The 57,157-nt window shown below is 64.6% G+C and carries 57 protein-coding genes (1 of these 57 cut by a window edge); 24 read left to right on the top strand and 33 right to left on the bottom strand.

The window, feature by feature from the left end:
- On the top strand, positions 1–544 hold the 3' portion of the coding sequence (locus HCA61_RS25465; protein ID WP_169690989.1) for an acyl-CoA dehydrogenase family protein. The gene continues 191 nt to the left of window position 1, outside the view; only the last 544 of its 735 coding nucleotides appear in the window; its start codon lies off the left edge, out of view; it ends in the stop codon at positions 542–544.
- A 67-nt stretch (positions 545–611) separates the two neighbouring features.
- Here the strand turns inward: HCA61_RS25465 and HCA61_RS25460 are convergent, their stop codons facing one another.
- The gene (locus HCA61_RS25460; RefSeq protein ID WP_169690978.1) at positions 612–1,061 is read right to left on the bottom strand and encodes a nuclear transport factor 2 family protein; all 450 of its coding nucleotides are present in this window, start codon (positions 1,059–1,061) and stop codon (positions 612–614) included.
- 168 nt (positions 1,062–1,229) lie between these two features.
- On the opposite strand from HCA61_RS25460, the gene HCA61_RS25455 reads away from it, so the two are divergent.
- The 3 genes from HCA61_RS25455 to HCA61_RS25445 are packed head-to-tail and all read left to right on the top strand — an operon-like array spanning position 1,230 to position 3,145.
- A complete protein-coding gene (locus HCA61_RS25455) occupies positions 1,230–1,997 on the top strand; it encodes an SDR family oxidoreductase (RefSeq protein WP_169690977.1) in 768 nt (255 codons plus the stop codon).
- A 40-nt stretch (positions 1,998–2,037) separates the two neighbouring features.
- Complete coding sequence (locus tag HCA61_RS25450; protein ID WP_169690976.1) at positions 2,038–2,799, top strand: SDR family oxidoreductase; 762 nt, start codon at positions 2,038–2,040, stop codon at positions 2,797–2,799.
- A 25-nt stretch (positions 2,800–2,824) separates the two neighbouring features.
- Complete coding sequence (locus HCA61_RS25445; protein WP_169690975.1) at positions 2,825–3,145, top strand: DUF4286 family protein; 321 nt, start codon at positions 2,825–2,827, stop codon at positions 3,143–3,145.
- Positions 3,146–3,204: 59 nt separating this feature from the next.
- Here the strand turns inward: HCA61_RS25445 and HCA61_RS25440 are convergent, their stop codons facing one another.
- Genes HCA61_RS25440 through HCA61_RS25430 form a run of 3 tightly spaced genes read right to left on the bottom strand, consistent with a single transcriptional unit; the run spans position 3,205 to position 6,158 of the window.
- Entirely contained in the window at positions 3,205–3,990 is a 786-nt protein-coding gene (locus HCA61_RS25440) for an enoyl-CoA hydratase (RefSeq protein WP_169690974.1), read from the bottom strand.
- Between the two features lie 10 nt (positions 3,991–4,000).
- Positions 4,001–5,176, bottom strand: a complete 1,176-nt coding sequence (locus tag HCA61_RS25435) for an acyl-CoA dehydrogenase family protein (RefSeq protein ID WP_169690973.1) — start codon at positions 5,174–5,176, stop codon at positions 4,001–4,003.
- The gene (locus HCA61_RS25430; protein ID WP_169690972.1) at positions 5,160–6,158 is read right to left on the bottom strand and encodes an acyl-CoA dehydrogenase family protein; all 999 of its coding nucleotides are present in this window, start codon (positions 6,156–6,158) and stop codon (positions 5,160–5,162) included. The genes HCA61_RS25435 and HCA61_RS25430 overlap by 17 nt, the downstream gene beginning before the upstream one ends.
- Positions 6,159–6,337: 179 nt before the next feature.
- Between HCA61_RS25430 and HCA61_RS25425 the strand changes: the two genes are divergently transcribed.
- Genes HCA61_RS25425 through HCA61_RS25415 form a run of 3 tightly spaced genes read left to right on the top strand, consistent with a single transcriptional unit; the run spans position 6,338 to position 8,916 of the window.
- A complete protein-coding gene (locus tag HCA61_RS25425; protein WP_247274093.1) occupies positions 6,338–6,988 on the top strand; it encodes a TetR/AcrR family transcriptional regulator in 651 nt (216 codons plus the stop codon).
- A gap of 46 nt (positions 6,989–7,034) precedes the next feature.
- Positions 7,035–7,877, top strand: coding sequence for an acyl-CoA thioesterase domain-containing protein (locus HCA61_RS25420; protein WP_169690971.1), 843 nt, complete (start codon positions 7,035–7,037; stop codon positions 7,875–7,877).
- Between the two features lies 1 nt (position 7,878).
- Entirely contained in the window at positions 7,879–8,916 is a 1,038-nt protein-coding gene (locus HCA61_RS25415; RefSeq protein ID WP_169690970.1) for a dihydrodipicolinate reductase, read from the top strand.
- A gap of 34 nt (positions 8,917–8,950) precedes the next feature.
- Here the strand turns inward: HCA61_RS25415 and meaB are convergent, their stop codons facing one another.
- Genes meaB through HCA61_RS25400 form a run of 3 tightly spaced genes read right to left on the bottom strand, consistent with a single transcriptional unit; the run spans position 8,951 to position 12,420 of the window.
- Positions 8,951–9,811: a methylmalonyl Co-A mutase-associated GTPase MeaB gene (meaB, locus tag HCA61_RS25410; RefSeq protein ID WP_169690969.1), complete on the bottom strand. Its 861-nt coding sequence runs from the start codon at positions 9,809–9,811 to the stop codon at positions 8,951–8,953.
- Between the two features lie 40 nt (positions 9,812–9,851).
- Complete coding sequence (locus HCA61_RS25405; RefSeq protein WP_169690968.1) at positions 9,852–10,991, bottom strand: thiolase family protein; 1,140 nt, start codon at positions 10,989–10,991, stop codon at positions 9,852–9,854.
- On the bottom strand, positions 10,984–12,420 hold the full coding sequence (locus HCA61_RS25400; protein WP_169690967.1) for an AMP-binding protein: 1,437 nt from the start codon (positions 12,418–12,420) through the stop codon (positions 10,984–10,986). The genes HCA61_RS25405 and HCA61_RS25400 overlap by 8 nt, the downstream gene beginning before the upstream one ends.
- Positions 12,421–12,473: 53 nt before the next feature.
- Between HCA61_RS25400 and HCA61_RS25395 the strand changes: the two genes are divergently transcribed.
- Complete coding sequence (locus HCA61_RS25395; protein ID WP_169690966.1) at positions 12,474–13,241, top strand: SDR family oxidoreductase; 768 nt, start codon at positions 12,474–12,476, stop codon at positions 13,239–13,241.
- Positions 13,238–13,987: an SDR family NAD(P)-dependent oxidoreductase gene (locus tag HCA61_RS25390; RefSeq protein WP_169690965.1), complete on the top strand. Its 750-nt coding sequence runs from the start codon at positions 13,238–13,240 to the stop codon at positions 13,985–13,987. Before HCA61_RS25395 ends, HCA61_RS25390 begins: the two co-directional genes overlap by 4 nt.
- Before the next feature lie 55 nt (positions 13,988–14,042).
- On the opposite strand, the gene HCA61_RS25385 is transcribed toward HCA61_RS25390, so the two are convergent.
- Positions 14,043–14,978 carry a zinc-binding dehydrogenase gene (locus HCA61_RS25385; protein WP_169690964.1) on the bottom strand — a complete coding sequence of 312 codons (936 nt, stop codon included), beginning with the start codon at positions 14,976–14,978 and terminating at the stop codon, positions 14,043–14,045.
- A gap of 211 nt (positions 14,979–15,189) precedes the next feature.
- Here HCA61_RS25385 and HCA61_RS25380 point away from each other — a divergent pair, with 211 nt between their 5' ends.
- Positions 15,190–16,536: a cytochrome P450 gene (locus HCA61_RS25380; RefSeq protein ID WP_169690963.1), complete on the top strand. Its 1,347-nt coding sequence runs from the start codon at positions 15,190–15,192 to the stop codon at positions 16,534–16,536.
- An 8-nt stretch (positions 16,537–16,544) separates the two neighbouring features.
- Positions 16,545–17,816 (top strand): amidohydrolase family protein, encoded by a 1,272-nt coding sequence (locus tag HCA61_RS25375; protein WP_169690962.1) that lies wholly within the window; start codon positions 16,545–16,547, stop codon positions 17,814–17,816.
- 63 nt (positions 17,817–17,879) lie between these two features.
- Here HCA61_RS25375 and HCA61_RS25370 read toward each other — a convergent pair whose 3' ends face one another.
- Genes HCA61_RS25370 through HCA61_RS25350 form a run of 5 tightly spaced genes read right to left on the bottom strand, consistent with a single transcriptional unit; the run spans position 17,880 to position 22,937 of the window.
- Positions 17,880–18,773 carry an alpha/beta hydrolase gene (locus tag HCA61_RS25370; RefSeq protein WP_169690961.1) on the bottom strand — a complete coding sequence of 298 codons (894 nt, stop codon included), beginning with the start codon at positions 18,771–18,773 and terminating at the stop codon, positions 17,880–17,882.
- A 33-nt stretch (positions 18,774–18,806) separates the two neighbouring features.
- Positions 18,807–19,574, bottom strand: a complete 768-nt coding sequence (locus HCA61_RS25365) for an enoyl-CoA hydratase/isomerase family protein (protein ID WP_169690960.1) — start codon at positions 19,572–19,574, stop codon at positions 18,807–18,809.
- A gap of 1 nt (position 19,575) precedes the next feature.
- Positions 19,576–20,664, bottom strand: coding sequence for an acyl-CoA dehydrogenase family protein (locus HCA61_RS25360; RefSeq protein ID WP_169690959.1), 1,089 nt, complete (start codon positions 20,662–20,664; stop codon positions 19,576–19,578).
- Complete coding sequence (locus HCA61_RS25355; protein ID WP_169690958.1) at positions 20,651–21,556, bottom strand: acyl-CoA dehydrogenase family protein; 906 nt, start codon at positions 21,554–21,556, stop codon at positions 20,651–20,653. Before HCA61_RS25355 ends, HCA61_RS25360 begins: the two co-directional genes overlap by 14 nt.
- Positions 21,534–22,937, bottom strand: a complete 1,404-nt coding sequence (locus HCA61_RS25350; protein ID WP_169690957.1) for an AMP-binding protein — start codon at positions 22,935–22,937, stop codon at positions 21,534–21,536. Before HCA61_RS25350 ends, HCA61_RS25355 begins: the two co-directional genes overlap by 23 nt.
- A 121-nt stretch (positions 22,938–23,058) precedes the next feature.
- Between HCA61_RS25350 and HCA61_RS25345 the strand changes: the two genes are divergently transcribed.
- Entirely contained in the window at positions 23,059–24,069 is a 1,011-nt protein-coding gene (locus HCA61_RS25345) for a ferredoxin--NADP reductase (RefSeq protein WP_169690956.1), read from the top strand.
- Positions 24,070–24,158: 89 nt separating this feature from the next.
- On the opposite strand, the gene HCA61_RS25340 is transcribed toward HCA61_RS25345, so the two are convergent.
- From HCA61_RS25340 to HCA61_RS25325, 4 genes are all read right to left on the bottom strand, one after another.
- Entirely contained in the window at positions 24,159–25,205 is a 1,047-nt protein-coding gene (locus HCA61_RS25340; protein ID WP_169690955.1) for a CoA transferase, read from the bottom strand.
- A complete protein-coding gene (locus HCA61_RS25335; RefSeq protein ID WP_169690954.1) occupies positions 25,202–26,158 on the bottom strand; it encodes an LLM class F420-dependent oxidoreductase in 957 nt (318 codons plus the stop codon). The genes HCA61_RS25340 and HCA61_RS25335 overlap by 4 nt, the downstream gene beginning before the upstream one ends.
- Positions 26,159–26,266: 108 nt before the next feature.
- Entirely contained in the window at positions 26,267–26,662 is a 396-nt protein-coding gene (locus HCA61_RS25330; protein ID WP_169690953.1) for a cobalamin B12-binding domain-containing protein, read from the bottom strand.
- Positions 26,662–28,281 (bottom strand): methylmalonyl-CoA mutase family protein, encoded by a 1,620-nt coding sequence (locus HCA61_RS25325; protein WP_169690952.1) that lies wholly within the window; start codon positions 28,279–28,281, stop codon positions 26,662–26,664. Before HCA61_RS25325 ends, HCA61_RS25330 begins: the two co-directional genes overlap by 1 nt.
- Positions 28,282–28,325: 44 nt before the next feature.
- On the opposite strand from HCA61_RS25325, the gene HCA61_RS25320 reads away from it, so the two are divergent.
- A complete protein-coding gene (locus HCA61_RS25320) occupies positions 28,326–29,156 on the top strand; it encodes an NAD(P)-dependent oxidoreductase (RefSeq protein ID WP_169690951.1) in 831 nt (276 codons plus the stop codon).
- Positions 29,157–29,216: 60 nt separating this feature from the next.
- Here the strand turns inward: HCA61_RS25320 and HCA61_RS25315 are convergent, their stop codons facing one another.
- From HCA61_RS25315 to fgd, 3 genes are read right to left on the bottom strand one after another with little or no spacing between them, the layout of a single operon-like run.
- The gene (locus tag HCA61_RS25315; RefSeq protein ID WP_169690950.1) at positions 29,217–29,507 is read right to left on the bottom strand and encodes a WhiB family transcriptional regulator; all 291 of its coding nucleotides are present in this window, start codon (positions 29,505–29,507) and stop codon (positions 29,217–29,219) included.
- Between the two features lie 3 nt (positions 29,508–29,510).
- Positions 29,511–31,160: a glucose-6-phosphate isomerase gene (pgi, locus tag HCA61_RS25310; RefSeq protein WP_169690949.1), complete on the bottom strand. Its 1,650-nt coding sequence runs from the start codon at positions 31,158–31,160 to the stop codon at positions 29,511–29,513.
- A 16-nt stretch (positions 31,161–31,176) separates the two neighbouring features.
- On the bottom strand, positions 31,177–32,181 hold the full coding sequence (fgd, locus tag HCA61_RS25305; protein ID WP_169690948.1) for a glucose-6-phosphate dehydrogenase (coenzyme-F420): 1,005 nt from the start codon (positions 32,179–32,181) through the stop codon (positions 31,177–31,179).
- A gap of 297 nt (positions 32,182–32,478) precedes the next feature.
- On the opposite strand from fgd, the gene HCA61_RS25300 reads away from it, so the two are divergent.
- On the top strand, positions 32,479–33,249 hold the full coding sequence (locus HCA61_RS25300) for a DeoR/GlpR family DNA-binding transcription regulator (RefSeq protein WP_169690947.1): 771 nt from the start codon (positions 32,479–32,481) through the stop codon (positions 33,247–33,249).
- Here the strand turns inward: HCA61_RS25300 and ugpC are convergent.
- The 11 genes from ugpC to HCA61_RS25245 all read right to left on the bottom strand — a co-directional run bounded on the left by ugpC (position 33,244) and on the right by HCA61_RS25245 (position 45,047).
- Entirely contained in the window at positions 33,244–34,323 is a 1,080-nt protein-coding gene (gene ugpC, locus HCA61_RS25295; RefSeq protein WP_169690946.1) for a sn-glycerol-3-phosphate ABC transporter ATP-binding protein UgpC, read from the bottom strand. The genes HCA61_RS25300 and ugpC overlap by 6 nt on opposite strands.
- Positions 34,324–34,354: 31 nt before the next feature.
- Entirely contained in the window at positions 34,355–35,683 is a 1,329-nt protein-coding gene (locus HCA61_RS25290; protein ID WP_169690987.1) for an ABC transporter substrate-binding protein, read from the bottom strand.
- Positions 35,684–35,713: 30 nt separating this feature from the next.
- Positions 35,714–36,559, bottom strand: coding sequence for a carbohydrate ABC transporter permease (locus tag HCA61_RS25285; protein ID WP_346777649.1), 846 nt, complete (start codon positions 36,557–36,559; stop codon positions 35,714–35,716).
- A gap of 44 nt (positions 36,560–36,603) precedes the next feature.
- Entirely contained in the window at positions 36,604–37,530 is a 927-nt protein-coding gene (locus HCA61_RS25280; protein WP_169690945.1) for a sugar ABC transporter permease, read from the bottom strand.
- 147 nt (positions 37,531–37,677) lie between these two features.
- Complete coding sequence (locus HCA61_RS25275) at positions 37,678–38,616, bottom strand: Ig-like domain-containing protein (RefSeq protein ID WP_169690985.1); 939 nt, start codon at positions 38,614–38,616, stop codon at positions 37,678–37,680.
- A 185-nt stretch (positions 38,617–38,801) separates the two neighbouring features.
- On the bottom strand, positions 38,802–40,481 hold the full coding sequence (locus tag HCA61_RS25270) for an FAD-dependent oxidoreductase (protein WP_169690944.1): 1,680 nt from the start codon (positions 40,479–40,481) through the stop codon (positions 38,802–38,804).
- 124 nt (positions 40,482–40,605) lie between these two features.
- The gene (locus HCA61_RS25265) at positions 40,606–40,830 is read right to left on the bottom strand and encodes a dodecin (protein ID WP_169690943.1); all 225 of its coding nucleotides are present in this window, start codon (positions 40,828–40,830) and stop codon (positions 40,606–40,608) included.
- Between the two features lie 115 nt (positions 40,831–40,945).
- The gene (locus HCA61_RS25260) at positions 40,946–42,169 is read right to left on the bottom strand and encodes a serine hydrolase domain-containing protein (protein WP_169690942.1); all 1,224 of its coding nucleotides are present in this window, start codon (positions 42,167–42,169) and stop codon (positions 40,946–40,948) included.
- A gap of 115 nt (positions 42,170–42,284) precedes the next feature.
- Positions 42,285–42,797, bottom strand: a complete 513-nt coding sequence (locus HCA61_RS25255; protein WP_169690984.1) for a DUF6764 family protein — start codon at positions 42,795–42,797, stop codon at positions 42,285–42,287.
- Positions 42,798–42,906: 109 nt separating this feature from the next.
- On the bottom strand, positions 42,907–43,980 hold the full coding sequence (locus HCA61_RS25250) for a DNA polymerase domain-containing protein (RefSeq protein WP_169690941.1): 1,074 nt from the start codon (positions 43,978–43,980) through the stop codon (positions 42,907–42,909).
- 2 nt (positions 43,981–43,982) lie between these two features.
- Positions 43,983–45,047 (bottom strand): ATP-dependent DNA ligase, encoded by a 1,065-nt coding sequence (locus HCA61_RS25245; RefSeq protein WP_169690940.1) that lies wholly within the window; start codon positions 45,045–45,047, stop codon positions 43,983–43,985.
- A 191-nt stretch (positions 45,048–45,238) separates the two neighbouring features.
- Between HCA61_RS25245 and HCA61_RS25240 the strand changes: the two genes are divergently transcribed.
- Together HCA61_RS25240 and HCA61_RS25235 are read left to right on the top strand one after the other, a co-directional pair.
- Positions 45,239–45,844, top strand: coding sequence for a hypothetical protein (locus HCA61_RS25240; RefSeq protein ID WP_169690939.1), 606 nt, complete (start codon positions 45,239–45,241; stop codon positions 45,842–45,844).
- Positions 45,845–46,005: 161 nt separating this feature from the next.
- Positions 46,006–46,788: a 3'-5' exonuclease gene (locus HCA61_RS25235; protein WP_169690938.1), complete on the top strand. Its 783-nt coding sequence runs from the start codon at positions 46,006–46,008 to the stop codon at positions 46,786–46,788.
- Between the two features lie 9 nt (positions 46,789–46,797).
- Here HCA61_RS25235 and HCA61_RS25230 read toward each other — a convergent pair whose 3' ends face one another.
- Complete coding sequence (locus tag HCA61_RS25230; protein ID WP_169690937.1) at positions 46,798–48,162, bottom strand: FAD-linked oxidase C-terminal domain-containing protein; 1,365 nt, start codon at positions 48,160–48,162, stop codon at positions 46,798–46,800.
- Between the two features lie 98 nt (positions 48,163–48,260).
- Between HCA61_RS25230 and HCA61_RS25225 the strand changes: the two genes are divergently transcribed.
- Positions 48,261–48,944 (top strand): GntR family transcriptional regulator, encoded by a 684-nt coding sequence (locus HCA61_RS25225; RefSeq protein ID WP_169690936.1) that lies wholly within the window; start codon positions 48,261–48,263, stop codon positions 48,942–48,944.
- Positions 48,945–48,981: 37 nt separating this feature from the next.
- Here HCA61_RS25225 and HCA61_RS25220 read toward each other — a convergent pair whose 3' ends face one another.
- A complete protein-coding gene (locus tag HCA61_RS25220; RefSeq protein ID WP_169690935.1) occupies positions 48,982–49,860 on the bottom strand; it encodes a LuxR C-terminal-related transcriptional regulator in 879 nt (292 codons plus the stop codon).
- 116 nt (positions 49,861–49,976) lie between these two features.
- Here HCA61_RS25220 and HCA61_RS25215 point away from each other — a divergent pair, with 116 nt between their 5' ends.
- From HCA61_RS25215 to HCA61_RS25185, 7 genes are all read left to right on the top strand, one after another.
- Positions 49,977–51,617 carry an acyl--CoA ligase family protein gene (locus HCA61_RS25215; protein ID WP_169690934.1) on the top strand — a complete coding sequence of 547 codons (1,641 nt, stop codon included), beginning with the start codon at positions 49,977–49,979 and terminating at the stop codon, positions 51,615–51,617.
- Between the two features lie 36 nt (positions 51,618–51,653).
- Positions 51,654–52,373, top strand: coding sequence for a TetR family transcriptional regulator (locus HCA61_RS25210; protein ID WP_169690933.1), 720 nt, complete (start codon positions 51,654–51,656; stop codon positions 52,371–52,373).
- A 159-nt stretch (positions 52,374–52,532) separates the two neighbouring features.
- On the top strand, positions 52,533–53,690 hold the full coding sequence (locus tag HCA61_RS25205) for an acyl-CoA dehydrogenase (RefSeq protein ID WP_169690932.1): 1,158 nt from the start codon (positions 52,533–52,535) through the stop codon (positions 53,688–53,690).
- Between the two features lie 61 nt (positions 53,691–53,751).
- A complete protein-coding gene (locus HCA61_RS25200; protein ID WP_169690983.1) occupies positions 53,752–54,600 on the top strand; it encodes a 3-hydroxybutyryl-CoA dehydrogenase in 849 nt (282 codons plus the stop codon).
- 234 nt (positions 54,601–54,834) lie between these two features.
- Positions 54,835–55,134 (top strand): hypothetical protein, encoded by a 300-nt coding sequence (locus HCA61_RS25195; RefSeq protein ID WP_247274070.1) that lies wholly within the window; start codon positions 54,835–54,837, stop codon positions 55,132–55,134.
- Positions 55,131–56,123: a hypothetical protein gene (locus HCA61_RS25190; RefSeq protein ID WP_169690931.1), complete on the top strand. Its 993-nt coding sequence runs from the start codon at positions 55,131–55,133 to the stop codon at positions 56,121–56,123. The genes HCA61_RS25195 and HCA61_RS25190 overlap by 4 nt, the downstream gene beginning before the upstream one ends.
- Positions 56,053–57,102, top strand: a complete 1,050-nt coding sequence (locus tag HCA61_RS25185; RefSeq protein ID WP_206040584.1) for a hypothetical protein — start codon at positions 56,053–56,055, stop codon at positions 57,100–57,102. The genes HCA61_RS25190 and HCA61_RS25185 overlap by 71 nt, the downstream gene beginning before the upstream one ends.
- The last annotated feature ends 55 nt before the right edge of the window (positions 57,103–57,157 follow it).

Below are 57,157 nucleotides of genomic sequence, written 5' to 3'. Positions count from 1 at the left end.
GCTCCCGTACGCGGGGGGTTCGTGGCTGGTGTGGCACCGCACCGAGCGGAGCACCGAGGTTCTCGACAAGGAGCTCACCGTCGAGGTGGTCGAGTCCGGGAATCCGGTACCGGTCGCTGCGGGTCGCCGCGCGCTCGGGTGGTGGCTGGTGGGCACGAGCCGCACCATGCTCGACCTCGCCCGTACTCATGCGCTCGATCGCACGCAGTTCGGTAAGCCCATCTCCGGCTTCCAGGCGGTGCGGCACAAACTCGCCGAGACGTTCGTGGCAATCGAGGGGGCCGAAGCGGCGCTCCTCGTCGCGGACGACGAGTTCAGCTCGCTTTTGGCCAAGGCCGCCGCAGGCAAGGCGGCGGTGACCGCCGCGCGGCACTGTCAGCAGGTGCTCGGCGGTATCGGGTTCACCGACGAACACGATCTGCATCGCCATATCCGCCGCGGATTGTTTCTCGACGGGTTGCTGGGCAGCTCAAAGGAATTGACACGAGAAGCAGGTGCGGCCATCCGCGCGTCGGGGTCCGCTCCGCGCGTCGCCAACCTGTAGCAATCACCTGACCAGTAGGGGCCACCGTCAACGACGGTGGCCTCTACTCGTACATCCCCGAGATCGACTACGACGCTGCCGCGCCGTTCTTGGAGGGATCGGGGTGGTTCGAGAACCAGAGGTTCTCCTCCACGGCCTTGCGGCTCTTCCATCCGTCGACTGTGCGCACGACTTCGTGGTGGTAGTTGCCGCCGCAGTACGTCAGGCCGTCGACGCCCGGCAGCTGCATCGGGTTGTAGAACATCGCCGAGACCGCAGCGGTGTCGTCATCGACGAACGTGATCGCGATGTTGGTGACGAAGTGCTGGGTCATGGGGCACTGGTCGAGTGCGCGGCTCAGCATGGCGATCACCTGGTCGCGTGCGCCTGCCGGGTAGCCGACGGACGTGTAGTCGAGAGCTGCGTCGTCGGTGAAGACCGACGCCAGCGCTTCCCAGTTCTTCGTGTCGACCGAGGTCGCGTACTTGTACAGCAGGTCGGCGATGTCGAGCCGGTCCTGGAGTTGCTGCAATGTCATTGTTGTCCTTTGCTTCTCGATGTCGATCTGTCGCATTTTCCCATCACCGGGCAGGCGGCCGGCTCTGGGTGTCCACCCGCTCCGATCACTACTCTCCCATACCGAAATCATATTCTTGGTTGTAAGAATCTTCTTTCCAAATTCCAGATTCTGCGTCACAATCGGTGCATGACGCCATTGGATTCACTGCACAACCTCACGGGAAAGACCGCCATCGTCACCGGTGGCTCACGGGGAATCGGCCGCGCAATCGCCCAGATACTCGCCGAGGCAGGGGCCGACGTGGTCATAGCGTCCCGCAAGCTCGACGGCTGCGAGCTCGCCGCGAAGGAAATCGAGGCGTCGACCGGGCGTCGCGCGCTGGCCGTCGCCTGCCATGTGGGGAACTGGGACGACTGCGACGCACTGGTCGACCGTGCCCTCGAGCACTTCGGGCGCCTCGACATCCTGGTCAACAACGCCGGAATGTCACCGCTGTACGAGAATCTCGAATCGATCACCGAGGAGCTCTACGACAAGACCCTCAACGTCAACCTCAAAGGACCGTTCCGCCTTGCCGTTCGCGCAGGTGCTCACATGGCCGCCAACGGCGGCGGGTCGATCATCAACGTCGGTACGGCGGGCTCGCTGACTGCGAGCGTGCGCGAACTCCCCTACGCGTGCGCCAAATCGGGCCTCAATGCCCTGACGGTCGGTCTTGCAGACGCGTACGCACCCACCGTCCGTGTCAATGCGATCCTGCCCGGACCGTTCAGGACCGACCTTTCGAAGGCATGGGCCCCGCCGGAAGGCGAAGAAGCACCGTTCGTCCCGCTGGGGCGTATGGGCCGACCCGAAGAAGTGGCTCCGCTCGCGCTGCATCTCGCCAGTGATGCTTCGAGTTTCACCACCGGGGCCATCATCCGCGTGGACGGCGGAGTCACCAAGAAGGTCTGAACCGGCGGTAACCCACCCACACATTTCGAGAAAGGATCCCATGACGGATTCGAAGCAACTCGCAGACAAGGTCGCCATCGTCACAGGAGCGGGCGGCGGGATCGGCCGCACCTACTCGCGTGGTCTCGCCGAGGCCGGCGCCGCAGTGGTCGTTGCCGACATCGACCTCGACACCGCGACCGCGACCGCCGACGAACTGAAGGCCGACGGATATCGGGCGCTCGCCGTCCGGGTCGATGTGAGGGACGAGAAGAGCACGTCGGACATGGCCGCCGCGGCTGCCGCAGAGTTCGGATCCGTCGATATTCTCGTCAACAACGCAGGTCTGATGGCAGAGGTCGTCGGCAAGGGCGGTCTCACCTCCATGTCGTTGGACCTGTGGACCAATACGCTTGCGGTCAATCTCACCGGCCCGCTCCTGTGCACCCGTGCGGTGGTCCCGTACATGAAAGAGCGCGGCTACGGAAAGATCGTCAACCAATCGTCCAGCGGCGCATTCATGGCCGCCCAGGCCTACGGCATCACCAAGCTCGGCCTGGTGAGCATGACGGTGTCCCTCTCACGGGAACTCGCGCCGTTCGGGATCCGCGTCAACGCCATCGCGCCGGGCATGGTGAACACCGAAGCCGGCGACATCGCATCGCCGCCCGAACTGAAGGAGATGGTCAAGCACGCGATCCCGTTCCCCTTCGGTGAACCCGAGGAGCTGATTCCGGGTCTGCTGTATCTGGTTTCGTCCGGCAGCGACTGGGTGACAGGCCACACCTTGAACATCGACGGCGGCTGGATCGTTCGAGTCTGACCCATCCACACATGAAAGGCGAAGCATGAAGCATTACCTGATGGTCGAGGCGTACCCGTCCCATCCGGAACGGGTCGACGAGTTCAACGAATGGTACGAGTCGACGCACATCCGTGAGGTCGTTGCATGTGACGGCTTCCTCAAGGCCACCCGCCTGGCCCCGGCCGACGCTGCCGGGGGCTCGTTCGTCACCCTCTACGAGATCGAGGGTGACCCGGAGAAGGCGCTGCACAATGTGCACGCCAAGGCAGCCGCGAAGCAGTTCGATATGTCGGATTCCCTGAGCTTCGGTCCTGTCCCGAAGATGCGCATCATGAGCGTGTACTCGGAATACGTCAAACCGTGAGCATCCCAAGCTGATTCGGGCGCCTCCGCGAAGTGCGGAGGCGCCCGAATCGGTTTGTTCTACTCGATGTTCTGCTTCATCTCGTCGAGCTTCATCAATACCGGCCATCCACCTACGCTCAAGGCGTTGCCGTGGCCGGTCTGGTGCACATCGAACACCGACTGGATGGCCGCATAGAAACCCTGGACGTCGAGTGTCTGATTGACCGCACGTTTGGCCTGGCGCAGACCGAAGGGCGGCATCTTCGCGATCTGTTCGGCGAGTGCTCGCGTCTCGGTATCGAGCTGGTCACGTGGCACGACCTTGTTGACCATGCCGGTCTTCTCGGCCTCTTCTGCTGTGACCGGCCTGCCGGTGAACAGGATCTCCTTGGCCTTGCGCGGACCGAGTTCCCAAGTGTGACCGTGGTACTCGACGCCACCGATACCCATCATGACCACCGGATCGGAGAACTTCGCATCCTCGGACGCGATGATCAGGTCGCACGGCCAGCACAGCAGCAGACCGCCGGCGATGCAGCGCCCCTGCACTGCAGCAATCGAAGGCTTTGGGATGTTGCGCCAACGCATCGAGTACTCGAGATAACGACGGGATTCGGTGGTGTAGATCATGTCGAGGGTGATCTTGTCGGGCACCGGGCCCCCACCGCCGGTCATGTCGTGTCCCGCGGAGAAGTGCTTGCCTTCCGCGCGCAACACGATCACCGATACATCCGGGTCGTCGCCCGCACGAACCCACGCTGCGTCGAGTTCGTCGAGCAGAGCTGCGTTCTGAGCATTCGCAGCATCCGGCCGGTTCAATGTGATCGTGGCGATCCTGTCCGCTACCTCGTAGAGAATGTACAAGTTGCGCTCCTCAGCCGCGTGGTAGCCCGAGCACTCGCTGGGCGACGATGTTCCTTTGGATCTCGGAGGTCCCGCCCGCGATGGTGCCTGCGAAACTGCGAGCGAAGCGTTCGAACCAGCTCGACGAGAAGTTGTCGAGGTTCCATGGCGTGTACGGCGCGGTCGATGCCGGGTGCACGAGCCCTTCAGCTCCTTCGGCATCGAGTGCGTGCTCGGCCGAACGCTGAATGGCTTCGGATCCGAGCAGTTTCAGTACCGAGAGGGAGGCGACATCCTGCTCGCCACGTGACTCGCGTGCCAGGGCCGCAGATCCGAGCAGACGCAGCGCTTGCAGGTCCATCACCAGCGTCGCGTACCGGTCGCGATCGATGACCGTGCGCGGCTCGAAGTCCACGACGAGATCTTCCAATCGGTCTGCGAAGCTGAGCCACAGGAGGGTGCGTTCGTGCCCGAGCGAGCCGTTGGCGACACTCCAGCCCTGGTTGATCTCGCCGATTAGGTTTTCCGCCGGAACCCGGACGTCCTCGAAGAACACCTCGTTGAAGTCGCGATCGTCCTTGTCGGCGATGGACGCGAACGGACGCCGGACCACACCCGGTGTGTCGGTGGGGATCAGCAGCACGCTGATGCCCTTGTGCTTGGGCGCATTCGGATCGGTGCGAACGAAGGTGAGGAGCACATCGGCGTGGTGCGCGCCGGAAGTCCATACCTTCTGTCCGTTGACGACGAAGTGGTCGCCGTCGAGCACGGCACGCGTGCGAAGACCTGCGAGGTCGGAGCCTGCACCGGGTTCGCTCATTCCCAGTGCTGCGGTGATCTCCGCGCGCAGGATGCGCGCGGCCCACTTCTGCTTCTGCTCCTCGGTACCGAACGAGAGGATGGACGCCGCAATGATGCCGAGCCCCTGAGGGTTGAAGCTATGGTAGATCCGGCGCTTGGACAGCTCTTCGAGATGAACGGCCTGCTGGATCAATGTCGCATTGCGGCCACCGAATTCAGGCGGATTCCCCGGAAGCAGCCAGCCGTTGTCGAACTGGAGTCGCTGCCAGCGGCGTGCCCATTCGGGCATGTCTGCGCTCGAGGTGGATCGTTCTGTGGCGTCCGCCTCGTCGGGCAGATTCGCTTCGAGGAAGGCCACGAATTCGGCGCGGAACGCCTCGACGTCGTCGTCATACGAGAGTTGCACGGTACTCCTCGGTGATCAGTGCCCGATGTTCGGCAGCGCCACCGAGCAGATGCTCACAGGCGCGGGCACGTTTGAGCGCGAACTGCAGATCGTTCTCCCAGGTGAAGCCCATGGCGCCGAACAACTGCAATCCGTGACGGAAGACGAGCGATTGGCATTCACCGGCTGCAGCCTTGGCCATCGACGCGGCAAGGTTCCTGCGCGGGTCGTCCTCGGCGATGGTGAGCGCCGCGAAGTACGCCAGTGCGCGGGCGCGTTCGATCGCGATGTGCATGTCGGTGGCCTTGTGCTGGACGGCCTGGAACGATCCGATCGCCACGCCGAACTGCTGCCGGTTCTTCACATGGTCGAGCGCGAGGTCGAGAACCCGTTGGCACGCACCGACAGTCGTGAGCGCGAGCCCTGCGAGCGCCATGTGGCGGGCCAGGGCAGGATCGACGTCGGAACGCGGATCGCCCTCGACCCGAACGTGCTCGAATCGAACCTCCGCGATGTGCAGGGCGGGGTCGAACACCGGGCTGCGGGTCGCGGTGACCTTGTCGGAGGTGACGACGAAGACGCCCGCGTCGGTGACCACTGCCAGAAGGTCGGCGCGATCCCCGTCGAGGACCTGCGCGGCCGTGCCGTGGAGCACCCAGCCGTCGGCGTCGCGATGCGCACGGACACCGCTGTATACCGCGGCACCGGTTTGGTCGGGCTCGGCCACACCGGGCGCGAGCTGCGCGAATTGCGTCATCGTCGCGAGATAGGGCGTGGGGTCCGTAGCCCGTCCCAATTCCTCCAGGACGATCCCGAGTTCGACAGCAGCTTCGGGATCCGTGAGCTCGGTCCAACCGAGCCCCACGAAGACTTTCCACAGCGGCCCTGGATCTGCGCCGTTGTCGACGATATTGCGGATCAGCGTGGATGGACATTCCTTCGCCGTGACGTCACGGACGGTGTCCTGCCACAGTCGCTGATCGGAGTCGAACTCGAAAAGCATTCCGACATACCTCTCTGACAGAGCTGCGGTGCACAGCAGGATGAGAATATCATTCTCAATACGAGAAAGTAATGGTCTCATTCGGCGCATCTAACTCTCGGGTAACCTTGCGGATACGAACACATTCTCCGGTACAGTGCTCACATGTTTGCCTCACGCAACGACGAGCAGTGCGCGCAGTGACCGGCCCGAGCGAAGAACCCGCATGGAAGCAGCGCGCCGTCGAGCGGTCCATCCGCACCGCGAAGCTACGGGCCGAGCAACGCGTGCAGCGCTTCCTCGACGCCGCCCAGGCCATCATCACCGAGAAGGGCAGTACCGACTTCACCGTGCAGGAGGTCGTCGATCGCTCGAAGCAGTCACTGCGTAGTTTCTACCTGCAGTTCGACGGCAAGCACGAGCTGCTGCTCGCGCTGTTCGAGGACGCCCTCGGCCGTTCGGCCGATCAGATCCGCGCGGCCGCGGCCGGCGAGGACGACCCGATGGATCAGCTTCGCGTGGCAGTCGAGCTGCTGTTCGAATCGTCGCGCCCCGACCCCGTCGCGCAGCGCCCCCTGTTCACCGATTTCGCCCCTCAGCTACTGCTCACGCACCCGGCCGAGGTCAAGGTGGCACACGCGTCCATGCTGGCATTGTTCACCGAACTGATGGAGAAGGTCGCGGCATCGGGCCAGTTGCGCGGCGATTTCAACGCGCGACGCGCCGCAGCAATGACCATGCAGACCGTGATGTTCATCGCCCAGTCCAGCGGCGACGCCGACGCCACCGCACGCCCGATCACCGCCGACGAAGTATGGACATTCTGCTCGCATGGGTTCGCTACCAAGTAAGAAGAATGCTGTTCTCATTTGAGAGCGGGTCATTTACACTCGGCATGTGACCGAGCTTTGGAATGACCTCCTGACGTGTCTCGACCTCACTCCGGCAGCCGATTCGGCCCCCGATCCCACTGACGCCAGAGCCGGCAATGTGGTTCTCGAAGGCGCAAACCAGCGCCTCGAGTACCACCGACTCTTCGGTGGGCAACTCCTCGGACAGTTCGTCCGAGCAGCTCAACTGACGTGCCCGGAGAAGGCCGTCAAGTCGCTGCACACGGTGTTCGCCCGAGAAGGCCGCGCCGACGAACCGGTCCGCTACGAGGTGACCCCCCAACACGAAGGCCGGACGTTCGGCACCCTGACCATCGTCGCGCGCCAGACCAAGGGCGTGCTGGCCACCGCATCGGTATCGATGCATGCCCCGGAAAATGGCCCCGAACGGCAGTCCTTCCCTCCCGTCCCGTCGCTGCTCCCCGAGGAGAGCCGGGTCGACTTCTCCCTCATACCCTGGGAGACCCGCGCGTCCTCGGATCTCAACGATCTCGGAACTGCCGCACCAGAATTCGACATGTGGATGCGCACGCCCGCCGTGGACGAAGCACTGGCGCCCGCGCTCACCTCGTATGCGACCGATCTCCACCTCATCGGTACCGCACTTCTCGCCGTCGACGGCTACTGCCAGACCGGGAACGGCACGGCCTTCACCTCCGCGGTGACCTCCCACAATCTCTGGTTCCACCGGCCGTTCCGCACCGAGGACTGGCTTCTGCTGCGCCACAGGAGCCCTCTCATCGCCAACGGGCGCTGCTTCGGCCGCGGCGATGTCTTCACCGAGCAGGGCGACCTGGTCGCCTCCTTCGCCCAGGAAGCACTCCTGCGGCTCCCCACCGAGGTGGTCTGACATGCCCCAGAAGCAATTACGCGTCGTCCAGTGGGCCACCGGAAACATCGGCACCCGCGCACTCCGGGCGGTGATCGACCATCCCGAGCTCACGCTGGCCGGGTTGTATGTCCACAGCGACGCCAAGGAAGGCCTGGACGCCGGCGCCCTGTGTGATCGAGATGTCACAGGGGTGAAGGCAACCCGCAGTCTCGACGAGATCATCGATCTGGGAGCGGATTGCGTGCTCTACATGCCGCTGCAGTTCGATCTCGACGAGGTCTGCCGGATCCTCTCCTCGGGCACGAATATCGTCACCACCCGAGGCGAGTTCCACCACCCACCGAGCATGCCCGCCGAGATCCGCGACGCGGTCGAGGCCGCATGTGCCGAAGGCGGGACGTCGATTCACAGCACCGGAAGCAGCCCCGGATTCATATCCGAGGCAGTGCCTCTTGTGCTGAGTTCCATTCAGCGCACGCTCGAGCATCTCGCCGTCGACGAGTACGCCGACCTGTCGCAGCGCAACTCGCCCGGAATCCTGTTCGAGGTCATGGGCTTCGGTCAACAACCGGCCGATTTCGCGCAAGCGCGTCTCGACCATGTGAAGGCCAATTTCGGGCCGTCGCTCCAGGTACTCGCCGACGCACTCGGCCTGCCCTTCGACTCCGTCGAAGCCAGTGGAGAATTGGCTGTCGCCCGGAATGACGTCACGATCGCGGCGGGCACAATTCCCGCGGGAATGGTAGCGGCACAGCGCATCACCATATCCGGTATCCGTGGCGGTCGCGAACTGATGCGTTTCAGGCCCACGTGGTACTGCACCACCGATATCGATGTCGACTGGGACATGCACGCGACCGGATGGCACATCTCGATCGACGGGGACGCCCCACTCGACATCGAGATGCGCTTTCCTATCCCACTCGAGCGGATGAGCGAGACAGCCCCGAACTACACCGCGAACCGCGCGGTCAACGCCGTACACGCGGTGCATGCTGCAACACCCGGAATCCGCACCAGTCTCGATCTTCCTCTGATCGTGCCGGTCCTGAACTGACCTCCGACCTCCGACCGCCGCCTGCCGCCCGGTTCTACTGACCGAGCAGGCCGGCGGCAGCGGTGTACGGGTCGCTGCGCCCGTCTGCGACGGCAGCGGCGAGTACGTCGAGTTCCGGGTTGGTGCGCAGCCGCGTCGTGGCGAGCGACAGGATTTGGGCACGAGCACGAGCGGCACGGCGTTCCGGTGTATCGGCGCGCTGATACGCCTCGATGGCGTCGATCAACTTGTCCACGCCTTCGCCCGTCGACGCGATCAGCTTGAGGATCGTCATGCCGGTTTCGACACGCAGGTCGCGCACCGTCGCATCGGCACCGTCCCGATCTGCCTTGTTGACGACGAGAATGTCGGCCACTTCGAGCAGACCCGCCTTCGCGGCCTGAACAGCATCTCCCGCACCGGGATTGAGAATGACGACGGTCGGGTCGGCGACCGCGGCGATCTCGACCTCCGACTGGCCGACGCCCACTGTCTCGAGCAGAATCACGTCATAGGACAGCGCACCGAGCAGCGTGATCGCCGCCGGTACCACCGCGGCCAGGCCCCCGAGATGACCGCGCGACGCCACCGACCGGATCAATACATCCGGATCGTTGACGTGCGCGGCCATCCGGATGCGGTCGCCGAGCAGAGCTCCCCCGCTGTACGGCGAGGAAGGGTCGACGGCGAGCACCGCGACACGGAAGCCCCGCGCTCGGTAACCGCCGGTGAGCACACCGACCGTCGTCGACTTCCCGGCGCCCGGAGGCCCGGTGATCCCGACGACCCGTACCGGTGCAGTCTCGATTAGTTCGAGAACCTCGTCGCGGCGATCCCCTTCGACCAACGTGAGCAAGCGGCCCGTCGCGCGCTGCGAGCCGCGACGAGCCGCTTCGACGAGTTCGACGACGTTCACGCCGCGCCCGAGTTCGGTCGAAGTGTCGGAAATCCGGGTGTCACGGTGCAGGCACCTCGATCACCACTGCCGAGCCGATTCCTCCGCCCGCACACATCGAGGCCACACCGACGCCACCGCCACGACGACGCAGTTCGTGGACGAGTGTGGTGAGCATGCGCGCACCGGTTGCGGCGACAGGATGCCCGAGTGAGCAACCGCTGCCGTGCACGTTCACGCGATCGGCGTCGAGCTCGAGCATCTTGATCACGGCGACACACTGCGCCGCGAATGCCTCGTTGATCTCGAACAGGTCGACGTCGGAGATCGTCATCCCGGCGCGAGCCAGCGCCTTCGGGATCGCATCCACGGGCGAGAGCCCGGTGAGCGCGGGATCGATGCCGGTGGAGGCCCACGCCTTGACGGTGCCGAGCGCAGGAAGACCCAGGTCGCTGCTCGCGATCGTCAGGGCGGCCGCGGCATCGTTGCCACCGCTGGCGTTGCCTGCGGTGATACTGAATCCTTCGATCTCCGGGTGGAGCACCTTCAATGACGCGAGCTTGTCCATGCTGGTGTTGCGACGCGGGTGTTCATCGACCGAGAACAGACCGTGCGGGGTTTCGATCGGAACGATCTCGTCGACGAACTTGCCCTCGTCGATGGCCTTGATCGCGACCTGGTGGGAGCGCAGGGCCCAGGCGTCCATCTCTTCACGCGACACGCCGGCCTTCACTGCGGCGTTCCAGCCGACGGTGATGGACATGTCCTTGTTGGGTGCGTCTTCCCGATTCGGGTGGGTCGGCGACAGCCACGGCTCCCAGTTCTCGCCGTTGCGCATGAGTGACTGCGGGGACGTGGAGGCCGAGTTGACGCCACCGGCGATCACGAGCCGGTCCATGCCTGCCATGATGCTCGCCGCCGCGTTCTGCACTGCGGCCAGGCTCGCGGCACAGTGGCGGTTGGTGGCCATGCCCGGCACAGTGGTCAGGCCGGCTGTGATCGCAGCGTGGCGGGCGATCACGCCGCCGCCGTACAGGCCCTCACCGAGGATGACATCGTCGATGTCGGCCGCGTCGTGGCCTTTCGCTGCCGCAGTGACGATGTGGTCGGCGAGATCGAAGGCGGTGGTGTCGCGGAGCGTACCCTTACGGGCGGTCCCGACGGGCGTCCGCAGCGCGGAAACGATGACGGCTTCAGGCATTTTGGTTCTCCAGTTCGGCGAGTAGGGTGCGGCGCAGAAGCTTTCCGGTTTCGGTCTTCGGGAGTTCGTGTCGGAAGACGATGGTGTCGGGGGTCTTCGACGAGCGCAACCGGTCCTTGACCCACTGTCGCACCTCGTCCGGGTCGGCGTCGCCGACGAGGACCGCCACGATGCGCTGTCCCCATTCGGCGTCGGACACACCGATCACGGCGGCTTCGACGATCGCGGGATGGGCCAGCAGGACGTCCTCGATCTCGGCGGGAGCGATGTTCTCGCCGCCGCGGATGATCGTATCGTCGGAGCGGCCCTCGACATACACGTAGCCGTCGGCGTCGAGGTGCCCGAGGTCGCGGGTGGAGAACCACCCTTCGGCGTCGAGCACGCTGCGTCCACCGTATTCGCCGGAGATCTGCTCACCGCGCACGAAGATCAGCCCGGTCTCACCGGTCGCGACCGGCTCGTCGCTCTCCGTCCGGATCTCGATCTCGATGCCGGGCAAGGGCCGGCCGACCGAGCCGAGCCGGTCGCGCACCGCCGGGTCGTCGGAGGCGATCGCCTCGCGGTGATCGTCGGGTCCGAGAACCGCCACCGAGGAAGCCGTTTCGGTGAGTCCGTACGCATTGACGAATCCGGTGGTGGGGAAGGCGCGCAGCGCGTGCTCGAGGACGGGTCGCGGAGTGCGGGACCCGCCGTAGGCGAGGGTCGCGAGCGTCGGGACGTTCGCGTCTTCACTTCCGAGATGGGCGACGATCCGGGCCAGCATCGTCGGCACGAGCATCGCGTGGACGACTTCCTCTCGCCGCACGGTCTCGAGCCAGGTGGCCGGTTCGAACGCGGACAGGTACACGATCCTGCGGCCGCTGTAGAGGTTGGAGATGAGGTTCGTCAGACCCGCGATGTGGTAGGGCGGCACCGACACCAGTGACGCATCGCTTTCCTCTGCGGATGCGAACTCCATCGTGTTGAGGACGTACGCGATGACATGCCGGTGACGTAGGACGGCGGGCTTGGGATCCGACGTCGTGCCGCTGGTGTAGATGATCGCGGCAATCGCGTCGCCGTCCCACTGTGGTTCGAGTTCGGCCTGATCTGCGTCGTCCGGTGCATGGTCGAGCAGCGCGTCGAGATCGTCCTGGCGCAGGATCGTCGCGCCGGGATGCCGATCGATCAGCGCCGACAGTTGCTGATCGCCGAGGCGGTAGTTGAGCGGGACGAACGGCACCCCCGCGAGTGCCGCGCCGAACAGTGCCACCGGGTAGGCGAGGTGATTCGTCCCCAGGTAGAGCACCGCGGAGCTGCCACGCACTCGGGCAGCGAGGTGTCGCGCGTGTGTGTCGAGATCCGTGGCGGTCAACGAGCGATCGCCGACGGTCGCAACTGCGCGTTCGCCGTTGTTTGCCACCATTTCTAGAATCATGCTTAGGTTCATGAGAACATTATTCTCGCAGCACGAGAGCTTTAGTTGCAAGAAGGGAAATCGGAATGCAGATCTCAGGTATCTCAGCCATCGTCGTCGGAGGCACCGGAGGCCTCGGGCAGGCCACCGTTCGCCGCCTCCATGAAGGCGGCGCCAAGGTTGTCGTCGCAGACGTCAACGACGAAGCAGGCAAGGCTCTCGAAGACGAGCTGGGCGTGCGCTACGTCAACACCGACGCCGGTAGCGAGGAGTCGGTGCTCGCGGCCATCGCCGAAGCCGAGTCGCTCGGACCGCTGCGCGTGTCGGTGGACTGCCACGGCGGCCCCGCAGGTGGCGGACGGCTCGTCGGTAAGGACGGCAGCCCGATGGCGCTCGAGGGCTTCACCAAAACCATCCAGTCGTACCTGACCTCGTCGTTCAACGTCATGCGCCTTGCCGCGGCGGCCATCGCCAAGCAGGATCCGTTCAACGACGAAGGCTCGCGCGGCGTCATCGTGCAGACCGCATCGATCGCCGGCTACGAAGGTCAGATCGGGCAGCTCCCCTACGCGGCAGCCAAGGGCGGCATCCTCGGTATGACGCTCGTCGCCGCGCGTGACCTGTCGCCGTTGGGCATCCGCGTCAACACGATCGCCCCCGGCACCATCCTCACCCCCGCGTACGGCAAGGCAGGCGATCAGCTCGAGGCGTACTGGGGCCCGCAGGTCCCGCATCCCAAGCGCATGGGCCGCCCCGCCGAGTACGCGACGCTGGTCGCATCGATCGTCGAGAATGACTACCTCAACGGCGAGACCATTCGTCTCGACGGCGCGCTGAGGTTCCCGCCGAAGTGAGGCCCCTCGACGGAAAGGTCGCATTCGTCGCGGGCGCCAGCCGCGGGATCGGGGCCGCGATCGCCGTCGCCCTCGCTGATGCGGGGGCTGCGGTGGCCGTTGCCGCACGGACCGAACAGGAAGGCAAGATCCCGGGCACCATCGGTGCGGTCGCCGAGAAGATCAAGTCTTCCGGAGGAAAGGCGATCCCGGTCCAGTGCAATGTCGCGGACGAGGCCTCCGTCGACGCCGCCATCACCACCACGGTCGGTGAATTCGGCGGCCTGGACATCCTCGTCGCCAACGCGGGTGTCCTGTGGATGGGTCCGATCGAATCGACACCGCTCAAGCGGTGGCAACTCTGTCTCGACGTGAACTTGACCGGCGTGTTCAACGTGACCAAGGCCGCCATCCCGCACATCCGTGCGCGGGGCGGCGGGTCGATGATCGCGGTGACCACCACCGGCGTCACCATGATCGACCGTGGATCGAACGCCTACTGGGTATCGAAGGCCGGCGTCGAACGCCTCTACACGGGTCTCGCGTCCGACCTGTCGTCCGACAACATCGCGGTGAACTGCTTGTCGCCGTCACGTGTCGTGCTCACCGAAGGGTGGCTTGCCGGCGGTGGCGGGCAGCAGATTCCACCCGAGGCGATCGAGCCGCCGGAAACGATGGGTGCCGCAGCCGTTCTGCTCGGACAGCAGGACGCTTCCGGTATCACAGGCACCATCCAGCGCTCGGAAACGCTGATACCGCAGCAGTAGTTCGTCGAATGAGGGCCGGTCATCCGTGGGATGATCGGCCCTCATTCCTCACCGGTCAGTCCCCGAAGCGCGCGACCAGTCGTCCCGTGACCTCGTTGCGGCGCAGGCGTTCCAGCCCCTCGCCGATCTCGTCGAAACCGATCTCGGTGTACTCGGGTTCGATTTCGCGGGCGAGCAGAAGTGCGAAGACCTCTTCGATGTCCTGCACCGTTCCGCCCAAAGAGCCCACGAGAGTACGCCCGAGGATCGTGGGTGTATTCACGGTGAATGTCGACTTCCCCAAGCCGACCTGGACAACCTTGCCGCCGCGCTTGATCGCCTCGAGCGCCTTGTTCGTGGTGTCGAAGCCCGCGTAGTCGACCACGAGGTCGAACCCCTGGCCGGCCCACTCCGACGCATCGCGCACGACGTCGACCACCCCGGCCGCTCGGGCGAGACCCCACACGGATTCTTTCGTCTCCGCGACATGCACCTCGGCACCCGCGAGAACTGCTGCGCGCGTGCCGAACTGCCCGAGCCCCCCGTATCCGATGACGCCGACCTTCATCCCGGCCGTGGCTCCGCCCACCTTGATGATCGCGTGGTACGAGGTCATACCCGCATCGGTGGCGAGCGCCGCCAGCGACAGGTCGAGCCCCTCGGGTACGCGCGCAAGGTCGCGGGCGTCGGCGAGGAACTTGTCGGCCATGCCGCCGGGGGTGAACATTCCGGCCGGCGAACGGAAGCCGGACGTACAGACACCGACGATGTCACCGAGTGCCCAACCGTCGACTCCGTCGCCGAGGGCGCTGATGACCCCTGCGTTCTCGTGGCCCTGAGTCATGGGCAGGAACGGCATACTCGCCTCGCCGACCTCCATGTACATGATGTCGCTGTGACACAGCCCGGCAGCCTTGACATCGATGACGACCTCGCCGTGCCCCGGTTCCGGTTCCGGCACCTCGTTCAGTGAGATCGGCTTCCCGGTTCCTTCGAACTGCCATGCCTTCATGTTGCTTCCCTTCGTCGCAGACCGGACAGCCGCCGGCCTTGGAAATCGAACGTCGACACCGTGCTGGAACCTTGCAGAATCACCCGCTCGAGATTATGGTTCTCCACATTCGGAAGGACATTCTTGAATTGCAGAGTACGTGACGGGGGCTGTTCGGTCAGGCGTGATCTGACTTCCACGTTCCCCACCACAGACAGCAGAGAGCAGAGCCATGAGTGTTGATGACGCTGTATCCGAGGTCGGGCGCAGGCAACCCGTGTTTCAGTTCGACAGGCACGCACCCGACTATCGCGACAAGTTCCAGGACATCACCGAGGAATTACAGTCCACTTGCCCGTTCGCGTGGTCCGACACCCACGGCGGCCACTGGGTTGCTTCCGGAGGTGACCAAGTATTCGCTCTCGCCCGCTCCGCGGACATCTCGAATGATCACGATGTCAAGGGAGTTCGCCGCGGATACAAGGGGATCATGATCCCGTCTGCGGTCAGGGCGTCCGGCGTACGCGGCGGGATCCTCGAAATGGACGACCCCGAGCATCGCGAGTTCCGCGCGGTCCTCAATCCGTACTTGTCGCCCGCCGCGGTCAAGAAATGGGTTCCCGTCATCGACGAAGTGATCCGCGCTTGCTTGGACGAGAAGATCGAGACCGGGCAGATCGATTTCATCGACGACCTCGTCAACATCGTCCCTGCGGTGATCACACTCGCGATGCTGGGTATCCCGGTCGCCAAATGGGACGTGTACTGCGAACCCGTGCATGCGGCGATGTACACGCCCCCGGATTCACCGGACGTCACCCGGGTCGCGGAACTGCACCGGCGCATGGGGCTGGATCTGCTCTCCAGCCTTCACGAAATTCGAGAGAATCCCCGCCCGGGCATGGTCGACGCGATCGCCAAGGCCACCGTCGATGGCGAGCAGCCCGACGACGCAGAACTTCTCGGGGTCCTCAGCCTGCTCATCGGCGGCGGCTTCGATACGACGACAGCGCTCACCTCCCACGCACTCGAATGGTTGTCGCAGAATCCCGATCAGCGCGAAACTCTCAGCACCGAGCGCGACACGCTGCTCGATTCGGCCACCGAGGAGTTCCTACGCTTCTTCTGCCCGTCCGCGGGCGACGGCCGCACTTTCTCCGCGGACATGGAGATCGACGGCATCGAAGCGAAAGAGGGCGAGCGTGTGTGGCTTTCCTGGGCCATGGCCAACCGCGACCCCGCACTGTTCACCGACCCCAACACGGTCGACCTCGAACGCAAGGGCAACAGGCACTTCAGTTTCGGTCTGGGCGTCCACCGCTGCATAGGATCCAACCTGGCGCGAACTGTGTTCAAGCGAATGCTCGTGGCGGTGCTCGATCGGATGCCGGATTTCCACTGCGATCCGGAAGGCGCGGTGCACTACGACTCCATCGGTGTCATTCAGGGAATGCGACAGCTCCCGGCGACCTTCACTCCTGGCCCGCGCATCGGAGCTGGACTCGACGAGACTCTGGCCGCCCTTCAGCTCATGATCGACGAACAAGAACTTGCCGCTCCGGTAGCGGTGCGACAGTGAGGAATTCGATGAATATAGACGATATGGTGATGGTCAGCATCGACGATCACGTGGTCGAGCCGGCAGATCTGTTCGAGAAGCATTTCCCGAAGAGTCTCATGGACCAGGCTCCCAAACTCACCGCTAACCCCCGCAACCCCGAAGTTCAGGCATGGCAGTTCCAGGGCAGCGTCGTCGGTAGCTCCGGCCTCAACGCCGTCGTCTCCTGGCCCAAAGAAGAATGGGGCATGGACCCCACCGGCTACGCCGAAATGCGACCCGGCGTCTACGACATGGACATGCGCGTGCGCGACATGGACGCCAACGGCACCCTCGCCGCCACACTGTTCGCCACCTTCCCCGGCTTCGCAGGCACCCACCTCGCCACCCTGCCCGACAAGAAGCTCTCCCTCGCGGCGTTGAAGGCCTTCAACGACTGGGTCGTCGGCGAAGTCCCCGACACCTACCCCGGACGCTTCATCCCCCTCGGCATCATCCCGTTCTACGACGTCGACGAATCCGTCACGGAGATCCACCGCCTCGCCGCCATGGGCTGCCGCTCCATCTCCATCCCGGAAACCCCCTACGGCGTCGGCGACGGCTACCCCGACTTCAAATCCGGATACTGGGACCCGATCTTCAAGGCCTGCGTCGAGCACAACATCGTGCTCAGCCTGCACATCGGCGGCGGCATGGGCCTGGTCAAACGACCAGAGGCGTTCAACCTCGACGACATGTTGGTCCTGACCCCGCTGATCTCGACGATCGCCGCGACCGACATGATGCTCAGCGGCGCTTTCCAGAAGTTCCCCGACCTCAAGGTCGCGATGAGCGAAGGCGGCGTCGGCTGGGTCGCACCCTGGCTCGACCGCCTCGAACGCCACATCGTCAACCAGTCCTGGACCGGCGCGAGCTTCCTCCCGAAAGGCATGTCACCCACCGATGTGTGGAAGAACAACTTCCTCGCGTGCTACATCACCGAGCCCAGCGGCCTGAACAACCGACAGCGTCTCGGCATCGACACCATCGCCTGGGAATGCGATTACCCCCATTCGGATTCCACCTGGCCGCGGTCGCCGGAGATGCTGATGGAGGAACTCGTCGCGGCCGAGCTCACCGACGAGGAGATCAACAAGGTCACCTTCGAGAACGCCGCACGGTTCTTCGGCTGGGATCCGTTCGAGCACACCCCGCGGGAGCAGGCCACCGTCGGTGCCCTGCGGGCCCGCGCGAAGGACGTCGACATCAGTGAAACGTCCAAGCAGGAATACCGTCGGCGTTACGAACTCGCCCACTCGTAGACCGATACGACGGCGCTTCCGGACTCCGGGGAGTTCGGAAGCGCCGTCGCTCTGTCGGTATGGTCAGGCCTTCAGGATCTTGCTCACCGCGGCACACTGTTCGTCGAAGAACTCCCGCGCGACACCGCTGCGCGAGGAGACGGAATCGAAACCGTGGAAAGCCCCCGATACCGAGTGGAATTCGCACGGCACTCCGGCTTCGACGAGACGGTCGGCGTATTCGCGATCCTCACACGCGAACAAATCGTTGGACCCCACACCGATCCAGGCCGGTGGAAGTCCTGCCAGGTCGGTGCGGCGGCCCGGAGCCGCAATCGACGCGTCGGCATCTCCGAGAAAGCTCGCCCACCCGAAGCGGTTGCACTCCCCGTCCCACATGCGCATGTGCTCGGGACCGGAGACGGTCCGGTCGTCGAGCATCGGATAGACCAGGAGCTGGAATACGGGCTCGGTCAGATCGCTGTCGCGTATCGCGAACGCGAGCGCCGCAGCAAGACCACCACCCGCACTGGCACCGCCGATCACGATCCTCGACGGGTCCACTTCCTCCCGGTTCACGAGCCACCGATAGGCATGGAGACAGTCTTCCACAGGGATCGGGTACGAGTACTCAGGCGACAACCGGTAATCGACCGATGCGACGACCACACCGAGCCGATCGGCGAAGCGCTGACACAGTGCATCGTCCTGCGCAGCCCGGCCGAACACGTAACCCCCGCCGTGGATCCACAACAGCGCGGGACGCGGCGCATCGCCGGCAGAGGTCCGCGGACGGAAGAACCTCACCGCCACGCCGGGTTCCAGGACATGGATGTCCGGATCTGCCCCTTTGATCCGCGCGGTGAGGCTACGCAGCACCCCGAGTGTTCTCGGTGTCACTGCGCGTCGCGGCGCCACCAGCGCCACGACGCGCAGATCACGATGGAAGTGCGGCAAAGACCTCACACGGCTCAGCATGATACCTGCCCCCTGTCCGTGTCGCTCTCCCCGTCAGCTCTTGCCTGCGGTGAGGCGTGCGATGTTCGCCCGGAAATCGTCGCTCTGGAAGGTCATTTCCTCCGCGCTCAGAGCGTAGTCGATCGCGGCGAGAACCGTGCGTTCGAGTTGGATGTTGATCAGGCGTTTGGTCGCCTCGATCGCCTTCTGCGGCTGATCCAGGATGTTCTTGGCCGCCGAGAGTGCCTCGCTCAGCGGATCTTCGACCACATGATTGGCAAGACCCAGTTCGAGCGCTCGTTGCGCGGAGATCCGCTGTCCCGTGAACGCGAGCTCCTTCGCCTGCAACAGGCTGATCTGCAGCGGCCAGGTGAGCGCACCGCCGTCGGCTGCAACCAGGCCGACCTGCACGTGTGGGTCGGCGAGGTAGGCCTTCTCGCCCATGTAGACCATGTCGCTCAGTGCCACAATGCTGCAGCCGAGGCCTACCGCCGGACCGTTCACTGCGGCAATCACCGGAATTCGGCACCGCGTCATTCCGAGTACGAGCTCGCGGCCGTCGGCGATCGACTTCGAGCGAAGGTCGGGGTCCTCCGCAAGTTGGGCGAGGTAGCCGAAGTCACCACCGGCCGAGAACGCCCGTCCGGCACCCGTGATCACAGCAACGCGGGCGCTACGGTCTGCGCTCAACTGCGTCCACAGCCGCGCAAGTCCTTCGTGCAGAGGATCGTTGACTGCGTTGAGATCCGCGGAGCGGTTGAGGGTGATGATCCGCATCGGACCGTCGGCCTGGACGTCGATTTCGTCGGGCATGTCGTACATGTCAGACCCCCAATCCGAGGATTCGCGAAGCGATGATGTTCTTCTGGATTTGTGACGTACCGCCCATGACCGACTGTGCGCGGCTGTACATGTACGAGCCGAGCAACTCGGTGTCGCGGGTACCTGCCACAGCGAGTGCGGCGTGTCCTACCGACTGATCCACCCAGGTCATGAGCAGCTTGTCGAGTGAGCCCTCGGACCCGTGATTGACTCCGTCGAGCTGCTCGGAGAGCCGGCGGCGCACGTGCAGGCGCAGCATCTCGGACTGCACCGCCGCCCATGCCAGGTCCTCGGGTGGCCGTCCTTCGGTGCGGGCAGCGAGCTGACGAACGAGTTTGCCGTAGCGCGCGGCGAATCCGAGCGTCGACGGCTCCCGTTCGTGCCCGACCACCGTCATCGCGATACGCCAGCCGTCGCCGGGGTTGCCGACCATCTGATCCGCGGGCACTCGTGCCCCGTCGAACAGAACCTGCCCGAACTCCTTCGTGACACCACTGATCATCTTGAGCGGACGCTGCTCGATACCGTCCTGCTTCATCGGAACGATGAATGCCGAAATACCGCGATGCCGCGACGCATCCGGATCGGTGCGCGCAAGAAGCAAGCACCAATCCGCAACATCGGAATAGCTCGTCCAGATCTTGTGACCGTGTATGACGTATTCGTCGCCGTCGCGGGTCGCGGTGGTGGTCAGCGATGCAAGGTCCGAGCCCGCACCGGGTTCGCTGAAGCCCTGGCACCACCGCTGAGTGCCGTTGATCATCCCCGGCAGGAACCGCTGCTGCAGTTCTTTGCTGCCGTGATGTCCGAGCCCCACCACGAGGTAGCCGAGGCTGGGCCGCGGCGGGGCACCGGCGATCGCGAGTTCCTCGTCGAGGATCACATCGAAGACCGGCGGGAGTTCCTGTCCGCCGTATTCCTTCGGCCACGACAGACCGAAGAATCCCGCCCCGTATAGGGCTTGATGCCATTCGCCCTGCTTTGCCCAGTACTCGTCGCCCGAGGTGGGGAATGTGCCTGCTATCTCTGCGAGCCAGGTGCGCAGCCGCGTACGGAACGCGGCTTCTTCCGGCGAGTCACGAAAGTCCAAGGTCGATCTCCTCCAGGCTCACGGGGAACAGTTCGGTGGACGTCAGCGCCCGCCGAAGATAGACGTGTTCGATGCATTCCCAGGTGTTTCCGATGCCGCCGTGCACCTGGATGGCCGTTTCGCACACCGTGCGTGCGGCACGGGCGCAGTAGATCTTCGCGATCCTCGCGGCGCGCACCGCTTCGGCTGGTGTCAGTTCGTCGACTGCCCACGCGGCGTGACGCAGCACGCTGATGGATCCTTCGATGAGCGCTTCGCTTTCGGCGAGCAGGTGTGCGACGGCCTGGTACGAGCCGATGGTGCTGCCGTACTGCTCGCGGATCTTGGCGTAATCGACTGCGGCTGCCTGGGCGCCGCGCGAGGTTCCCACGAGGTCGGCGCACGTGACGACCAACGCCAGCGCGTAGCCGCGCTCGATCTGTTCGGGCGACAGTTCGCCGATCTGCTCGTACGGTTGGATCAACGTAGCGAATGCGCGGGTGAAGTCGGCTCCCTCTGCGGGGTCGCCGATCTCGGCCGCGAGAACACTGTTGTCTCGCACCACAAGTGCGTGGGTGAGGCCCGACGCATCGAAAGCGTCGTCGCCGATGGCGATGGCCCAGGTCTGCTGGTCGTCGGCTAGGTGCCGTCGCAGATCGTCGGCGAGAACCGGACCGAGGAACGGGACATCCACGAGTCCTCGGCCGAACTCTTCGGCAACGATCGCAACCTCGACGCCGGAGGCGCCGTCGGAACGAAGTTCGCGCCAGCCTGCCGCGGCCACCGTCTTCTCCAGCCGCGCGACACGTGTCGCGTCGTCGAGGTCCTGAACCGAACCCGGCCCCAGATCGTCGGCGAGTTTTGCGGCTGCGTCGCGTAATTGCTGCTGTTCATTGGTCAGACGTACGTCCATGGCGCTCCTCGAGTATTCGGCGCAACACCTTGCCGGAGGGCAGGCGCGGGATTTCGGGCACGAAGACCACTCGGCTCGGACGCTTGTACGAGGCGAGGGTGTTCCCGACGAGATCGATGATCTCGCCGGCTTCGATCGGTGCGGTCGTAGTGACCGCAGCGACGACGGCTTCACCGGTGGCAGCGTCGTCGACTCCGAACACCGCGCAGTCGGCGATGTCGGGGTGGGTGAACAGGACGGCTTCGATCTCGGCGGGCGCCACCTGGAAACCCTTGACCTTGATCATGTCCTTGGACCTGTCGGTGATGCGCACCCAGCCGTCGGCATCGACACTGCCGACATCGCCGGTGCGGTACCAGCCGTCGGCGAATGCGTCGGCGGTCGTGTCGCCGGGTAGGTATCCGGCCATCATGGACGCCGACCGCACCTGGATCTCGCCCGTATCGCCCGGCGCGAGCGTCTCGCCCGTCCCGAGCGACACAACGCGCATCTCGACGCCGGGCACCACGCGACCCACGCTGTCCAGGCGCGCACCCTCGATCGGGCTGCAGGCGATCACCGGGATCTCGCTCGCCCCGTACGCCGGGACCCACGGCACTCCGGTCCGGCGGGTGACGGTCTCGGCGACGCTCGGCGTGACGGGTGTGGCGCCCCACATGATGTAGCGCAGCGACGTCAGGTCGAAGGATTCGAGATCCGGGTGCGACGCGATACCCAGCGCAATCGGCGCCACTGCCATCTCGACGGTGATGCGATCGCTTTCGATGTGGCGCAGCATCGCGTCGAGGTCGAATCGACGATGCAACCGCATCCAGGTGCCTGCATCGAGTGCGGTGACGATGTTGAGCAAGCCGAGGATATGCGACGGGGGCGTGACGATCTGGATGCGATCGCTCGCGGTGAGTTTCAGGGCATCGCGCCAGTGCCCGACCGCGGCGGCGAACGATGCGTGAGTGTGACGGACCGCTTTCGGAAGTCCGGTGGTGCCCGAACTGAACACGAGCAGGGCGTCGGCATCCGACTCGGCCGGCGTGGGCGGACGGAATCCCTCTTCGATCTGATCGTCGAGGCAGAGCATGGGCATCAGGTCGGCGAGTACCGAACTGTCGCCGACCGCGTGGGTGGCCTCGCTGACATCGAGCGCGTGCGTGACTTCGGCACGTTTCCACGCCGGACTGATCAGGACGACGACTGCGCCGAGCTGCCAGATCGCCAGCGCTGCGATGACGAACTCGGGCCGGTTCGACGACATGAGTGCCACACGGTCGCCGGGGCCGACACCTCGACGCTCGAGGGACGCAGCCATACCGGCAGCCAGCGCATCGAGTTGCGTGCGGCTGTATTCCTGCTGGTCGAAGGCCAGCACGGTGGGGTCGGCCATGTCCTCGTTCCTTACGATCCCGTCTCATCCTGGGAACAAACTCCGTCGGGAGCTTTCGCTCTCATTGACGAGAATAGTACTCTCCTAGTAGCAGAATATCGATACCAGGAGGAGACGGTCCATGGCGAGACCACCTTTGTTCCAGCGCGCGACCGTTACCCGGATCGTGAAGGAGACCGACGACGCCCGTACCTACGTGCTCGCCCCCGTGGATGGGCCGTTCACCTATCAGGCAGGTCAGTTCTGCACCTTCAAGGTCGATGTCGACGGCACAGAGCTCTACCGGTCGTACTCGATGTCGAGTGCCCCCGAGACCGACACCGAGATGATGACCACCATCAAGAGGGTTCCCGGCGGCAAGGTCTCCAACTGGCTGCACGACAACGTGGCCGAGGGCGATCAAGTGGAGATCACCCGACCCGCAGGCACCTTCCTGCTGCGCGAAGGGGCAGGGCCGGTCATCGGATTCGCCGGCGGCAGCGGCATCACCCCCCTGCTGTCCATCGCGAAGAGCGCGCTTGCCACCACCGACAGGGACGTCCGCCTGCTCATCGCAGACCGCGACCGAAACGCTGCGATCTTCGACGCCCTTACCGACCAGCTCGTCGAGCAGTACGGCGGACGCCTCACCGTCGTTCGTCACTTCGACGACGACTCGGGTCTGCTCACCCCCGCGGGTGCGCTGGACTTCATCGGCGGCGACACCGCGTCCGACGTATACCTGTGCGGCCCCGAAGCGTTCATGGACATGATCGAGTCCGCCCTCCCCGGCCCCGGCACGGTGTACAGCGAACGTTTCGGCGCCGCCGCAGAACCCGTGAAGGCTGCCGAAGCGGAGCCTGAAGCCCCGGCCGCGCCGATCGAGGGCACCGTGTCGATCCGGCTGGGCAGCCAGCGCGTGTCCGTACCACTGCAGGCGGGCGAAACACTTCTCGAAAGCGCGCGGCGAGCAGGTCTGGCACCTCCGTTCTCGTGCGAGGCCGGTAATTGCGCGACTTGCATCGCGAAGATCACCGACGGCAGTGCCACCATGCGCGTCAACGACGCACTCAGCGACGACGAGATCGCCGACGGCTACACCCTGACCTGCCAGGCTGTACCGGACTGCTCCATCAAGGTGCGATACGAGTAGGACGTGCAACACCGCGATGGCCTCCAACGGGATTTCGTTGGAGGCCATCGCGGTGTTCGGCTTGTGTTCGCAACAGCGGGCCAGAAGGATCAACCGACGGGAAGCGTGCCGTGCTCGCCCAGCTTCGGTGGCGCGCCGTATTCGGGCTCGTAGCCGTCGATGCGGATGGGACTTCCGACGAGCCGGAAGTCGCCGGCCTCCACAACCATCGACGGTGTGGCCTCCAGCGCGTCCGGCAGCGAGCGGACCGCGGCAGCGGGAACACCCAGGGGACGCAATCGCGATTCCCACCCGGCCGCGGTGTCACCGGCGAGTACTTCGGTGACGACGCGAAGCACCTCGTCCCGCTGCGCCGCACGCTCGGCCATCGTCGTGAAGCCCGCGATGCCCGCCTCGGCAGCGAATGTGCGCCAGAAACCGTCGTGGGTGATGAACAACGCCAGCGTCCCGTCCGATGTCGGGAACAACTGCGCCGGAACATAGTACGAATGCGCACCGCTCGGCATACGACGCGGTGGGGTGCCCTCGTTGAGATATGCCGACGCCCGGTAATTGAGCTGCGAGAGCATGACGTCGCGCAACGAGACTTCCACCTGGCCGCCACGACCCGACACAATCTGGGCGAGTAGGCCGAGCGCGGCTGTCAGACCGGTCGAATTGTCGGCCGCCGAATACCCGGGAAGTGTCGGTGGCCCGGCGGGATCGCCGGTGAGGTCGGCGACGCCCGTCACTGCCTGGATGACGTAATCGAATGCGGGGTCGTCGCCCTCGTCGAGGCCGTATCCCGTGAGCGCGACACACACGATCTTGTCGTTGAACCGTCGCAATGCGTCGTAGGTCAAGCCGTACTTCCGGATCGCCGACGGCTTGAGATTGACCAGCAGAGCGTGTGATTCGGCGGCAAGCTCACCGAGCCGACGCAGACCCTCATCGGTGGTCAGGTCGAGACAGATGCTTCGCTTGCCCCGGTTGAGACTCGCGAAGTATGCGTCGCTGACCTGTCGCGACAGATCCCCGGTCGGTGGTTCGATCTTCGTGACCTCGGCCCCGAGATCGGCGAGCATCATCGTTGCGTACGGTCCGGCAAGGATGTGGCCGACCTCGAGGATCCGGATACCTGAGAGGGGACCGGTCACCGCAGTTCCTTCGCAAGCTCGGCGACGACCTCACGTGTGCGGTACTTCGACGCGACCAGTTCGTCGCGGTTGTTTCCGATGGGAAGCAGGCGCATCGACAGATCGGTCACGCCTGCGTCGCGGTACCGCTTGAACCCGGCGAGGATCGAGTCCTCGTCGCCGACGATGGCCATCTGACCGATGTCCTTCGCCTCGCCCTGCTCGAGCAGACGCTGGTAGTTCGGCGAGATCTCGGCCTCGGCGAGGATGCGGTTGGCGCGTTCACGCGCGACATCCTCTTCGCCCGGTGCACACAGACACACGGGCACACCCGCGACGATGCGCGGGTCGGGTCGTCCCGCGTCTGCGGCGGCCTTGGTGATGCGCGGAACGATGTGCTCGCCGATCGCCCGCTCGTCGGCCATCCACAGGATCGTTCCGTCGGCCCGTTCACCGGCAATCTTCAGCATGACGGGCCCCAGCGCGGCAACCAGGAGGGGCATCGGCGCCACGGGTCCGATGTCGAGTGGGTTGTGCACGGTGAACGTGTCGTTCTCGACATCGATCGAGCCGGGCAGATCCTTGATCGCACCGAGCACGTCGAGGTAGTCCCGGGTGAACTTGGCGGGCTTGTCGTAGGGCAGGCCGAGCATGTCCTGCACGATCCAGTGGTGAGACGGACCGACCCCCAGAGCGAGTCGACCATCGAGCGCAGCATGCGTGGACAACGCCTGGCGCACCAGATGCACGGGATGCTGCGCCTGCAGTGGCACCACTGCGGTCCCGATCTCGATTCGGCTCGTCCTCGTGCTCATGAGGGCGATGGCAGTCAATGCGTCGAAGTCGGTGGGGATCTGAGGGACCCACACGGTGTCGAATCCGGCGGCCTCCGCCCATTCGACGTCCTTCAACATCCGGTCGACCTTGCGGTTGGTGTCCCCCTGCTCGGGTCCGACCATCACTCCGATCCGCACGATTCCTCCAGCATTCGAATTCGTTGTCTGCGCGGCCCGGTGGCGCGCTCGGTGGGCCGGGCTCGAAGGTGACTACATCTGGCCGTGTTCTCGCTCAGTGCTTCTCGCTCAGTGTGTGTTCTCGGTCAGCTTGCGCACTCCCGCTACCAATTCGTCGAGTGGCGTGCTGGTGGGGAACACTGCGGCAGCGCCTGCTGCGAGCAGTTTGGGAACGTCGGACTGAGGAATGGTGCCTCCGACGATCACGTCGATGTCACCTGCGTCCGCAGCACGCAGAGCCTCGACGACCTTCGTCGTCAATGCAACGTGCGCACCCGAGAGAATGCTCAGACCTACCACCTCGACGTCCTCTTGGACGGCGATGGACACGATGTCCTCGACCTTCTGGCGGATTCCGGTGTAGATCACCTCGAAGCCGGCGTCTCGCAGAGCGCGCGCGACGATCTTGGCGCCACGATCGTGGCCGTCGAGTCCGGGCTTTGCGACGAGAACGCGGGCGGTCATCAGAACACCACCGGCTGCTGGAACTCGCCCCACACGGACTTGAGCGCGGACACCATTTCGCCGACCGTGCAGTAGGCGTTGGCGCAGTCGATCAGGGAGTGCATCAGATTGTCGGTTCCTTCCGCTGCGCGGGACAGTGCGGCGAGGGTGCTGCGCACGGCCTCGGGATCACGCTCGGCCTTTACTTTCGCGAGTCGCTTCAGCTGCATCTCGCGGCCTTCGGCATCGAGTTCGTAGGTGGAGATCTCCGGCGCGGGCTCGTCGGAGACGAATTTGTTGACACCGACGACGGGACGCTCGCCGCCTTCGATCTCCTGGTGGAGCTTGTACGCCTCGTCGGCGATGAGACCCTGGAGGTACCCGTCCTCGATAGCGCGGACCATGCCGCCGTGTTGCTCGAGGTCGGTCATGATCTCGATGATGCGTTCTTCGGTGCGGTCGGTGAGTGCCTCGACGAAATAGGACCCTCCGAGCGGGTCGGCCACTCGGGTCACGCCGGTCTCGTAGGCGAGCACCTGCTGTGTGCGCAGGGCGAGCGTCGCCGACTCCTCACTCGGCAGGGCGAACGGTTCGTCCCATGCCGCAGTGAACATCGACTGAACGCCGCCGAGTACAGAGGCCATGGACTCGTAGGCCACACGAACGAGGTTGTTCTGCGCCTGCGGCGCGTAGAGCGAAGCGCCGCCTGCGACACAGCCGAACCGGAACATCGACGCCTTGTCGCTGGTGGCGCCGTAACGCTCGCGGACGATCGTCGCCCAACGGCGCCGTCCTGCACGATATTTGGCAATCTCCTCGAAGAAGTCGCCGTGCGTGTAGAAGAAGAACGAGATCTGCGGCGCGAACTGGTCGATGGTCATGCGGCCGCGTTCGATCACGGTGTCGCAGTAGGTGACACCGTCGGCAAGCGTGAAGGCCATCTCCTGTACCGCGTTGGCTCCCGCATCGCGGAAGTGTGCGCCTGCCACCGAGATCGCATTGAACCGCGGAACTTCTGCGGCACAGAATTCGATCGTGTCGGCGATCAGTCGCAAGGACGGCTCGGGCGGCCAGATCCAGGTGCCCCTGGACGCATACTCTTTGAGAATGTCGTTCTGGATGGTGCCGGTGAGCTTCTCTCGCGGCACACCCTTGCGTTCGGCAGCAGCCACATAGAAGGCAAGCAGAATCGCCGCGGTGCCGTTGATCGTGAAGCTGGTACTGATCTTGTCGAGGGGTATGCCGTCGAAGAGGATCTCGGCGTCGGCGAGGGTGTCGACTGCGACGCCGACGCGCCCCACCTCCTCGGTGACCTCGGGGTCATCGGAGTCGTATCCGCACTGGGTGGGGAGGTCCAGCGCAACCGAGAGCCCGGTCCCGCCCTGATCGAGCAGGTATCGGTACCGGCGGTTGGATTCTTCGGCGGTGCCGAAGCCCGAGTACTGACGGAAGGTCCACAGCCGTCCCCGATAACCGGAAGCGAAGTTCCCACGGGTGAAGGGGAACTCTCCCGGCAGGGGTAGTTCACGTTCTCGATCCCCCGATCCGTAAACCGGATCGAGCGGGATCCCGGACGAGGTTTCCACGATGTCGCTCACGCCGGATACCTTACTTGCAGAAAATGAGAATGCCAATATCATCGGTGAGAACGAATGAGCTACACGAATTCCGAGTAGGGAGAACGATGACGAGCCAGCATGCACTTCGCGACCGCACGATGGTGGTGTCCGGCGCCAGCCGCGGCATCGGACTTGCGATCGCCGTCGCTGCCGCAGCGCAGGGCGCGAACGTCGTGCTCCTGGCCAAGACCGGCGAACCCCACCCGAAGCTGAAGGGCACAGTGCACACGGCTGTCGCCGACATCGAAGCGGCCGGCGGCAAAGCCGTCGCGATCGTCGGCGACGTACGCAAAGAGGAGGACGTACAGCGCGCCGTCGACACCGCGGTCGAGCGATTCGGCGGCATCGACATGTGCGTCAACAACGCGAGCGCGATCGGCACCGAACCGACCGAACAACTGTCCGCGAAGAAATACGACCTGATGCAGGAGATCAACTGCCGGGGCACCTTCCTTCTCACGAAGGCAGCCCTCCCGCATCTACGCAAGTCCGAGAACGGACACATCCTCACGATCGCCCCGCCGATCAACATGAACCCGTACTGGCTGGGCGCGCATCCCGCGTACACGCTGTCCAAGTACGGAATGTCGCTGCTGACACTGGGGTTCGCGGCAGAATACGCCGAGGCAGGAATCGCCGCGAACTGCCTGTGGCCGGAGACCTATATCGCCACCTCGGCGGTCGCGAACATGCAGGACGGCGAGAACCTGCTGTCCTCATCGCGCAGCCCCGAGATCATGGCCGACGCCGCAGTGGCAATCCTGTCGAGTCCCGCGAAGACCACCAGTGGAAAGTGCTACATCGACGCCGACGTGCTCACCGCGGCGGGTATCACCGATCTTTCACGTTACGGTGGCGGCGACAACCCGCAACGGGATCTGTTCCTCGACGCCTGAAAACCGCACACGCACAACGGCACCGAGTGAATTCACTCGGTGCCGTTGTGCATCGGCGCGCTATCGGACCATACGCCGCCTGCGTGCGGCCTTTCGTTCCTCCTCGGTCATACCGCCCCATACCCCGTATCGCTCACCGGATTCCAGAGCGTAACGAAGGCATTGCATACTCACCGGGCACGAGCGGCAGATCCGCTTCGCAGCCTCGATTCGCTCCTCGCGCGGTTCACCGCGCTCGTTGTCGGGGTGGAAGAAGATCGCGCCGTCGACGTCGCGGCATGCAGCGTCCATCTGCCAATCCCACGACTCCGCGACCGGTGGGGGAAGTTTCAGCAGTTTCAGAGCGGGCACGGGTCACTCTCCCTTCGACATCTCTCGGTAGATTCGGATGAGGGCGTCGGTGGACGCATCACCGGTCGCAGGATCGCTGTCTTCCGACAACGCCGCCTGCAGTTGCGTTGCCTGTACCTTCCCCAGTTCCACACCCCACTGGTCGAACGAGTCGATCCCCCACACGACGCCCTGAACGAACACCTGATGCTCGTACAGCGCGATGAGCTGCCCGAGCGTCGACGGGGTCAGTTTCGGTGCAAGGACGGTCGTCGACGGCTGATTGCCCGGCATCACTTTGTGTGCCACCAACTCTTCGGGCGTGCCGTCGGCCCGTACCTGGTCTGCAGTGCGGCCGAATGCCATCACCTTCGACTGCGCGAAGCAGTTCGCCATGAGCACATCGTGCATACTTCCGGTTCCATCTGCAGTGGGCAGATCATCCGTCGACATGGCGAATCCGATGAAATCGGCAGGTACCAGGTGCGTTCCCTGATGAAGTAACTGGTAGAACGCGTGCTGTCCGTTCGTTCCCGGCTCGCCCCAGAAGATCTCGCCGGTCGCGCATCCCACCGGAGTTCCGTCGGCGCGTATCGATTTGCCGTTCGACTCCATGGTCAACTGCTGCAGGTAGGCGGGAAAACGTACGAGGTCGTTGGAATACGGCAGCACAGCACGCGATTGCGCACCCAGGAAGCTCGTGTACCACACGCCGAGCAGGCCGAGCAGGACCGGAGCGTTCCTCTCGAGGGGCGCCGTTCGGAAGTGAGTGTCGACGCGGCGGAACCCGTCGAGCAGTTCGGCGAATCGCTCTCGCCCCACCGCGCACATCACCGACAGCCCGATGGCAGACCCGACCGAGTACCTTCCGCCGACCCAGTCCCAGAAGCCGAACATGTTGGCCGGGTCGATCCCGAACTCTTCGACCCGCTGTGCGTGTGTGGACACCGCCACGAAATGCGCCGCGACCGCGTCGTCTCCGAGCGTCGCGACGAGCCAGCGTCTCGCAGCGGTCGCGTTCGTCAGGGTCTCGACTGTCGAGAACGTCTTGGATGCCACGATGAACAATGTCGTCGCCGGATTCAGGCCGTTCAGGGCCGCCGTGAGATCTGCCGGATCGACATTCGACACGAATCGCACCTGCGGACCGTCGTGGTAGTGCCGCAGAGCACGCGTCACCATCACCGGGCCCAGGTCCGATCCACCGATCCCGAGGTTGATCACTGTCGCGATCTTCTCACCGGTCGCTCCCCGCCACCGGCCGTCCCGGACGCGGTCGGTGAAATCGCCCATCGCGTCGAGTACCTCGTGCACGCGGGTCACCACATTCTCACCATCGATCCGCACCTGAGCGGTCGACGGCAGCCGGAGCGCGGTGTGGAGCACAGCCCGGTCCTCGGTGACGTTGATGTGTTCACCGGCGAACATCCCGTCGCGGGCTGCCTCGACCCCCGTCGCGCGGGCGAGGTCGAGAAGAAGCTCCCTCGTGCGGGTGGTGATCCGGTGTTTGCTGTAGTCGATCTCCAGATCCGCGGCGGTGACCGTCATCTCCGTGGTACGGGCAGGTTCTGCCGTGAACAATTCGCGCAAGTGCAACGACTCGACATCGGTGCGATGGGCGTCGAGCGCCTTCCACTGCGGAAGGGTGGTCACGTTCTGTGCAACCGAGGTCATCTCGTCGTCCGTCCGTTCACGCGAGGGCGCGCAGCCGCGGAGCCAGATCCCGCTCGAACAACTCCAGAAAACGCCGCTGATCATGCCCCGGCGCATGAAACACCAAATGATTCAACCCCGCATCCACATACGCCCGCACCTGCTCCACCGCCTCATCCGGATCCGACGCCACAATCCACCGCTTCGCCACCTGCTCGATCGGCAACGCATCCGCCGCCGCCTCCATCTCGATTGGATCCTCGATCGAATGCTTCTGCTCCGCCGTCAACGACAACGGCGCCCAGAACCGCGTATTCTCGAGCGCCAACTCCCGATCCGTGTCATACGAAATCTTGATCTCGATCATCTTGTCGATCCCCGACACCTCCCGCTCCGCCTTGCCCGCACCCTCGGCCACCGCAGGCAACAACTTGTCGGTATACAGCTCCATCCCCTTACCCGAAGTACAGATGAACCCATCACCCGCCCGACCCGCATACCGCGCCACCACCGGACCACCCGCCGCCACATACACCGGCACACCACCATCAGGCACGTCATAGATCGACGCCCCCACCGTCCGGTAGAACTCCCCCTCGAAATCCACCCGATCACCGGTCCACAACGCCCGCATCAACCGCACCGACTCCCGCAACCGCGCAAACCGCTCCTTGAACTCCGGCCACGCATCGCTGTACCCCGTCGCGATCTCATTGAGCGCCTCCCCCGTCCCCACACCCAGGAACACCCGCCCCGGATACAGACACCCCATCGTCGCGAACGCCTGCGCAATCACCGCCGGGTTGTACCGGAACGTCGGCGTCAGCACCGACGTCCCCAACTGCAACCGCTCGGTACGCTCCCCCACCGCCGTCATCCACGCCAACGAGAACGGCGCATGCCCACCGGTATGCCGCCACGGCTGGAAATGATCCGACACCGTCGCCGAATCCATCCCGTGCGCCTCGGCGAGCACCCCGAGCTCGACCAGCTCACGCGGACCGAACTGCTCGGCCGATGCCTTGTATCCCAACTTGAGCATTACGTGTGACCTCCGAAAGACGACGTCGTATGCGGTCGGCCGAGGTCCGTACGTCGAGGAACCTCGGCGGTTCCGGTGTTCTGGGTGAACTTCTCTTCTCGGCAAACTTCAGCTTCGTGACAACTTCGCGAGCTCTGCACGAGAACGTGCACGTTCTGCTCGAAATGATGCACAGTTTCGCGCAGGAGTGTCAATATCTACGCGCGTTCTGCGTGTCGGTGCGCTATGGTCGTCACCAATCGAGCAGACTCTCGACCTCGACCGCCCAATACCCACGCACCGATCCGAGGAGCATTCGTGTCCGCGAGCGCACGACGACGTGAGATCTTCACTCGAGTACTCGCCGACGGATATGTCGACGCAAAGACACTGTCGGCTGCCCTCGGCGTCGACTCGTCCACCATCCGGCGCGACCTCGATGCACTCGCACGCGACGGCAAGGTCGAACGCACCCACGGCGGCGCGAAAGCGATCGATGGTGCGTCGTTCGAAGTCCCGTACGCGCTCAAACAGGACGTACGCCGCGCCGAGAAATCGGCGATCGCCGCGGCTGCGGCCAAGTTCGTGTCCGACGGCGACAGTGTCGTTCTCGACAGCGGCTCCACGACCTACGAGGTCGCGGTCGCGCTGCGGGCGAAGTCGTCGCTGACCGTGCTCACCAACGATCTCCGTATCGCGAAGTTCGTCGCGTCGTTCCCCGACGTACGGCTGCTGGTATCCGGGGGCGAGTTGCTCGGCTCCGTCTACACGCTGATCGGCGACCATGCCGTCCGATTCATGTCGCACTATTCGGCCGATTGGGCGTTCCTCGGAGCAGACGCGATCGATCCTGCCGCCGGAATCACCAACAACAACACGCTCGAGGTTCCCATCAAACGCGCCCTGATCGCCGCGTCCGCACACACGGTCGTCGTCGCCGACCACACCAAGTTCGGACGACGAGCCCTCGCCAAGGTGGCTGCCCTCGACGAGGTGAGCACGATCGTCACCGATTCCGGACTCTGTGACGACCAACGCGACCTCTACGACGACAACTTGACGATCGCGGAGACCCCCACTGCGTCATGACCTGATGCGCAGGCCGGTTTCCGCCGAAAAGAAGAAGACCTCACCGGATTTCGGAATCAGGTGGATCTCCTCGCCGTGTGCTATCGGTTTCCGCCGATCCCATCGCACGACGACCTTGCCCATTCCGTCGTTCGGCGCTTCCGCTACCGCGTGGACGAACGACTCGGCCCCGAGTTCCTCGACGAGTACCGTCCGCAATGTCCACGAACCCTTCCGCCACGCACCGACGGGGGTCCACGATTCCGGCCGCACTCCCAGCACCACACGACCCGAGTCGACCGACCGGGGTACCGGAACCTGCAGCGCACCGAGTGTCGCCGATCCGTCCTCCACGGGAACCTCGATGAGGTTCATTCCGGGCGACCCGACGAATCCCGCCACGAAGGTGTTGACGGGGTCGTCGTAGAGCTTGCGCGGCGCCGCGACCTGCTGGAGGCGTCCACCGTCGAGCACGGCGACCCGATCCCCCATCGTCATCGCCTCGACCTGATCGTGGGTGACATACACCGTCGTGGTCTCCAGTCTGCGCTGGAGCTCGGCGATTTGGGCCCGGGTACTCACCCGTAGTTTCGCGTCGAGGTTCGACAGCGGTTCGTCCATGCAGAACACCGCGGGGTGACGAACGATGGCTCTCCCCATGGCCACTCGTTGACGTTGTCCACCCGAGAGTTTGCCCGGCTTGCGGTCGAGCAGCTGTCCGAGTTCGAGCATTCTCGCTGCCTCGAGCACACGCTTCGTGCGCTCGGGCTTCTTCATTCCCGCGTTCTGCAACGCGAACGCCATGTTCTCGGCCACGGTCATGTTCGGGTACAACGCGTAGTTCTGGAACACCATCGCCACATCGCGCGCCTTCGGCGGCAACCCGGTCACGTCGCGTCCGCCGATCTCGACGCGGCCGGAATCGACCGCCTCGAGACCGGCAAGCATGCGCAGACTCGTCGACTTTCCGCACCCGGATGGGCCCACCAGCACCAAGAACTCGCCGTCCGCGATTTCGAGGTCGAGTGAATCGACCGCCGGGCGCGCCGAACCGGGATAGCGATGTGTGACATTCCGGAAACTGATCTGGGCCACTGGGTCCGTACCTTCATCTGTGACTGTGTGCTTACAGGTTGGGGGTGATCTGACGATCGATGATCTGCTGCAACTGGTCCTGGATTTCCGCGAACGTCACTGCAACATCGGCGTTCTGCAGCGCGATCTTCTCGAGTCCCGTTCCGATCACCTGGTCGGCACCAGGAACGAACACGCGGGCGTAGTCCTGCGAACGTGTCACGGCGAGCTGGTCGACGGCGGTGCGCGCGTTGGGGTTCTCGTCGAGATACTTCTTCATGTCGGCGTTCTCGACCGCGGACTTACGGACCGGCATGTATCCGGTGTTCTGTGAGAAGTACGCCGTGTTGTCGCCATTGGTGACGAAATCGACGAACTTCAGCGCGTTGGCCTTGCGCTCGTCGGAAATACCCGACGGGATCGCCAGGCCGGCACCACCGGTCGGGCAGCCGGGTCCGTCGGGTGCAGGCAGGAAGGCGGTGCCGAATTCGAATGCCGCGTTGCCGGTGATGCCGGACAGGTCGCCGGTGGACGCGATCGTGGACGCGAGAAGACCGGCCGAGAAGTCGTTGGCGATGTCGTTCGAGACGGACGCGTACTTCTTGGTGTGGATCATGTCCTTCAGGAAGGCGCCGGCCTCGAGGGTCTTCGAATTTGTGAACTTCAGGTCCCACCCGTCGGAGTAGGCGCCGCCGAAAGTCCAGATCGGCCCCTCGAACGTCCAGCCGAGGTAGTCCGCAGCATTACCCCAGCCGTGCGCCCACCTCCCGCCGCCGACGACCTCTTGGATGCGCGGTCCCCACTCGTCGAACTCGGCCCACGATTCGGGGCCGCGATCGGGCAGCCCGGCCTGGCTCCAGACGTCCTTGTTGTAGTAGAACAACGGCGTCGACCGCGCGTAGGGAAGCGCGAAATGGCTTCCTTCGTAAAGATAGTCGGCGAGAAGCGAGTCGACGTAGTCGCCGGTGTCGACGCCGACAGTCGAGAACAGATCGTCGAGCGGCGCGATGGCACCGGTGATCGCGTAGTTGAACCACCACACGTCGGACAGGACGACGACGTCCGGCAGGTCTCCACCGGACAGTGCCGCATTGAACTTCTGCGACACCTCTTCGTAGTTCTTGCCACCGTCGATCAGGTTGACCGTGAGCTCGGGGTTCTGCGCCTGGAAACGGCCGATCAGTTCCTTCTCGATCTCGATGGACTTGCCAGGGTGATTGGACCAGAAGTTGATGGTGGTCGCGTCGCCGGACGCCGCCGATCCCGACGCGCCGGAGGAACCGCTCGCGCCGTCGCCGGTGCCCGCGCACGCGGCCAGCGCCGCGCTCGTCGCGACGAGACCCGTCAGCCCCAGGAAGCCGCGCCTGTTCAAATTCCTGATGTCGATACCCATTACCAGCTCCCTGAGTGTTCAGCCCTTGACCGCACCGGAGGTGAGGCCCTTGATCATGTGTCGTTGCAGGAGAAGAAAGACCACGAGGATCGGGAGCATCGCGAGCACGGTGCCCGCCATGACCGGGCCCCAATTGGTGACGCCGTCGTTGTTCTGGAGCAGCGTCAGTCCGATAGGCAGCGGCGCGATGGATGCGTCGTCCGCCATGAGAAACGGCCAGAGGTACTCGTTCCACTCGTTGACCACGGTGATGATCGCGAACGCCACCATGGTCGGGCCCGAAACCGGCAGCACGACCCGCCACAGCAGCCGCAGCGGGCCGGCCCCATCCATCCTTGCGGCCTCGATGATCTCGGCCGGAATCGACAGGAAGTGGTTTCGCATCAGGAACGTGCCGAACGCGACGCCCGCGAGTGGAACGATGATGCCCTGGAAGGTATTGCGCCATCCCCATTCTGCGACCAACGCGTAGTTGGAGATGACGGTGATCTGGTTGGGCACCATCAGTGCCGCGATGATTCCGAGGAACACGAAGTTCTTGCCGGGGAAGCGGAGAAACACCAACCCGTACGCGCTGAACACACCGAGCACGAACTTCACGCCCGCGAGGATCGATGTGATGATCACCGAATTGCGAAGGAACGCGAAGAACTCCACGGACTGCACGGCCTCGGAGTAGTTCTGGGGATGAAACACGGCCGGCCACCAGGTCACCGGGATCGTATAGATGTCCGGGCGCCCCTTGAACGAGGTCATGACGATCCAGTACAAGGGCAGTCCTACGATGATCAGGACACACAGCATGGCGGCATAGCCGAACACCTTCACGAGACGTTCGCGGCGTGCGTGGGTGTCGGCATCCACGCGCTCGGGTTCGACGTAGGTGGTGGGACGGTCGGCGAGAGCGGTCACTTCTGATCCCCTCGATCCATGATGCGGACCTGGTAGACGGTCACCGCGAGCAGCACCAGGAACATGATGGTGGCCACGGTTGCCCCGTATCCGGCGCGGAAGTTGCGGAACGACTCGTCGTAGATCTGGAACACCATGGTGGTGGTGCCGGTGCCGAGTGGACCGCCGCGCGTCATCACGTTGATGATGTCGAATACCTGGAACGAATTGAGCAGCACCGTGATCGACAGGAAATATGTGGTCGGGCGGAGCTGAGGCAGGATGACCCTACGGAACGTCGTCCACCCCGACGCCCCGTCGATCGCTGCGGCTTCACTCAGTTCGGAGCGCAGTCCCTGCAATGCGGCGAGGTAGATGACGAACGTGTAGCCGAGGTTCTTCCACAGGTAGGTCAGTGTCACCATCACCAGCGCCCAGGTCGGGTCCTGGTAGAAGTTGGGCGATTCGATTCCGATCCGGGCCAGAACGTCCTGGACGAGGCCGAAGTTCGGATCGAAGACGAACTGGAAGGCGACACCGACGGCGGCACCTGAAATGACGAACGGCGCGAACAATGCGGAGCGGACGAGATTGCGGCCGATCAGCTTCCGATCGAGGAGCAGAGCGAGACCGAGGCCGAGCACCATCGAGCCGATGACAGCGGCCGCGGTGAAGAAAAGTGTGTTTCCGACGATCTGCCAGGAGTCGGACCTGCCGAACCATTCTCGATAGTTGTCGAAGCCGATGAACGTCGAAGTGGGGCTGGAGATGTTCCACTCGAAGAACGAGAGCCGGATGTTGTCCACCAAGGGGCGATAGGTGAACAGGATCAGCAACGCGACGTTGGGTCCGACGAGCACCGCGAACAGCGCGTAGTCGGTCCACGGACGGCCGCGTAGACCGCGGTTCGTCTGCGGCAGTGTTCGTTCCGGACTCGATGACACCGAGGCAGTCTGGACGTCATCGGCGAACAAGTGGTTACGAGAAGAAGACGCCCCCTACCCTTCCTGGCGAATGTATCGCTCGTCCCGATGGATCGGACCGATTGTTCATTCGCCCGGCCGGGTAGGGGGGCGGAAACTCAGCGTGTGTCAGAGGTTCCAGTCTCCGAGTCCGTCCCAGCCGTTCAGGACGCCGCCCGCGGTGTTCTGCACGATCACCGGGTCGCCCTTGCGGGCGTTCTCGAAGAACCACTGCCCGTCGGCGGTACTCACGTTGAGGCAGCCGTGACTGGTGTTGGTGTTGCCCTGCGCCCACTCGGACCACGGAGCTGCATGGATGAAGATGCCGCTGTTGGACATCCGCGTCGCGTATTCGACATACGTGCGGTAGCCCTCAGGATCGTCGACAGGCACGCCGTACGTGGACGAGTCCATGTACATGTCGCGGAACTTGTCGCCGACGATGTACGTGCCGTTCGGGGTTTCGTAGCCGGGCTTGCCGAAGGAGGTGGGCATGGTCCGGACCACCTCGCCGTTGCGGGTGACGGTGATCGTCTTGGTGTTGTCGTCGGCCACCGTCACGAGGGCGTCGCCGATGGTGAACGACGAGTGCGAGCCGCCCGCCCGGACGTCGACGGTGGTGTGCGCGGGCCAGAACTCGAACGGCTTCCATCGCACCTGCTGATCCGACGCCCAGTAGAAATGGCCGCCGACTGCCGGTTCCGACGTGATCTCGATTGCGCGTTCGGCAGCAGCACGGTCTCCGACGGGCTCGTTGAACCGGATGATGATGGGTTGCGCGACACCGACCGTTTCACCGGAAGACGGATTCAGCGACGGATCCGAGAACGGCGCCGCCGGAGCCTGAGGTGTCGGGAGTTGCGGTGCACCCGGGATCGCCGGTGCGAGACCCTCGATCAGGTCTTCGACGCTCGGCACCTCCGGCCCACCCGGCCACAGCGGTGCGGCGGCCGCAGGGCCGGCCAGAGCGAGAGCGACTGCGCCGGCGCCCGTGAGGGCGGCGACGAGGCGACCGACCCGGCGCGTGGCACGGTGACGACTCTTGGGCATGGACTGCTTCACAAACATCGACAAATTACCCATCGTTCGACGGTGCGTCGCGTTTTCACATCCCCGACCGCGGCGCTGGCGTACCTCGTCATTACACACACCGACCCGTCGTCGAGCAATTCGGGCAGTGGAGCGAATGCGTCGTTCACTCTCGCCGAGGGGCGAGCGACGCATTCGCTCCATGCAGGTGAAGACCGTGAACGTCAGGCTTCGGGCCTCGACGCTGCGAGCATTTCCTCGATCGAGACGAACTTCAGACGCGACCTTCCCGACGCCTTGCCGCGTGCGCGTTCCTGCTTGTCGATGGCTTGCCAGCCCTTGTAGTCGACGTACTCGGGACGGCGTTCGGCTATCAGGGTGTCGAGCTTCTCTCTATCCGCCACGGGTTCGGCGAGACGGCCTGCGATGAAGTCGTCGACGAGCTGTGCAACGGTCTCGGCCGAGCACTGCTTGTTGGTGCCGATCACACCGCTCGGGCCCCGCTTGATCCAGCCTGCCGTATAGACCCCGGAGACCGCGTCGCCGGTGTCGGGTTCGATGACCTTGCCCGACTCGTTCGGGATGACACCCTTCTTCTCGTCGAACGGGAGACCGTCGACGGGGGTGCCGCGATAGCCGATCGAGCGGAGCACGAGGCCGGTCGTGAGTGTCTCGGTCTCGCCGGTGGGGCGCGCGTCCAGCCGACCGTCGGACTCGACGAGTTCGTTGCGTTCGAGGGTGATCGACTCGACCTTGCCTTCGCCTGCGATCTCGACCGGCGACGCGAGGTACCGCAGCACGATGCGCTTGTTGCCGGGGTTCGGGGTGTTCTGTGCGTACCCCTCGACCTGGCGCATCTTGAGTGCGATCCGCGGCTCCACCTCGGGGTCGTCGAGGATGGCCTGGCTGGCCGCATCGAGTTGGATCTCATTGGGGTCGACGATGACGTCGATTCCCTCGAGCTGGCCGAGTGCGAGCAGCTCGGGGTTGGTGTACGCGGCCTGCGCCGGGCCGCGTCGTCCGATGACGACGACCTCTTCGATGTTCGAGTTCCGCAGTGCCTCGACGGCGTGCTCGGCCATGTCGGTGCGAGCGAGCTCATCGGGGTTCATCACCAGGGCGCGCGCGACGTCGAGTGCGACGTTGCCGTTGCCGATGATCACGGCGCGTTCGCCCGAGAGGTCGAACTTCCTGTCTGCGTAGTCGGGATGGCCGTTGTACCAGGCGACGAACTCGGTGGCGGCGTGCGAGCCCGGGAGGTCTTCGCCGGGCACACCGAGATGACGGTCGCTCGATGCACCGACCGCGTAGATCACGGCATGGTGGTGCGCGAGCAGCTCGTCGTGGGTGATGTGCGTGCCGACCTCGACGTTGAACCAGCACTGGGTGTTCTTGTGGCCGATGGCGCTGCGGAAGACGTCGCCGACTCCCTTGGTGCTCTGGTGATCCGGCGCGACCCCGGCACGAACCAGGCCGTACGGGGTGGGCAGGCGGTCGAACATGTCGACCCGGACACTCGAATGCGAGACGAGTTCCTGCGCCGCGTAGCACGCGGCCGGACCGGAGCCGACGATCGCGACGCGCAGCGTTCCGAGATCTGCCGGGATCTTCTTTCGGCTGCGCAGCTCCGGCCAGTCGGGCCCGATCGGGTACCGCTCGTAGTACGCGGCGTTGATCTCGAGGTACGGCTCCTGCTCGGGAGTGATCTCGTTGTCCGCGAAGATTGCGTCGACCGGGCATTCGTCGACGCAGGCACCGCAGTCGATGCAGGTCTCCGGGTCGATGTAGAGCATCTCCGTCGTTGCGAACGGCGCCTCGTCGGGTGTCGGGTGTATGCAGTTGACCGGGCAGACTTCGACGCACGAGACGTCGTTGCAACATGCCTGGGTGATCACATAAGCCACTTCGCTACCTGCCTGGAGAGTGCCGGGTGGGGTTGTCGAAACCCCAGACTATAACACGTTACAGATTTGGTCGAGAATCACATTACCCAAATCGTACCAGGCGATTGCCAGTGGCGAGAATGCGCTATTCAGACAATTCGTCGCCGGACTCGATCCGGAATCCGATCTTGAGCGTAACTTGCGTGTGCGCGACAGCACCATCATCGATGTGACCACGCGTGTTGACCACTTCGAACCATTCCAGGTGGCGCGTCGTCTCCCCGGCCCGCGCGACAGCCTTGGCGATCGCGTCGTCCACCCCGGTCGTCGACGACCCGACGACCTCGATCACTCGGTACACATGGCTCATGGCGCGCTCCTCACGTATCGGCACAGGGCATGGCAATGCCCTGCTCCGGATACTGCCCGCCTCGACCCGACTTCGCGCCGGAACGGCAATCTCCACCACCCCGAGCGAATTACGCTCACGCCTTCCTGGCAAGCTCGCGTGCCAGCACCCCGAGCCGGGCCAGACGCAGGTCACCGAGCGGAATCGCCCCGGCGCCGAGCCGGTTGGTGGTGAACGCGATCGACAGGCCCGAGTCGAGGTCGGCGAATGCTCCCGAACCACCCACTCCGTAGTGTCCGAGTGCGCCTCGCGGACGCTCGGTGCTCGCGAACACGGGTTGGTGGTATCCGAGTCGCCACGCCATCGGGACACCGAGGACGTAGTCGCGGCCGCGGCGACGCACCTTGTTCATCTCGGCGATCGTCCCGGGATCGAGGAAACGCCTGCCGTCGAGTACGCCACCGGCAGCAATCGCCCCGTACATCCGTGCAAGCGCACGCGCTGTGAAGACCCCGTTCCAGCCGGGCATGACGGAATCGTGGACTGCCGGGTCACGGACGAGTTCGTCGAAACCGTCGGGCATCGCCGCTTCCGCGAGCCCACTGGTCGGTCCGATCCTCGACAACACAGAGGCGCTCATTCCCCAGTTCAAGCCCATCGGATTGATCCGCGGAAACAGCGGTGCGATGCGGTGCCGTTCACCGGGAGGAACCCGATACCAGAAGTCGCCGATACCCAGCGGTTCGGCTATCTCGGCTTCGACCACGTCGACGAACGGTTTTCCGGTGACCCGCGCAGCGATCTCCGCGACCAGCCAGCCGTAGGTCACAGCGTGGTAGCCCGAACCGCGATGACGACGCTTGTCCGGGCGCGCCGCCGCGAGCGCGGCGACCGTCCGGTCGTAGTCGAGGATTCCGCGGGTGCCCGGTACGAGTCCGCGCACACGGTGCAGACCGGCACTGTGGGTCATCACGTCGGCGACGGTGATGGAACCTTTGCCGCCCGCCGCGAACTCCGGCCAGTACTGCGCTACCGGTGCGAAGTAGTCGATCAGACCGCGCTCGGCGAGTCTGTGCACGACGGTCGAGGCCACACCCTTACCTGTGGAGAACGACAACGTCATCGTGTCGCGGCTCCACCGCCGGTTGCGCTCGGCCCAACCCGCCCAGATGTCGAGCACCTTCTCACCGTGCAGATATGCAGTGAGTGCTCCGCCGCCGTGCTGCGGCTCCTTGTAGAGAGCGAAGAATCGGTCTGCGAGCGGGAGGAACCTCGGGTCGACGTGCATGGCGGTCGGGGGCAGTTCTCGGACACTCTGTCCTGGTGAAACCTGGCCCCGGTCGATCGTCTGGACGCTCATGGGCACCTCCGCTCGAATGTTTCCGACACGCTACGTGGCGGAACGAGTCCGGGGAAGGCCTTACATACTCATTGCAGGTACAGATTCACTGCCGGTACAGACGAGTCCTCCGCGACTACGGCGTCGTCGTGTACCGCAAGGACCCGTACACGAAGCAGCCCTGGCCGGTCGTGAGGTTCGCCGCAAGCGCCATCTCGCCCACGCACAGGACCGGGTCGGTCGCGTCGCCGATGAAAGCCTGCGAACCCGGACCTGTCGCCACCACAGCGGTACCCGGCTGATCGAGCACACCGAGTGCGAGCGACTCGGCGCCGACCCCGACGGCAGCGAGCAGTCCTCCGGCGCTCTCGGCAGCTCCGACACCGCCATCGAGACCGGCTGCGCCAACCCTCGAGTCCCCGCGGGAATCGGCAAATCCCACTCCGCCGCCTCCGTAACTCCACGCCCCTCCGGGACCCTCGGTGTTCGCGCCGCACGCGTCGGTTCCGACAACCGCGCTGGATTCTGTCGGGGCACCGGGAGGCGCCGAACAGGTCAGCGACTGCGCAGGCGCCGCAGCCAGCAGTGCACCGCCGAGTGCCGCAGCCAACGCCGCACCGACCACCGACAATCGGCCCGACACCTTCATCCAGGTCACGCCTGCGGCCCTCCAAACGATCAGAACGACTACCCTCGAGTAACAGTCTAGGGAGACATCCTCTGTCACGCTCCACAGTGAGATAACGGCAGAATCTCGGTCAGGTGTTGTTCCCGGAGCTCTTCCCGCTGTTCAGCTCCCGGTCACGGCTCGGTTGCACGCGCTTCGGTTCGCCCGGCATCTTGGGATGATTCGGCGGATAGGGCAGGTCGCCGAGTCCAGCAGCCTCGTCACGGTCGGCCATCTCGAGCAGAACATCGATCGACTGCGCGGCGGCATCGAGATCCGACATCGGATCGGGTCGCCTCGCCAGCAGTTCGGGCACCGTCGCGATCGTGAAATCGTCCGGTTCCGCGTCGGCGAGTTCATTCCACGTCAGCGGCGTCGACACCGTCGCAATCGGTGTTCGCCGCACCGAATATGCCGACGCGATGGTCTTGTCGCGCGCGTTCTGATTGAAGTCGAGGAAGATCCGCTCGCCACGCTCCTCCTTCCACCAGGCGGTCGTCGCGCGGTCACCACTGCGCCGCTCCACCTCGCGCATCAGCGCGATCCCGGCACGACGCACCCCGACGAAGTCCCACTCTGGGACGATCCGCAGATAGATATGGATGCCGCGACCGCCCGACGTCTTCGGGAAACCCTTCAGTCCGAGTTCGTCGAGCAGCGGCCGGACCACGTCGAGCGCGACCGTACGCGCATCACCGAAATCCGTGCCCGGTTGTGGGTCGAGGTCGATCCGGAGTTCATCGGGCCTGTCCGTGTCGCCGCAGCGCACAGCCCAGGGATGGAATGTCACGCACCCCAGATTGGCCGCCCACACCACATCCGCGGCCGAACGCACTCGCAGGGCATCGGCCTTGCGTCCGGACGGAAAGGTGATCTCACACGTCGCGACGTGGTCGGGTCGCTTCGCGGGTGCACGCTTCTGATAGATCTCCTCACCCTCCACACCGTCGGGAAAGCGCTGCAGATGGGTGGGCCGGTCCCGGAGCGCATCGAGGAGCGGCGAGCCCATGCTCGTCGTGATCGCCCGGTAGTACTCGACGAGGTGACGTTTGGTGCCGCCCTCCGCGCCGAGCCTGGGAAAGTAGATCTTGTCCGGGTTGGACAGCCGTACGGGCACACCGTCGACGTCGAGTTCTTCCGCAGGTGATCGTTTCGCAGTCGCCACCGTCAGTTCTCCGTCCGGTCCAGTACATCGGCGAGGTCGTAACGCACGGGCACCTCGAGTTGGTCGTACGTGCAACTCTGCGGGTCCCGATCGGGTCGCCAGCGCAGGAATCTGGCCGCGTGCCGGAAACGCATCGCAGTCTCCGGACTCCCCTCCATCTGGTCGTACGCGACCTCGAGCACCCGTTCCGGACGCAAGGGGACCCAGCTGCGGTCGGCCGCTGAACGCCACCTCGTCTGTTCACCCTCAGCGACCACGTCGTCGCCCACCCGTAGCGGTTGCAACTCGGCGAGCAGCTCCTGACGCCTGACCGTGGTGAATGCGGAGGCGCCTCCGACCATCACGAGTTCACCGTCGTGGTAGAGCCCCAGCAACAGTGAGCCCACCCCGTCGACGCTCTTGTGCTTGCGGTAGCCGATGAGCACGCAGTCTGCGGTCCGGGCATGCTTGAGCTTGATCATGTCGCGTTTGTCGGGACGGTATGTCCCGTCGAGTTCCTTCGCGACCACACCGTCGAGGCCTGCGCCTTCGAATTGTTCGAACCATCGCATCGCGGTCTCCGGGTCAGTGGTCGCCGCGGTCACATGGCAGCTCGGGCCCCCACCGACGGCCCGCTGCAGCCGCGCACGACGTTCGGCGAACGGTTCTTCCATGAGATTGTCGTCGCCGAGAGCCAGCACATCGAACCCGATGAACTGCGAGGGAGTTTGTTCCGCGAGCATCGCGACACGGCTCGCCGCCGGATGGATCCTCTCCGAGAGCGCCTGCCAGTCCAAGCGAGTATGCCCGTCGCGTTCACGCGGTACGACGATCTCGCCGTCCACCACACAGCGCTCGGGGAGTTCGGCGCGCACCCGTTCGACGAGCTCCGGGAAATATCTGGCGAGGTCCTTACCACCACGCGACGCGAATACGACCTCGTCGCCATCACGGAACACTATGGCGCGGAAGCCGTCCCACTTCGGCTCGTACGACCACTGCGCCGCACCCGAATCCGGTTGCTCCGGCACCTTCGACGAGGCCTTCGCCAACATGGGCGCTATCGGCGGTACGACGGGCAGATCCATGATTCTCATCGTTGCATCCGGATGCGCTGCGCGTGCCGGTTGCAACCGATCGACCTCTTCGTCGACCCATTTCACAACGGCAGCAGAAAGCCCGTGAACTCGATCACACCGATTCTGTTTCGTGAGGTCGGAGAGGGCGTTCGGCAACCGTGGCGCGAAGCGAATGATCCAATTCCGTATTCTGTGCAGCCATGATCACTCTTCGCCGTGCGGCCGGCCTTGCTGTCGCAGCCGTTGCCGCAGTGTCGTTGGTCGCCGGCTGTTCCGACGATGTGGAGCTCCGAGCCGTGCCCGAAGCCGGCTCGTCGGCGACGGAATCGTCGACCTCGCCGAGTTCCTCGCGCACGACAACTTCGGCTCCGACCACCTCGGAGAGCCCGTCTGCGTCCGATCTCGATCTGGAGATCGACGCCGAAATCGGCGATTGCGTCCTGCTCGGCGGCACCGTCGACGACGCCACGATCGAGGAAGCAACCTGCGGCAGCGACGACTCCAATTACCTCGTCGTCGACATCGTGACGACGAGCGACGAGTGCAATTCCGACCAGTCCTACTACGAGTCCATCCGCGGCAACGAGCTGGGCGCGCTGTGCCTCGATATCGACTGGCAGGTCGACGGTTGTATGGATCTCGGCGGTGAAGACCCCAAACGGATCGACTGTTCGGAGACGGCCATCGAGGGCGAGAAGGTCACCGAGATCCTCGAAGGCACCACCGACGTCAACGAATGCTCCATCTCCGACAGCGGGTTCGTCTACGAGGAGCGAGAGATGGTCGTGTGCGCTGACTCGTTCTGAGTCGCTTCCGACAGCCACGTTCTGAGTCGCTTCCGACAGACACGTTCCGAGTCGTCCGCCGGGCAGTCCCGACTCGCCCGCGGCCGGACTTGTCGGTGCCGGCAGACACAATGCCGGATGAACCACCGACCATGTCCATCGAACGGATAGGGGAACTGCCTGTGACGCCCTGGCCCGACCTACCCCTTTGCGCGTTCGACCTCGAGACGACAGATCGCGACCCGAGGGCGGCCCGCATCGTCAGCGCGTGTGTCGCGACTTTCGACGGGGAACGCATCCACTCGCGCACGTGGCTGCTCGATCCCGGCATCCCTATTCCCGCCGAGACCATCGCCATCCACGGCATCACCGACGAACGCGCCCGGGCCGAAGGCATGGATTACCGGGCCGGTTATCTCGAGATCCGCGAGGCGCTGCTCGAGGCGTGGCGCCGGGGGCACATCGTCGTCGCATTCAACGCGAGCTACGACCTGACGGTGATGGACGCCGAAGGGAAACGCCTCGGACTACCCACCCTCGAGTTCGGGCTCGTCGCAGATCCGTACGTCATCGACCGGGAAATGGACCGCGGGCGGTCGGGAAAGCGCACGCTCGCGGCGGTGTGCGACGCATACGGGGTGACGTTGTCGTGCGCGCACGAAGCCCAGGCCGATGCACTCGCCGCCGGTCACCTCGTTCGCGCGCTCGTCGCTCGCTTTCCACAGCTCGCAGACCTCGACATCATGGCCGATCAGGCCGCGTGGCATGCCGAGCGGCAACGGAATTTCGCCGTGTATCTGGAAAGCCTCGGCCGCGACTCCACCGACGTCGACGGCGGTTGGCCGTTACGCGGAGCGTCGAGCGTCGACGTGCTCGAACGCCCCGCGAGTACCGTCGCCGAGCCGTGGACGACGCGACTTCGGCGACGTGCGCGGGCGTTCTTCGAGCGGTTTCGGCACAGGTAGGGGTTTCGGCTAGATCCCTCGTCCCGGGTTGAGGATCGAGGTCGGGTCGAACGCAGCCTTCACCTTGCTCATCAGTTCGCGTTCCACCGACCCGACCATCTGCTCGAGGTACGGCTTCTTGAGGACCCCGATGCCGTGCTCGCCGCTGATCGATCCACCGAGTTCCAGGCATTCCGCCACCATGTCGTCGAATGCCAGCCGTGCGCGGCGGGTGTGATCGTCGTCGGCTGCGTCGAACACGATGGTGGGGTGCAGATTGCCGTCGGCGGCATGTCCGAACGTACCGATCACGAGGCTGTGTTTCTCAGCGATCCGCTCGATCGCCGACAGCATCTCGGGCAACCGTGGAACCGGAACCGCGAGATCGTCGAGCAGGGTGCTGCCCTGGCGTTCGAGGGCGGTCAACGCGACGCGGCGCGCATGCATGAACTCCTCACCCTCGACCGGGTCGTCGGTGTCGTACACCTCGGTTGCGCCGATCTCGGTACACACGGTGGCACACGTCTGGGCCTCGGCACCGGCTTCTCTGCCGTCGCACTGGATGAGCAGGAGCGCGCCCGCTGATTCGTCGAGTCCCATGTGCGTCATCTCGTTGACCGCGGTGATCGTCGTGCGGTCCATCAGCTCGAGCAGACACGGTTCGGCGCGGTCGCGGATCGCGAGCACCGCGTCGACGGCCTGCGCTGTGGACGGAAATGCGGCCACGACCGTCGAGGCCGCGGTCGGCGCCGCCCTGAGCCGCATGGTGGCCTCGACGATGACGGCGAGTGTCCCCTCCGACCCGACGAGCAGCTGTGTCAGGTTGAGCCCGGCGACATTTTTTCTGGTCACTGCGCCGGTATGGATGATGCGTCCGTCGGCGAGTACCGCTTTGATCCTGGCCACATGATCGGCGGTGACGCCGTACTTCGCGCAGCACGTGCCACCCGCGTTCGTGGCGAGATTGCCACCGATGGTCGAGATCGCCCGGCTTCCGGGGTCCGGCACGTACCAGAGTCCGTGTTCGGCGACTGCGGCTGCCAGGTCGCCGTTGATCACGCCCGGCTGCACGGTCGCGGTCCGCGCGGACGTGTCGATATGGAGAATCTCGTTCAGCTTCTCGACGCTGAGCACGATGCATCCGTCGAGCGCGTTCGCGGCGCCTGCCAGCCCGGTGCCCGCGCCGCGTGTCACCACGGGCACGCCGTGCCGGTGGGCCCACTTCATCGTTTCGACCACGTCGTCGGTGTCGCGGGCCCGCACGAGTGCCAGGGGGATTCCGGCCTCGGTCAGCAGCGACTGGTCGCGCCGGTAGGCGAGCATCCGATCCGGGTCGGTGACGAGTGCGTCCCCGAGTGAGTCGTAGAGATCTTCGATGTTCACGGAGCGAGGCATTCACAGATTGTCAGACAAGTAAACTGGACAGTCAAGGACTGGGGTGTTGCAGCGTGGAAGAATCGCGCACCGATCGGCAGCGGAGCGGAGGAGCGGAAATGGCCGGACGAGTCAGAACTCTGTCGATCATCGACGCCCTCACCGAGGAACTGCGGGGGCGGTTGTTCTCCGGCGAGCTCGCGCACGACGACACGCTGACCGAAGCCGAAGTCGCACGGGTGTACGAGGTAGCACGGCCGACTGCGAAAGCAGCCATCGAGAAGCTCGTCGGTGAGGGTCTCCTCCAGCGCAGCGCCCACAAGACCGCGCGCGTACCGAAGCTGGGGCCCGACGACGTCCGCGACATCTATTGCACCCGCGCGCACCTCGAGTCCACAGCGCTGCGCTATCTGGCGCAGCGCGCACATGTTCCCGACTCTGCTGTCACCGCCAACGAGGCGATCTCCGCGATGACCGACAACGCACCGCTCGCGATCGTCGAACCCGATATGCGCTTCCATACCTCACTGGTGGAGGCGATGGGGAGCCCTCGGACGAGCAGAATGTTCGGTTCGCTCGTCTCCGAGGTGCGGTTGTGCATGGTCCAGGTTCAGGGCCAGCATCTGCTGACCACGGGGAGCATCGCCGCCGAACACCGGCAGATACTCGATGCGGTGGCCTCCGGAAACGGCGAGCTCGCGGTCTCGATCCTCGCCGACCACCTGGGACGAGCGCGTGAACGCCTCGTCGCGGCGGTCGGTGGCGTCCCCGGCCCGGAGGCCGAACTCCCCGAGCCGGTGTGACGCACTCGCCACCGGCGGCGGAAAACCACTTGTCCTTTCAGAGCAACAGCCCTCGACGACGCGCCTCCACGACCGCTTCGTGACGACCGTGCACCTCGAGTTTGGCCAGAATATTGCGCACGTAGCTCTTCACGGTCTCCGGACTCAAGGACAGCCGCTCAGCGATCTCGGCGTTGCGGCACCCCAGGGCGACATACCCCAGCACGTCCCGTTCACGCGGGGTCAACCGGACGGCCGTTACCGGCTCACCGGCGCTACCGAGAGCCCGCAACCTGCCTTCGATCCCTCTCAACCGTGATTCCAGGTCGGAATCGTTCGTCAACGCCGCAATTTCGCGCAGCTCCAGATAGGTTTCTGTGATCGTGTCGGACACCGTGCGTGGTATCCGGTCACCGTGTTCCGGCTCGACGCCGTCTCCAATGTTGCCGAGCAGCGCCACCCGACGATCGACTTCGTCGCGGATCTCGATCTCCCGCGCCAGCGCACGGGCCGACTGCACGATCCGGTCGGTGACGGCGTCTCCGATGGATCGGGGTGTCCGGAGACCGCCGTACATCGCGGCGCGGGTCTTCCCGCGCACTACGACAGGTACCGCCAGCAGCGACTCGATCCCTTCACCCGCGACCGGCTTGTCGTAGTCATGGGTGATGCGCGGTGAGGTGAAGTAATCGGCGACCGAGCCTGGACGCTGCTCTGCGATCGCCCGGCCACCGAGTCCTCGTTCGGAACTGATCACGAGGTTACGGAGGAAGCGCCCACGAGTTCCGACGTACCCGGACAACACCAGGTCGGCGCCGTCGACGGTACCTCCGAACAGAATGGGAAGGTCCGTCACCTGCTTCAGCGACCGCAATTCGGCGCGAAGCGTGTCGACGTCACTCGGCCGAAGCAGATCGGCCCGATTCGCAGCACTCACTGGTCGGTTCTCCTCCTCCGAACACCCTCTTTCTAGGGTAGCGACGCCGATTCCGTGATTCGTAGCCTCGACGGCGTCCGGTGTTGCGACGATCACACGCGACGCCGCCTTTCCCGATGACCCCGGAGGTTTCCGTGCCCACCGCACTCGACAGCTCTGCCGCGACCGCCAACCACAGCCAGCTCACCCCGCTGCGCTTCCTCGAGCGTTCGGCGTCGGTGTTTCCCGATCGCACCGCCATCATCTACGGCGACCGTCGGTACACATACGCGGAGTTCGCCGACGAGACCCAACGCCTTGCCCGGGTCCTGAGGAGCCGAATCAAGCCCGGCGACCGGGTGGCCTACCTGACGCCGAACGTGCCCGAGACTCTCATCGCACATTTCGCAGTGCCGCTTGCCGGCGGGGTGCTCATCGCGCTGAACTCCCGGCTCGCCGGTCCGGAACTCGACTACATCCTGGGTCATGCGGAGGCGTCGCTGCTCTTCGTCGATTCCGAGTTCGTCGGCTCGCTCACCGGCGTCGATGTCCCGACGCTCACCGACATCGTCGAAATCCCTGATTCGACGGTGCCGGCGCCCGAGGTTCCTTCCGGTGTGATCACCGCGCGCTACGACGAGTTCCTCGCGCTCGCCGATTCGCTCGACGACAGCCCGCTGCCGTGGAGCGTCGACGACGAACTCGGCGTCATCACGCTCAACTACACGTCGGGTACGACCGGGAAGCCGAAGGGAGTGATGTACTCGCACCGCGGCGCCTACCTCAACTCGCTCGGCGAGACCTTCCACAACGGGTTCACCGGACAGAGCAAATACCTGTGGACGCTGCCGATGTTCCATTGCAACGGCTGGTGCACGCCGTGGGCGGTCACCGCGGCGGGCGGCACTCATATCTGCCTGCGGGCGGTGCGCGCCGACGCCATCTGGGACGCCATCGACAACTTGGGGGTGACCAACCTGTGCGGTGCTCCCGCGGTGTGCTCGACCATCGCGAACGCCGAGCAGGCGCACCCCCTCGACCGCCCGTTGCACATCACCACCGCGGGTGCACCACCGTCCCCGACCGTGATCGCACAACTCGAACAGATGGGCATCACCGTCGTGCACGTCTACGGCCTGACCGAGGTGTACGGCCCGTACACGATCTGCGAGTACCAGGATTCGTGGGACGACAAGACAGGTGACGAACGCGCCGCACTGTTGTCCAGGCAGGGTGTCGGGATGCTGCAGGCCGAAACGGCCCGCATCGTCGACGACAACATGAACGACGTTCCGGCCGACGCCGAGACCATGGGCGAGATCGTGCTGCGCGGCAACAACGTCATGCTCGGTTACTACAAGGATCCCGATGCCACCGCCGAGGCATTCGCCGGCGGCTGGTTCCACACCGGCGACCTCGGTGTGATGCACCCGGACGGGTATATCCAGCTCAAGGACCGCGCCAAGGACATCATCATCTCCGGTGGCGAGAACATCTCGACGGTCGAGGTAGAACAGGCGATCATGGCGCACCCCGCGGTGATCGACGTCGCCGTGGTCGGTGTTCCCGACGAGAAGTGGGGTGAACGGCCGAAGGCGTTCGTGATCTTGAAGAAGGAACAGTCTGTCACCGCGGACGACCTCATCGCCCACACCCGCAGCCTGCTGGCGGGCTACAAGGTCCCCCGTGACATCGTCTTCCCGCTCGAACTGCCGCGCACCTCGACCGGCAAGATTCTCAAGTTCGAACTGCGTGCGACGGAAACTCCGAGGTCTTGACGTGGCGAGGGTTCGGACCTTGGATACTCGGTAACCATGACGCACGGATCGACTCCCACTCGTCGCACCGAGGCGGCGGGGCCCGATCCCGCCCAGTTCCGGGTGCACGTAGTTGCCCAGGCAATCAGGCTGTTCTCGCAGCACGGCTACGAATCGACGACCGTCGAGCAGATCGCTGCGGCGGCGGGAGTCTCGCGTCGCACGTTCTTCCGGCAGTTCCGCTCCAAAGAGGACGTGATCTTCGCCGACCACGAGTCGCTGCTCGAACAGGTGTCGGAATACCTGTCGCGCGACTTCGACGACCCGTGGGTTGCCGCCTGCGATGCTGCGCAACTCGTGTTCGGTTACTTCCGCGACCGGCGCGACCTGTCGGTGTGGCGGTACCGGGTGGTGCAGCGGGTGCCCGCACTGCGCGATCGCGAACTCGTGACGACCTACCGCTACGAGCGGTTGTTCACCGAGTTCCTGCGCCAGGCGGTGCCGGGCGAGAAGCCCATCCGGATCGTGAGCTTCGCCGCCGCGGTGACGTCGGCGCACAACTTCCTGTTGAGGGCGATGATCCGCGGCGACGACACCGCGACCGCGGAGGTCCTCGATCGGGAGTTGTACGACATCAGGCGCACGTTCGGCGTCGTTCCGGGTGCAGACTCGCCCTCCACCACCGAGGCACCACGTGCCGTGATGGTGGTGACTTATCCCGCGGGAACGTCGCCGACCGAGATCGCCGAAGAAGTCCGGCGCACACTCGGCGCATAGCGACTACTCGCTACCCTGAGCCACCCTCACCATTGACCTGGCACTCAGTGCCGTGGTTAAAATTGGACGATTCTGCGACGTTGCGCCGTCAGCTCAGATACTGTAGGCGCAGATACACCCTCTGAAATGGCACCGCGTGCCGATAGGAGTTCCGATCCCATGGCCCTCAACGCCGATTTCGATCTATTCAAGCTCAGCGAAGAACACGACGCCCTGCGCGAGGCGATCCGCGCACTCTCCGAGAAGGAGATCGCGCCTCACGCGAAGGATGTCGACGAGAACTCCCGCTTCCCGCAGGAGGCGCTCGACGCACTCAACAAGTCCGGCTTCAATGCCATCCACGTCCCCGAGCAGTTCGAGGGCCAGGGCGCCGACTCCATCGCCGCGTGCATCGTGATCGAGGAAGTCGCCCGCGTGTGCGGGTCCTCGTCGCTGATCCCGGCCGTCAACAAGCTCGGCACCATGGGCCTGATCCTGCGCGGCTCCGACGAGCTCAAGGCCAAGGTCCTGCCGGACATCGTCAACGGAGCGATGGCGTCGTATGCGCTGTCCGAGCGTGAGGCCGGCTCCGACGCCGCGTCGATGCGCACCCGCGCGAAGGCGGACGGCGACGACTGGATCCTCAACGGTTCCAAGTGCTGGATCACCAACGGAGGCAAGTCCACCTGGTACACGGTCATGGCGGTGACCGATCCCGACAAGGGCGCCAACGGCATCTCGTCGTTCATGGTCCACAAGGACGACGAAGGCTTCGTCGTCGGGCCCAAGGAGAAGAAACTCGGCATCAAGGGCTCGCCCACCGCCGAGCTGTACTTCGAGAACTGCCGCATCCCCGGCGACCGCATCGTCGGCGAGCCCGGCACCGGCTTCAAGACGGCTCTCGCGACCCTCGACCACACGCGTCCCACCATCGGCGCACAGGCCGTCGGGCTCGCCCAGGGTGCGCTCGACGCCGCGATCACCTACGTCAAGGATCGCAAGCAGTTCGGACGTCCGATCTCCGACAACCAGGGTGTGCAGTTCATGCTCGCCGACATGGCCATGAAGGTCGAGGCCGCCCGCCTGATGGTCTACACCTCGGCCGCGCGCGCCGAGCGCGGCGAAGGCAACCTCGGCTTCATCTCGGCCGCTGCCAAGTGCTTCGCGTCGGATGTCGCCATGGAGGTCACCACCGATGCGGTGCAGCTGTTCGGTGGCGCCGGCTACACCACGGACTTCCCGGTCGAGCGAATGATGCGCGACGCCAAGATCACCCAGATCTACGAGGGCACCAACCAGATCCAGCGCGTCGTCATGTCGCGAGCACTGCTTCGCTGACCACGCTCGGATACGGTCTTAGTCGAGAATCCCTCATCGATCAGGAGTTTGTGTAGTGGCAATCGAAAAGGTAGGCGTTATCGGCGGCGGCACCATGGGTGCCGGCATCGCAGAGGTCTGCGCCAAGGCCGGTAGCGACGTGCTCGTCAAAGAGACGACCGAGCAGTTCGCCGAGGCCGCACGTGAGCGTCTCGCGAAGTCGATCGGTCGCGGCGTGAAGTCCGGCAAGATCACCCAGGAGGACGCAGACGCAGTCCTCGCCCGCATCAAGGTCACGCTCGACATGAGCGAGTTCGCCGACCGCGACCTCGTCATCGAGGCCGCACCCGAGATCGAGTCCCTGAAAGTCGAGATCTTCGCCGAGCTCGACAAGGTCGTCAAGCCCGAGGGCATTCTCGCGACCAACACATCGTCGATCCCCGTCATCAAGATGGCGCAGGCGACGCAGCGTCCCGGCCAGGTCGTCGGCGTCCACTTCTTCAACCCGGTGCCGGTGATGCCTCTCGTCGAGGTCATCTCCGCGCTGACCACCGATGAGGCCGCAGCCGACACGGTGTTCGACTACGCAAAGAACACCCTCGGCAAGACTGCGGTGCGCGCCGGTGACCGCGCAGGCTTCATCGTCAACGCGCTGCTCATCCCGTACCTGTGCGACGCGGTGCGGATGCTCGAGTCCGGTTACGCGACAAAGGAAGACATCGACGCCGCGATGAAGGGCGGCTGCGGCTACCCGATGGGTCCGCTGACGTTGCTCGACACCGTCGGTCTCGATATCGCCCTCAACGCCGCGCAGTCGTTGTACGACGAGTTCGCTCAGCCGAACTACGCTCCGCCGGCGCTGTTGCGTCGCATGGTCGAGGCGGGCCGCTTGGGCCGCAAGACCGGTGAGGGCTTCTACAGCTACAAGTAGTCCCAGCAGTACAGTCGAGCCCTGTCGGTCCTCCGGGACCGGCAGGGCTCGATCTTTTTCCGCCCCTTCATATCTCATGCACATATACAACCGGAACGGTCAGATGCGACCGAACGAACCGTTGTATCCGTCCGAAACCATTGCGGGGTCCACGATCAGGGCCTCAGAACCCTCCACCCACTCTGCTATCGTCACAACCCAGGCACATCGGGGGATTCTGTCGGGGGGACAGTTGTGACGTTGCAGGTAGATCCACACGCGCTTCGCGCGTTCGCCTCATCGGTGAGTGGCGCAGCAGATGCGATCGGGGAATGGGACACCAGCACCCCGTACGCACACTCGCACGCAGCACTTCCCGGCACAGGATTCAGTGAGGCAAGTACACGCGGCCACCTCGCTACGGCCCAAGCACTGGCCAACATCCGCCAGCGCCTCCTCGAAGTCACCGACATCTCGAACGGAGCGGCAGACGACTACGAGATCGCCGAGGCCGACTTCGTCGCAGCACTCACGGCGATGGACCTGCCCCGGTGAGTCCCGGCGTCTCTGCCGTCGAAGCCTGGAACCCTGACGCTCTCCGGACAACTGCAGACGGGCTCGACACGATCGTCGACTCACTCGACGACCACATGAAGGGCCTCCTCAACGATCAGGATGCCCTCGCCGAACAGTGGAAAGGCGACGCCGCGAATGCCGCAGCCCTCCGTGTAATCCGAGAACGTTCCCTCGGCAGCGCTATCGCCGGGGCCCTCCTGCAGGTTGCCGACGCCTATCGCACCGGGGCACCGATCGTCGAAGGCGCCCGGATGCACGTCGCCGGGCTGGTGAGGGCGGCCGAATCCCAATCGTTCACCGTGCACGACAACGGCATCGTCGACGCAGCGAACCAGATCTCACTTCTTCGCGCGCTGCTGCCACCGGGCGCGACCTACGACACCGCATCCCTCCAGCTCGAACGCCAGGCCGCCGAGCTCAGTGTCGCGCTGGTCGACGTACTCCAACAGGCTGCGGCAGCCGCGGGCGACGTCACGGGTCGCATCAACAACGCAATCGCAATATTGGAGGACGCAGCCTCAGCTGCGACACCCGGAAAGGTCGTCCAGTCCGACCACGGTGAGTTCTCCTGGGTTCCGGACGTGCCCACCACCGTCGCCGCGTCCACGATCGGCGTCGTGACCGACGTGACCGACAAGGCAATGACGAGTGCTGCTATCGCGGCAGGCGACGACCTCGCAGCAGGAGTTGCGAAGGGACTCGGCCCATTCGCCGCGGTGCTCGGGACGATACCAGCGATCAACAACGATATCGAAGGTGGAATGGATCCCACCAAGGCTGTGATAACAGAAGGCGCAGGCGCCGTCGCCGGCCTCGGAGGAACATACATCGGCACAAAAGTGGGCGGAACCCTCGGCACGCTTATTGCACCAGGGGCAGGAACCGCTGTAGGGATCGTTGTCGGCGCGGCATTCGGCGGACTCGCAACGTGGTATTCCTCGAAAAAACTTCAGAAAGAGTGGGATTGATCCATGGAAGAATCCTTCCGAGAATGCGCTCAGGAGCACCGCAATGACTGAGTCGAGCCGCGGCACCAGCTCACCAGAATCCGGCAGCCACACTCGGGGTGACGGCCGCCCACTGTGGCCTCAACGGTTTCGCCCGGCAATGCTGATCGGGTCGGTAGCCACGTCCGCACTCGCGATACTCGGCATCCGCACTGTCGGGGAGAGCTGGCGGATCGAAGACCCATTGGTCACTGCAGGGTACTGTGGGGGTTCATTGTTGATGACGATGATTGCTCTGGGACTGCTGCGCGAAGCCGGATTTCGATACCTGGGTCTGTCGGGAAAAATTCGCACACTTCGCAACCCGTCGTATGGCAACGGGGTGTCGATTCCAACCACCAGCATACTGATTCCGTTTCTGATCATCTCACTCATCGCTGGCGCCTGTTACGGCGCCACCGCCTCCCTCGGCTGGTTCATAGGAGCAGAAGAAACACTCCTCCCGAACGGCCGGGACTCTCGAGCGGGTGCGATCTACATGGCTACTCTCGCCACGCTCGCAAGCACACTCGCACTGTTCCTGGCTTCGATCAGAATCAAAACCGTCGTGAGTATCTACAGCGGCGGTATCGAACGTTATTCCCATCGACGTATCCTGCTGTCCAACAAGGTATCCAGGATATTCGTGGAATGGGGAGACATCACGCATGTCGACGGGAGAATCATCGACTCGTTCCAGAACCCCGGTATCGACATCCACACCTCACCTGTGATCGAGAGAGAGGAACGGACGCCACACGACGAAGAGCACAAGATCGCACTCATGGCCCATGTACTCGTGACCGAACCGAACACCCTCTTCGCGCTGTTGAAACGCCTCCACGAGAACCCGGACGACCGAGCACTCGTCAGTGAAGCCGACGCCGCAGAGCTACTGCGACCTCCTACCCTGCGCCAACGCTTCCGAGCTGCGCGCGGCGGAATGTGTCAAGGCGTTTGAGTCCAACGGGAGTTAGGCCGCGGCCTGATCGGCGCCGGGTTGGTCAGGTTCGGCT

The organism is Rhodococcus sp. HNM0563 (assembly GCF_012726195.1).
Taxonomy (GTDB): domain Bacteria; phylum Actinomycetota; class Actinomycetes; order Mycobacteriales; family Mycobacteriaceae; genus Rhodococcus.
The sequence above is the reverse complement of the archived record's forward strand: the minus strand, read 5'-3'. Positions and strand labels throughout refer to the sequence as shown.

Coding starts and splice junctions, on each gene's coding strand:
- HCA61_RS25460 (WP_169690978.1), bottom strand. CDS start 1,061: ATGACATTGCAGCAACTCCAGGACCGGCTCGACATCGCCGACCTGCTG.
- HCA61_RS25455 (WP_169690977.1), top strand. CDS start 1,230: ATGACGCCATTGGATTCACTGCACAACCTCACGGGAAAGACCGCCATC.
- HCA61_RS25450 (WP_169690976.1), top strand. CDS start 2,038: ATGACGGATTCGAAGCAACTCGCAGACAAGGTCGCCATCGTCACAGGA.
- HCA61_RS25445 (WP_169690975.1), top strand. CDS start 2,825: ATGAAGCATTACCTGATGGTCGAGGCGTACCCGTCCCATCCGGAACGG.
- HCA61_RS25430 (WP_169690972.1), bottom strand. CDS start 6,158: ATGCTTTTCGAGTTCGACTCCGATCAGCGACTGTGGCAGGACACCGTC.
- HCA61_RS25415 (WP_169690970.1), top strand. CDS start 7,879: ATGCCCCAGAAGCAATTACGCGTCGTCCAGTGGGCCACCGGAAACATC.
- HCA61_RS25405 (WP_169690968.1), bottom strand. CDS start 10,991: ATGCCTGAAGCCGTCATCGTTTCCGCGCTGCGGACGCCCGTCGGGACC.
- HCA61_RS25400 (WP_169690967.1), bottom strand. CDS start 12,420: ATGAACCTAAGCATGATTCTAGAAATGGTGGCAAACAACGGCGAACGC.
- HCA61_RS25395 (WP_169690966.1), top strand. CDS start 12,474: ATGCAGATCTCAGGTATCTCAGCCATCGTCGTCGGAGGCACCGGAGGC.
- HCA61_RS25385 (WP_169690964.1), bottom strand. CDS start 14,978: ATGAAGGCATGGCAGTTCGAAGGAACCGGGAAGCCGATCTCACTGAAC.
- HCA61_RS25380 (WP_169690963.1), top strand. CDS start 15,190: ATGAGTGTTGATGACGCTGTATCCGAGGTCGGGCGCAGGCAACCCGTG.
- HCA61_RS25375 (WP_169690962.1), top strand. CDS start 16,545: ATGAATATAGACGATATGGTGATGGTCAGCATCGACGATCACGTGGTC.
- HCA61_RS25370 (WP_169690961.1), bottom strand. CDS start 18,773: ATGCTGAGCCGTGTGAGGTCTTTGCCGCACTTCCATCGTGATCTGCGC.
- HCA61_RS25365 (WP_169690960.1), bottom strand. CDS start 19,574: ATGTACGACATGCCCGACGAAATCGACGTCCAGGCCGACGGTCCGATG.
- HCA61_RS25355 (WP_169690958.1), bottom strand. CDS start 21,556: ATGGACGTACGTCTGACCAATGAACAGCAGCAATTACGCGACGCAGCC.
- HCA61_RS25350 (WP_169690957.1), bottom strand. CDS start 22,937: ATGGCCGACCCCACCGTGCTGGCCTTCGACCAGCAGGAATACAGCCGC.
- HCA61_RS25345 (WP_169690956.1), top strand. CDS start 23,059: ATGGCGAGACCACCTTTGTTCCAGCGCGCGACCGTTACCCGGATCGTG.
- HCA61_RS25330 (WP_169690953.1), bottom strand. CDS start 26,662: ATGACCGCCCGCGTTCTCGTCGCAAAGCCCGGACTCGACGGCCACGAT.
- HCA61_RS25325 (WP_169690952.1), bottom strand. CDS start 28,281: ATGATATTGGCATTCTCATTTTCTGCAAGTAAGGTATCCGGCGTGAGC.
- HCA61_RS25320 (WP_169690951.1), top strand. CDS start 28,326: ATGACGAGCCAGCATGCACTTCGCGACCGCACGATGGTGGTGTCCGGC.
- pgi (WP_169690949.1), bottom strand. CDS start 31,160: ATGACCTCGGTTGCACAGAACGTGACCACCCTTCCGCAGTGGAAGGCG.
- fgd (WP_169690948.1), bottom strand. CDS start 32,181: ATGCTCAAGTTGGGATACAAGGCATCGGCCGAGCAGTTCGGTCCGCGT.
- HCA61_RS25275 (WP_169690985.1), bottom strand. CDS start 38,616: ATGTTTGTGAAGCAGTCCATGCCCAAGAGTCGTCACCGTGCCACGCGC.
- HCA61_RS25265 (WP_169690943.1), bottom strand. CDS start 40,830: ATGAGCCATGTGTACCGAGTGATCGAGGTCGTCGGGTCGTCGACGACC.
- HCA61_RS25260 (WP_169690942.1), bottom strand. CDS start 42,169: ATGAGCGTCCAGACGATCGACCGGGGCCAGGTTTCACCAGGACAGAGT.
- HCA61_RS25255 (WP_169690984.1), bottom strand. CDS start 42,797: ATGAAGGTGTCGGGCCGATTGTCGGTGGTCGGTGCGGCGTTGGCTGCG.
- HCA61_RS25245 (WP_169690940.1), bottom strand. CDS start 45,047: ATGGATCTGCCCGTCGTACCGCCGATAGCGCCCATGTTGGCGAAGGCC.
- HCA61_RS25240 (WP_169690939.1), top strand. CDS start 45,239: ATGATCACTCTTCGCCGTGCGGCCGGCCTTGCTGTCGCAGCCGTTGCC.
- HCA61_RS25230 (WP_169690937.1), bottom strand. CDS start 48,162: ATGCCTCGCTCCGTGAACATCGAAGATCTCTACGACTCACTCGGGGAC.
- HCA61_RS25225 (WP_169690936.1), top strand. CDS start 48,261: ATGGCCGGACGAGTCAGAACTCTGTCGATCATCGACGCCCTCACCGAG.
- HCA61_RS25215 (WP_169690934.1), top strand. CDS start 49,977: ATGACCCCGGAGGTTTCCGTGCCCACCGCACTCGACAGCTCTGCCGCG.
- HCA61_RS25210 (WP_169690933.1), top strand. CDS start 51,654: ATGACGCACGGATCGACTCCCACTCGTCGCACCGAGGCGGCGGGGCCC.
- HCA61_RS25205 (WP_169690932.1), top strand. CDS start 52,533: ATGGCCCTCAACGCCGATTTCGATCTATTCAAGCTCAGCGAAGAACAC.